The 53,413-nt window shown below is 49.3% G+C and carries 59 protein-coding genes and 1 tRNA gene; 38 read left to right on the forward strand and 22 right to left on the reverse strand.

Annotated features, from left to right (window positions below):
- The 3 genes from NZ875_08665 to NZ875_08675 form a co-directional block, all read right to left on the reverse strand.
- The coding region (locus NZ875_08665) for a phosphate acyltransferase (GenBank protein ID MCS7175806.1) at nucleotides 1-490 on the reverse strand (490 nt) is incomplete at its 3' end.
- A gap of 3 nt (nucleotides 491-493) precedes the next feature.
- Entirely contained in the window at nucleotides 494-676 is a 183-nt protein-coding gene (rpmF, locus tag NZ875_08670; protein ID MCS7175807.1) for a 50S ribosomal protein L32, read from the reverse strand.
- 3 nt (nucleotides 677-679) lie between these two features.
- Complete coding sequence (locus NZ875_08675; protein ID MCS7175808.1) at nucleotides 680-1,231, reverse strand: DUF177 domain-containing protein; 552 nt, start codon at nucleotides 1,229-1,231, stop codon at nucleotides 680-682.
- Between the two features lie 97 nt (nucleotides 1,232-1,328).
- Here NZ875_08675 and fliF point away from each other — a divergent pair, with 97 nt between their 5' ends.
- The 4 genes from fliF to fliI are packed head-to-tail and all read left to right on the forward strand — an operon-like array spanning nucleotide 1,329 to nucleotide 5,931.
- Nucleotides 1,329-2,963 carry a flagellar basal-body MS-ring/collar protein FliF gene (gene fliF / locus NZ875_08680; protein MCS7175809.1) on the forward strand — a complete coding sequence of 545 codons (1,635 nt, stop codon included), beginning with the start codon at nucleotides 1,329-1,331 and terminating at the stop codon, nucleotides 2,961-2,963.
- A gap of 1 nt (nucleotide 2,964) precedes the next feature.
- On the forward strand, nucleotides 2,965-3,975 hold the full coding sequence (gene fliG, locus NZ875_08685) for a flagellar motor switch protein FliG (GenBank protein MCS7175810.1): 1,011 nt from the start codon (nucleotides 2,965-2,967) through the stop codon (nucleotides 3,973-3,975).
- Nucleotides 3,972-4,637 (forward strand): FliH/SctL family protein, encoded by a 666-nt coding sequence (locus tag NZ875_08690; protein MCS7175811.1) that lies wholly within the window; start codon nucleotides 3,972-3,974, stop codon nucleotides 4,635-4,637. The genes fliG and NZ875_08690 overlap by 4 nt, the downstream gene beginning before the upstream one ends.
- Nucleotide 4,638: 1 nt before the next feature.
- A complete protein-coding gene (gene fliI / locus NZ875_08695) occupies nucleotides 4,639-5,931 on the forward strand; it encodes a flagellar protein export ATPase FliI (GenBank protein ID MCS7175812.1) in 1,293 nt (430 codons plus the stop codon).
- Nucleotides 5,932-5,933: 2 nt separating this feature from the next.
- Here the strand turns inward: fliI and NZ875_08700 are convergent, their stop codons facing one another.
- Nucleotides 5,934-6,530 (reverse strand): class I SAM-dependent methyltransferase, encoded by a 597-nt coding sequence (locus NZ875_08700; protein ID MCS7175813.1) that lies wholly within the window; start codon nucleotides 6,528-6,530, stop codon nucleotides 5,934-5,936.
- Nucleotides 6,531-6,609: 79 nt separating this feature from the next.
- Between NZ875_08700 and NZ875_08705 the strand changes: the two genes are divergently transcribed.
- The gene (locus tag NZ875_08705; GenBank protein ID MCS7175814.1) at nucleotides 6,610-8,022 is read left to right on the forward strand and encodes an MATE family efflux transporter; all 1,413 of its coding nucleotides are present in this window, start codon (nucleotides 6,610-6,612) and stop codon (nucleotides 8,020-8,022) included.
- On the opposite strand, the gene NZ875_08710 is transcribed toward NZ875_08705, so the two are convergent.
- Genes NZ875_08710 through NZ875_08725 form a run of 4 tightly spaced genes read right to left on the reverse strand, consistent with a single transcriptional unit; the run spans nucleotide 7,991 to nucleotide 12,081 of the window.
- The gene (locus NZ875_08710) at nucleotides 7,991-9,115 is read right to left on the reverse strand and encodes a hypothetical protein (protein ID MCS7175815.1); all 1,125 of its coding nucleotides are present in this window, start codon (nucleotides 9,113-9,115) and stop codon (nucleotides 7,991-7,993) included. The genes NZ875_08705 and NZ875_08710 overlap by 32 nt on opposite strands.
- On the reverse strand, nucleotides 9,105-10,121 hold the full coding sequence (locus NZ875_08715) for an AI-2E family transporter (protein MCS7175816.1): 1,017 nt from the start codon (nucleotides 10,119-10,121) through the stop codon (nucleotides 9,105-9,107). The genes NZ875_08710 and NZ875_08715 overlap by 11 nt, the downstream gene beginning before the upstream one ends.
- Nucleotides 10,118-11,242, reverse strand: coding sequence for an MFS transporter (locus NZ875_08720; GenBank protein MCS7175817.1), 1,125 nt, complete (start codon nucleotides 11,240-11,242; stop codon nucleotides 10,118-10,120). Before NZ875_08720 ends, NZ875_08715 begins: the two co-directional genes overlap by 4 nt.
- Nucleotides 11,243-11,253: 11 nt before the next feature.
- Nucleotides 11,254-12,081 (reverse strand): Mrp/NBP35 family ATP-binding protein, encoded by an 828-nt coding sequence (locus NZ875_08725; protein MCS7175818.1) that lies wholly within the window; start codon nucleotides 12,079-12,081, stop codon nucleotides 11,254-11,256.
- 45 nt (nucleotides 12,082-12,126) lie between these two features.
- On the opposite strand from NZ875_08725, the gene NZ875_08730 reads away from it, so the two are divergent.
- The 17 genes from NZ875_08730 to NZ875_08810 all read left to right on the forward strand — a co-directional run bounded on the left by NZ875_08730 (nucleotide 12,127) and on the right by NZ875_08810 (nucleotide 24,942).
- Nucleotides 12,127-12,876, forward strand: coding sequence for a metal ABC transporter ATP-binding protein (locus tag NZ875_08730; protein ID MCS7175819.1), 750 nt, complete (start codon nucleotides 12,127-12,129; stop codon nucleotides 12,874-12,876).
- A complete protein-coding gene (locus NZ875_08735; protein MCS7175820.1) occupies nucleotides 12,876-13,655 on the forward strand; it encodes a metal ABC transporter permease in 780 nt (259 codons plus the stop codon). The genes NZ875_08730 and NZ875_08735 overlap by 1 nt, the downstream gene beginning before the upstream one ends.
- A 5-nt stretch (nucleotides 13,656-13,660) precedes the next feature.
- Entirely contained in the window at nucleotides 13,661-14,020 is a 360-nt protein-coding gene (queD, locus tag NZ875_08740; GenBank protein MCS7175821.1) for a 6-carboxytetrahydropterin synthase QueD, read from the forward strand.
- A 1-nt stretch (nucleotide 14,021) separates the two neighbouring features.
- The gene (folE2, locus tag NZ875_08745; protein ID MCS7175822.1) at nucleotides 14,022-14,798 is read left to right on the forward strand and encodes a GTP cyclohydrolase FolE2; all 777 of its coding nucleotides are present in this window, start codon (nucleotides 14,022-14,024) and stop codon (nucleotides 14,796-14,798) included.
- 2 nt (nucleotides 14,799-14,800) lie between these two features.
- On the forward strand, nucleotides 14,801-15,430 hold the full coding sequence (gene thyX / locus NZ875_08750) for an FAD-dependent thymidylate synthase (GenBank protein MCS7175823.1): 630 nt from the start codon (nucleotides 14,801-14,803) through the stop codon (nucleotides 15,428-15,430).
- Nucleotides 15,431-15,435: 5 nt separating this feature from the next.
- A complete protein-coding gene (locus NZ875_08755; protein ID MCS7175824.1) occupies nucleotides 15,436-15,789 on the forward strand; it encodes a hypothetical protein in 354 nt (117 codons plus the stop codon).
- A gap of 4 nt (nucleotides 15,790-15,793) precedes the next feature.
- A complete protein-coding gene (locus NZ875_08760) occupies nucleotides 15,794-16,741 on the forward strand; it encodes a CBS domain-containing protein (GenBank protein MCS7175825.1) in 948 nt (315 codons plus the stop codon).
- Nucleotides 16,738-17,070, forward strand: a complete 333-nt coding sequence (locus NZ875_08765) for an iron-sulfur binding hydrogenase (protein MCS7175826.1) — start codon at nucleotides 16,738-16,740, stop codon at nucleotides 17,068-17,070. Before NZ875_08760 ends, NZ875_08765 begins: the two co-directional genes overlap by 4 nt.
- Complete coding sequence (locus NZ875_08770) at nucleotides 17,067-17,780, forward strand: phosphotransferase (protein ID MCS7175827.1); 714 nt, start codon at nucleotides 17,067-17,069, stop codon at nucleotides 17,778-17,780. Before NZ875_08765 ends, NZ875_08770 begins: the two co-directional genes overlap by 4 nt.
- Nucleotides 17,771-18,331 (forward strand): ATP-binding protein, encoded by a 561-nt coding sequence (locus NZ875_08775; protein MCS7175828.1) that lies wholly within the window; start codon nucleotides 17,771-17,773, stop codon nucleotides 18,329-18,331. Before NZ875_08770 ends, NZ875_08775 begins: the two co-directional genes overlap by 10 nt.
- Entirely contained in the window at nucleotides 18,328-20,505 is a 2,178-nt protein-coding gene (locus tag NZ875_08780; GenBank protein MCS7175829.1) for a BamA/TamA family outer membrane protein, read from the forward strand. The genes NZ875_08775 and NZ875_08780 overlap by 4 nt, the downstream gene beginning before the upstream one ends.
- Before the next feature lie 78 nt (nucleotides 20,506-20,583).
- Nucleotides 20,584-21,471, forward strand: a complete 888-nt coding sequence (locus tag NZ875_08785) for a YicC family protein (GenBank protein MCS7175830.1) — start codon at nucleotides 20,584-20,586, stop codon at nucleotides 21,469-21,471.
- 23 nt (nucleotides 21,472-21,494) lie between these two features.
- Nucleotides 21,495-21,770: a DUF370 domain-containing protein gene (locus NZ875_08790; GenBank protein MCS7175831.1), complete on the forward strand. Its 276-nt coding sequence runs from the start codon at nucleotides 21,495-21,497 to the stop codon at nucleotides 21,768-21,770.
- A gap of 4 nt (nucleotides 21,771-21,774) precedes the next feature.
- Nucleotides 21,775-22,398 (forward strand): guanylate kinase, encoded by a 624-nt coding sequence (gene gmk, locus NZ875_08795; protein MCS7175832.1) that lies wholly within the window; start codon nucleotides 21,775-21,777, stop codon nucleotides 22,396-22,398.
- Nucleotides 22,395-22,625 carry a DNA-directed RNA polymerase subunit omega gene (locus tag NZ875_08800; GenBank protein ID MCS7175833.1) on the forward strand — a complete coding sequence of 77 codons (231 nt, stop codon included), beginning with the start codon at nucleotides 22,395-22,397 and terminating at the stop codon, nucleotides 22,623-22,625. Before gmk ends, NZ875_08800 begins: the two co-directional genes overlap by 4 nt.
- 6 nt (nucleotides 22,626-22,631) lie before the next feature.
- Nucleotides 22,632-23,813, forward strand: a complete 1,182-nt coding sequence (gene coaBC / locus NZ875_08805; protein MCS7175834.1) for a bifunctional phosphopantothenoylcysteine decarboxylase/phosphopantothenate--cysteine ligase CoaBC — start codon at nucleotides 22,632-22,634, stop codon at nucleotides 23,811-23,813.
- Complete coding sequence (locus tag NZ875_08810) at nucleotides 23,749-24,942, forward strand: L,D-transpeptidase family protein (protein ID MCS7175835.1); 1,194 nt, start codon at nucleotides 23,749-23,751, stop codon at nucleotides 24,940-24,942. The genes coaBC and NZ875_08810 overlap by 65 nt, the downstream gene beginning before the upstream one ends.
- Here the strand turns inward: NZ875_08810 and NZ875_08815 are convergent, their stop codons facing one another.
- Together NZ875_08815 and rpmE are read right to left on the reverse strand one after the other, a co-directional pair.
- Entirely contained in the window at nucleotides 24,943-25,299 is a 357-nt protein-coding gene (locus NZ875_08815; protein MCS7175836.1) for a S1 RNA-binding domain-containing protein, read from the reverse strand.
- A 31-nt stretch (nucleotides 25,300-25,330) separates the two neighbouring features.
- Complete coding sequence (gene rpmE, locus NZ875_08820) at nucleotides 25,331-25,546, reverse strand: 50S ribosomal protein L31 (protein MCS7175837.1); 216 nt, start codon at nucleotides 25,544-25,546, stop codon at nucleotides 25,331-25,333.
- Nucleotides 25,547-25,706: 160 nt separating this feature from the next.
- Here rpmE and NZ875_08825 point away from each other — a divergent pair, with 160 nt between their 5' ends.
- From NZ875_08825 to NZ875_08835, 3 genes are read left to right on the forward strand one after another with little or no spacing between them, the layout of a single operon-like run.
- Nucleotides 25,707-26,279 carry a diguanylate cyclase gene (locus tag NZ875_08825; GenBank protein MCS7175838.1) on the forward strand — a complete coding sequence of 191 codons (573 nt, stop codon included), beginning with the start codon at nucleotides 25,707-25,709 and terminating at the stop codon, nucleotides 26,277-26,279.
- Complete coding sequence (gene murA / locus NZ875_08830) at nucleotides 26,279-27,538, forward strand: UDP-N-acetylglucosamine 1-carboxyvinyltransferase (GenBank protein MCS7175839.1); 1,260 nt, start codon at nucleotides 26,279-26,281, stop codon at nucleotides 27,536-27,538. Before NZ875_08825 ends, murA begins: the two co-directional genes overlap by 1 nt.
- On the forward strand, nucleotides 27,531-28,484 hold the full coding sequence (locus NZ875_08835) for a radical SAM protein (protein ID MCS7175840.1): 954 nt from the start codon (nucleotides 27,531-27,533) through the stop codon (nucleotides 28,482-28,484). The genes murA and NZ875_08835 overlap by 8 nt, the downstream gene beginning before the upstream one ends.
- Here NZ875_08835 and NZ875_08840 read toward each other — a convergent pair.
- Both NZ875_08840 and NZ875_08845 read right to left on the reverse strand, forming a co-directional pair.
- Nucleotides 28,432-29,301, reverse strand: coding sequence for a PEGA domain-containing protein (locus NZ875_08840; protein MCS7175841.1), 870 nt, complete (start codon nucleotides 29,299-29,301; stop codon nucleotides 28,432-28,434). The two genes, NZ875_08835 and NZ875_08840, sit on opposite strands and share 53 nt — an antisense overlap.
- 11 nt (nucleotides 29,302-29,312) lie before the next feature.
- Nucleotides 29,313-30,017 (reverse strand): hypothetical protein, encoded by a 705-nt coding sequence (locus NZ875_08845; GenBank protein ID MCS7175842.1) that lies wholly within the window; start codon nucleotides 30,015-30,017, stop codon nucleotides 29,313-29,315.
- A gap of 101 nt (nucleotides 30,018-30,118) precedes the next feature.
- Here NZ875_08845 and NZ875_08850 point away from each other — a divergent pair.
- The 10 genes from NZ875_08850 to NZ875_08895 all read left to right on the forward strand — a co-directional run bounded on the left by NZ875_08850 (nucleotide 30,119) and on the right by NZ875_08895 (nucleotide 39,730).
- Nucleotides 30,119-30,192: transfer RNA gene (locus tag NZ875_08850), tRNA-Gln, on the forward strand.
- A 73-nt stretch (nucleotides 30,193-30,265) separates the two neighbouring features.
- Nucleotides 30,266-31,570: a trigger factor gene (gene tig / locus NZ875_08855; protein MCS7175843.1), complete on the forward strand. Its 1,305-nt coding sequence runs from the start codon at nucleotides 30,266-30,268 to the stop codon at nucleotides 31,568-31,570.
- Nucleotides 31,527-32,132 carry an ATP-dependent Clp endopeptidase proteolytic subunit ClpP gene (clpP, locus tag NZ875_08860; protein MCS7175844.1) on the forward strand — a complete coding sequence of 202 codons (606 nt, stop codon included), beginning with the start codon at nucleotides 31,527-31,529 and terminating at the stop codon, nucleotides 32,130-32,132. The genes tig and clpP overlap by 44 nt, the downstream gene beginning before the upstream one ends.
- Nucleotides 32,133-32,137: 5 nt before the next feature.
- Entirely contained in the window at nucleotides 32,138-34,576 is a 2,439-nt protein-coding gene (mutS, locus tag NZ875_08865) for a DNA mismatch repair protein MutS (GenBank protein MCS7175845.1), read from the forward strand.
- A gap of 115 nt (nucleotides 34,577-34,691) precedes the next feature.
- Nucleotides 34,692-35,396, forward strand: coding sequence for a hypothetical protein (locus NZ875_08870; protein MCS7175846.1), 705 nt, complete (start codon nucleotides 34,692-34,694; stop codon nucleotides 35,394-35,396).
- A 127-nt stretch (nucleotides 35,397-35,523) separates the two neighbouring features.
- Nucleotides 35,524-36,129, forward strand: a complete 606-nt coding sequence (locus NZ875_08875; protein ID MCS7175847.1) for a uracil-DNA glycosylase — start codon at nucleotides 35,524-35,526, stop codon at nucleotides 36,127-36,129.
- Nucleotides 36,116-36,643 (forward strand): metal-dependent transcriptional regulator, encoded by a 528-nt coding sequence (locus NZ875_08880; protein MCS7175848.1) that lies wholly within the window; start codon nucleotides 36,116-36,118, stop codon nucleotides 36,641-36,643. Before NZ875_08875 ends, NZ875_08880 begins: the two co-directional genes overlap by 14 nt.
- Nucleotides 36,644-36,645: 2 nt before the next feature.
- Nucleotides 36,646-37,572, forward strand: a complete 927-nt coding sequence (locus tag NZ875_08885; GenBank protein MCS7175849.1) for an NAD-dependent epimerase/dehydratase family protein — start codon at nucleotides 36,646-36,648, stop codon at nucleotides 37,570-37,572.
- A 36-nt stretch (nucleotides 37,573-37,608) separates the two neighbouring features.
- Nucleotides 37,609-38,880 (forward strand): replication-associated recombination protein A, encoded by a 1,272-nt coding sequence (locus NZ875_08890; GenBank protein MCS7175850.1) that lies wholly within the window; start codon nucleotides 37,609-37,611, stop codon nucleotides 38,878-38,880.
- Entirely contained in the window at nucleotides 38,858-39,730 is an 873-nt protein-coding gene (locus tag NZ875_08895; protein ID MCS7175851.1) for an acetamidase/formamidase family protein, read from the forward strand. Before NZ875_08890 ends, NZ875_08895 begins: the two co-directional genes overlap by 23 nt.
- Before the next feature lie 6 nt (nucleotides 39,731-39,736).
- Here the strand turns inward: NZ875_08895 and NZ875_08900 are convergent, their stop codons facing one another.
- Nucleotides 39,737-42,475 carry an SLBB domain-containing protein gene (locus tag NZ875_08900; GenBank protein MCS7175852.1) on the reverse strand — a complete coding sequence of 913 codons (2,739 nt, stop codon included), beginning with the start codon at nucleotides 42,473-42,475 and terminating at the stop codon, nucleotides 39,737-39,739.
- A gap of 110 nt (nucleotides 42,476-42,585) precedes the next feature.
- On the opposite strand from NZ875_08900, the gene NZ875_08905 reads away from it, so the two are divergent.
- Genes NZ875_08905 through NZ875_08915 form a run of 3 tightly spaced genes read left to right on the forward strand, consistent with a single transcriptional unit; the run spans nucleotide 42,586 to nucleotide 46,238 of the window.
- Entirely contained in the window at nucleotides 42,586-44,778 is a 2,193-nt protein-coding gene (locus tag NZ875_08905; protein MCS7175853.1) for a polysaccharide biosynthesis tyrosine autokinase, read from the forward strand.
- 48 nt (nucleotides 44,779-44,826) lie between these two features.
- Entirely contained in the window at nucleotides 44,827-45,456 is a 630-nt protein-coding gene (locus NZ875_08910) for a hypothetical protein (GenBank protein MCS7175854.1), read from the forward strand.
- Between the two features lie 26 nt (nucleotides 45,457-45,482).
- Nucleotides 45,483-46,238, forward strand: a complete 756-nt coding sequence (locus NZ875_08915) for an N-acetyltransferase (GenBank protein ID MCS7175855.1) — start codon at nucleotides 45,483-45,485, stop codon at nucleotides 46,236-46,238.
- A 9-nt stretch (nucleotides 46,239-46,247) separates the two neighbouring features.
- Here the strand turns inward: NZ875_08915 and hisIE are convergent, their stop codons facing one another.
- From hisIE to NZ875_08960, 9 genes are read right to left on the reverse strand one after another with little or no spacing between them, the layout of a single operon-like run.
- Nucleotides 46,248-46,850 (reverse strand): bifunctional phosphoribosyl-AMP cyclohydrolase/phosphoribosyl-ATP diphosphatase HisIE, encoded by a 603-nt coding sequence (gene hisIE / locus NZ875_08920; protein ID MCS7175856.1) that lies wholly within the window; start codon nucleotides 46,848-46,850, stop codon nucleotides 46,248-46,250.
- Nucleotides 46,844-47,617, reverse strand: coding sequence for an imidazole glycerol phosphate synthase subunit HisF (gene hisF, locus NZ875_08925; GenBank protein ID MCS7175857.1), 774 nt, complete (start codon nucleotides 47,615-47,617; stop codon nucleotides 46,844-46,846). Before hisF ends, hisIE begins: the two co-directional genes overlap by 7 nt.
- A complete protein-coding gene (locus NZ875_08930; protein ID MCS7175858.1) occupies nucleotides 47,607-48,332 on the reverse strand; it encodes a HisA/HisF-related TIM barrel protein in 726 nt (241 codons plus the stop codon). Before NZ875_08930 ends, hisF begins: the two co-directional genes overlap by 11 nt.
- Nucleotides 48,311-48,928 carry an imidazole glycerol phosphate synthase subunit HisH gene (hisH, locus tag NZ875_08935; GenBank protein ID MCS7175859.1) on the reverse strand — a complete coding sequence of 206 codons (618 nt, stop codon included), beginning with the start codon at nucleotides 48,926-48,928 and terminating at the stop codon, nucleotides 48,311-48,313. The genes NZ875_08930 and hisH overlap by 22 nt, the downstream gene beginning before the upstream one ends.
- The gene (gene hisB, locus NZ875_08940; protein MCS7175860.1) at nucleotides 48,925-49,521 is read right to left on the reverse strand and encodes an imidazoleglycerol-phosphate dehydratase HisB; all 597 of its coding nucleotides are present in this window, start codon (nucleotides 49,519-49,521) and stop codon (nucleotides 48,925-48,927) included. Before hisB ends, hisH begins: the two co-directional genes overlap by 4 nt.
- Nucleotides 49,515-50,555, reverse strand: coding sequence for an aminotransferase class I/II-fold pyridoxal phosphate-dependent enzyme (locus NZ875_08945; protein MCS7175861.1), 1,041 nt, complete (start codon nucleotides 50,553-50,555; stop codon nucleotides 49,515-49,517). Before NZ875_08945 ends, hisB begins: the two co-directional genes overlap by 7 nt.
- On the reverse strand, nucleotides 50,552-51,841 hold the full coding sequence (gene hisD, locus NZ875_08950; GenBank protein MCS7175862.1) for a histidinol dehydrogenase: 1,290 nt from the start codon (nucleotides 51,839-51,841) through the stop codon (nucleotides 50,552-50,554). The genes NZ875_08945 and hisD overlap by 4 nt, the downstream gene beginning before the upstream one ends.
- On the reverse strand, nucleotides 51,838-52,452 hold the full coding sequence (hisG, locus tag NZ875_08955; GenBank protein ID MCS7175863.1) for an ATP phosphoribosyltransferase: 615 nt from the start codon (nucleotides 52,450-52,452) through the stop codon (nucleotides 51,838-51,840). Before hisG ends, hisD begins: the two co-directional genes overlap by 4 nt.
- The gene (locus NZ875_08960) at nucleotides 52,440-53,285 is read right to left on the reverse strand and encodes an ATP phosphoribosyltransferase regulatory subunit (protein MCS7175864.1); all 846 of its coding nucleotides are present in this window, start codon (nucleotides 53,283-53,285) and stop codon (nucleotides 52,440-52,442) included. The genes hisG and NZ875_08960 overlap by 13 nt, the downstream gene beginning before the upstream one ends.
- Nucleotides 53,286-53,413 lie beyond the last annotated feature (128 nt).

A 53,413-nucleotide genomic window follows, 5' to 3' on the forward strand; every position in this document is an offset into this window, starting at 1 on the left:
TTGGCTGATGCTTTCCCAAAATCTTGGCGTACGCCAACCCCATGATCGCGAAGTCGAGCAAATGTTCCGCCCTCACGCGCACGTTCGCACCTGCATCTATGAGTATCGTGAAATCTTTGAGCGATGGGACGGGGACGGCCAGCGCCGGTCTGTCCACGTTGTTGATCCTTCCAAGTATGAACGTCGCACCAGCGAAAAGAGCGCCAGTGTTTCCGGCGCTCACGAAGGCATCGATCTTCTTTTCTTTTAAAAGCTGTAAACCCACGAACATGGAGGAATTTTTTCTGCGCAGAACTTCCGTGGGTTTGACGTCCATCGGGAGGAAGTCGTCCACTTCCACTCTTTCGACGCTTTCTATCTTCTCCAAAGCTTGTTTCGTTCCGATCAGAACCAGATCGCACTTTCTTTCAGCGATGAACAGCTTGGCACCCTCAACGATCTCAACGGGTGCCTTGTCTCCTCCCATGACGTCGAGACCTATCTTTGGCATGCCTCACTCCGCTACTTCCAAGATCTGTCTACCGTTGTAATAGCCACAATACAGGCAAACTCTGTGGGGCAACTTGGGTTGACCACAGTTCGGACACTTGGATACAGGTACGCTTATCGCCCTGTAAGTCTTTGCCCTCTTTGCATGGGTTCTCGATCTCGATCTTTTATGTTTCGGGTTCGCCACAGCTCAGCCCTCCTTCGTCAAATCCTGCTTCACCAAGAGCAGTTTTTTCCACCTCGGATCGAAGTCAAACTTCACACACTTGTGGTTTTTCTCTTCGTTCAGGTCCGCTCCACAGTGTGGGCACAATCCTTTGCATTCTTCACTGCACAGAACCTTCATGGGCACTTCCACGACGATGGCCTCGATTATCCTATCGGTGAGATCTATCCGGTCCGAAGTGTAGTATAACACGTTCCGGAGCGACTTCAACTCTTCTTCTTCCGTCGTGGGCATTTCGCTGATGGGTTTGTAGAGAGCCTCAACGGTCCCGCTGATTTTCAGCAAAACTGGTTTCAAACATCTATCACACGGATGTTCTATGACCGTTCTTGCGTACCCACCGACCGCTATGCCATCTCGGGCGGCGACGGCGACGATCTTGACCTGTATCGGTTCGACGACTCTGCAACGTGCCGTTGGAGCATCTATGTACTCTGACTCGAAGACACCGCGCAAGATTATCCTTCGTTTCAGTAGAACTTCTTCCACACTCATCGTCCAGTCCAACGCACTCACTCCAATTCGATTTTACACGAAAGATTCTAAACATTCTTGTGGCAGGGCATCATTACAACTCTGTTTCGGAACCAAATGGACTCGAAGATGATAAAATATGCTTACAGGAGTGATCCTTCTGGAGTTTCTCAGGAGGGTTAGGGAGTTTTTCACCAAACTCCTCGATAGGTGGAAAAGCCTGCCAACGGCGAGTAAGATCCTGTTCGGTGGAACGATCGCATCCATAATAGTCGTTCTCTTGGTCATGGCCATCGTACTCGCTGCACCCGGTTATGTGCCTTTGGTGAGTGGCTTGTCCGAAGAACAGGCCGGATACATCGTACAACAGCTCGACGCGATGGGTGTCAAGTACAAGGTGGAACCTGGAAGGATTTTGGTCTCCAAGAAGTACAACGTTTATGAACTGCGCATGAGACTCGCTTCGGCCGGTGTTTTGGGTCCCATGACCAGAGGCTTCGAAATACTCGATCAGCAGAGTTTGGGTGCCACGAGCTTCGACAGGCAGGTGCGCTACCAGATAGCTCTCCAAGGAGAGCTCGAAAGGAGCATCATGACGATCACTGGTGTGAAGAGCGCACGCGTGCATTTGACGCTTCCCAAGTACACGTACTACGTGAGGGGCGAGATGGCCGAACCTAGGGCGTCGGTGCTGGTGGTCTTGGAACCTGGAAAAGATCTGAGCCAAAATCAAATAAAGGGAATCATGCAACTGGTGGCGGGAGCCGTTGAGGGACTGAAGCTCGAAAACGTCCGTGTGATAGATCAGTATTCCCGTGTGTTGAGCGACAGGGTCGTCACATCCACGGAGATGATCACCGCGGCCGATAGAACGGAGCTGAAGATCAATCTCGAAAGTTACTACGCGAAGAAGGTCAAACAAACGCTCGAGACGGTCTTCGGAGTTGGAAGGGTCGAAGTGATACCGGATGTCAAGCTCGACTGGGAGAAGGTAGAGAGGAAGATCACCAAGTTCGAACCCATCGGTAGACAGGGCGGCTTGATCAGAAGCCAAGAGCAAGAGAGCGAAAAGAGTATCAACCTACCACCGACGGGTGGACCGGTCGGAACGGAAGCGAACATCCCACCGACTTATCCCAGTCTCACCCCACAAGGTACATCCACCTATGAGAGGACCAGGACGATCACGAACTATGAGCTCAGCTCCGTGGTGGAGAACCTGGTGCAGAACAAGGAAGGCGAGATCAGATCCGTATCGCTTTCTGTGATCATCGATGCTTCATCCACGGTTTTCAACGGTTTCAGCGAGGGTGAGATGAACAGATGGGCGAGGATCGTTTCCGACCTCGTTGAAAAAGGTATCGGAGCGAGTTCCTCTGAACAGAGTCTGTCGGTTTCCGTCGCGTTCCTCCCGTTCGATAAGAGTTTCGAAGAAGAGCTCAAGCGAAGTCAAATGGAGCTTTTGCGGCGAAGAAGGTACATCACCATGATGGTGGGCTTCACGCTGTTGGCAGGTTTGGCGTTCTTGTTGGTGTATCTGATCTTACTGCAGATCAAACGTGTGAAAGCAAGAAAAGCGATCGAGGCGAGAAAGTTGAAGATAGAAGAAGAGTTGAAACGCATGCTTGAAGAGCAAAAGGTGAAAGAAGTTCCACTTTCCCCTGAGGAGAAAGCCTTGCAGGAGTTGAAGGAGAATCTAGAAAAGGTGTACAGGCAAGATCCAGAAGAAGTGGCGAGCATCATAAAACTGTGGCTCGTGGAGAGAGGGACATGATATGCCAGAGAAAAAACAACTCACAGGCAAGAGGAAAGCTGCGGTCCTCTTGGTCATGCTAGGTCCCGAGAAGGCGGCCTCCGTTTTGAAACATTTGGATGAGTCGGATGTGGAACAACTCACGATAGAGATAGCGAACATCGGTAAGGTCACAGACGAAGAAAAAAAGCAAGTTTTGAGCGAATTTCAAGAGATAGCGCGTGCACGAGAGATAATCACTCAAGGTGGTATAGAGTACGCAAAAGAAGTTCTGCAGAAAGCCTTCGGCCCAGAGAAGGCCATGAGGATCATCGAGCGGTTGGTTTCGAACTTGCAAGTCAAGCCGTTCGATTTCTTGCGCCAAGCAGATCCTCTGCAACTTGTTAACTTTCTGCAGAGCGAACATCCTCAAACGGTTGCCGTGATACTGAGCTATCTTGAACCACAGCTTGCAGGTAAGATCCTATCGGCCCTGCCGGAAGATCTACAGGTGGAAGTAGTCAAGAGGATCGCTTTACTCGAACGCACTTCACCCGACGTGATAAGGGACATCGAGAGGAACCTTGAGCGTAAGCTTTCAGGCTTCGTGATGCAGACTTTCAGTCAAGTGGGTGGCGTCGACACCGCGGCGGAGATCATGAACAGTATAGACAGATCTTCAGAGAAGAAGATCATGGAGAAACTCTCGTACGATTCACCCGAGTTGGCCGAGGAGATAAGAAGAAGGATGTTCGTCTTCGAGGACCTTGTGAAACTCGACGACAGATCTGTACAGATAATCCTCAGAGAGATCGAAACCAGGGATTTGGCCCTCGCTCTGAAGGGAGCTTCGGAAGAAGTGAAGCAGAAGATCTTCAAGAACATCTCCAAGAGGGCGGCACAGTTGTTACAGGACGAACTTGAGTACATGGGTCCTGTACGGCTCAAAGACGTCGAGGAAGCCCAGCAGAAGATCATCAACGTTGTTAGGAGACTCGAAGAGGCTGGCGAGATCATCATCGCACGTGGTGGCGGTGAGGAGCTGATCACATGATCATAAAAAAGAAGCAGCTTTTCATAGATGCTCCTTGCATCGTAGGTGGACGGAAAGAAACTCAGCCAGAAAACGAACGTTCGTTCGATCCTACAGAAATTCTTCAGAAGGCCGAAAAAAAGGCGCAAGAGATCGTGGAAGAGGCGAAAAGGGAAGCTGAGAAGATCCTCATGGAAGCTAGAGAAAAACAGCAGAAGGTACTCCAAGAGATCGAGATTGAAAGGCAACAGATCAAAAAAAGATCGCAGGAAGTTTCACAGAGATTGAACGTGCTCGTGTCGAACTTCGAAAGGCAGTTGGAAAAGAAAAAACAAGAGATCTCCGATCAATTGATAGACGCGCTGAGGATCTTGATAGAGAAACTCACCTTCAGATACCTCGATGAAACTGACTTCTCTGAAAAGATGAAAAAGTTGTTCAGCAAACTTTCAGAACTCAAGCGTGCGAAAGTTTTCATGAGCCAGCAGGATGCGGAGAACTTTCCAGAGATCGTTAAACAGTGTGAGGAACTGGGCTTCGATGTGGTCAAATCGACAACTTTGAAGCCAGGCGAGGTACTCGTGGAAACGGACCTTGGTGTTCTGGATGGGACGAAGAGGGCTGCCACGATGTTGGTGGAAAAACTGATCGAGGAGGTCTTCGGATCTGCCAGAACCAACTGAACTGCTCAAAAGGTTCAAAGAGAAGCTCCAAGCTCTCGATTTTCCAAAGTACAACGGAAAGATCACCAGGATCGTTGGCTTGACCGTTGAATCGGTCGGGCCAGACGCTTTTCTGGGCGAAGTGTGTGAGGTGGATTTGGATTCCAAGAGGGCGCTCTGTGAGGTCGTCGGGTTCAAAGACGGCAGAGTGCTCTTGATGCCTTTGGAGAACATCTCTGGAGCGAAACACGGAACTTTAGTCTTCGGAACGGGAAGGTTGCTCGACGTCGCCGTCGGTGAGGACATGCTCGGCAGGGTGTTGGATGGACTGGGACGTCCCATCGATGGTAAGCCTTTAGTGACCACCAAAAGGTATCCTCTGATCAATCAAGCTCCAAATCCGCTGAGGAGAACACGCATCTCAGAACCATTGCCTGTGGGTGTGCGCGCGATCGATGGTTTCATCACGGTGGGTAAGGGCCAGAGGATAGGTATCTTCGCCGGTAGTGGCGTTGGAAAAAGTACTCTGCTCGGTATGATAGCCAGAAACACCGTTGCGGATGTGAACGTCATCGCTTTGGTGGGAGAACGCGGTAGGGAAGTCAGAGAGTTCATAGAGAAAGATTTGGGGGAAGGATTGAAAAGATCCGTGGTCGTCGTGTCCACATCCGACCAACCTGCACTGCTGAGGGTCAAGGCTCTGTACACCGCCACGAGCATCGCCGAGTTCTTCAGAGACCTCGGCTACAACGTTCTGCTGATGGTCGATTCACTCACACGCTGGGCGATGGCTCAAAGGGAGATAGGCCTTGCGATAGGTGAGCCTCCCACTGCGAGGGGATATCCACCCAGCGTCTTCGCTGGTTTGCCGAGCATCCTCGAAAGGGCCGGAAATTCGGACAAGGGAAGCATCACGGGTGTGTACACCGTCTTGGTCGAGGCGGACGATTTCAACGAGCCGATATCCGACACTGTGAGGAGCATCGTCGATGGCCACATCATGCTTTCGAGACGGCTCGCCGAACTCAACCACTACCCAGCCATAGACGTCTTGGCGAGCATCAGCAGGTTGATGATCGACGTGGTGAGCGAGGAACATTTGAAAGCGAGCAGAACGCTGAGGAGTTTGATGGCGGCTTACCAAGAGGCAAAAGATCTCATCGACGTGGGTGCTTACAAGATCGGTTCGAACCCGTTGATCGACAAAGCCATAAAAATGAAGGGATTGATAGATGGATTTTTGAAGCAGGACATCTCAGAAAAGCCCACCTTCGAAGAAACGGTGAACAATCTGGTGAAACTAGCGTCCATGTGAACTCAAAGCGAATGTTGCTTCGCTGGTGCGATCTTTAAAAGTTCAAGGTAGAAGATTTGATCGTAGATTTCTTCTTTTACGACTTTGAATCCCCTTTCTCTGGTTATTTTCTTCACCAAACCTACCGGTTGTTCCCGTCTCCATTTGGTGATGTGAACCGTTCTGATGAGCTCTTGGCCGGTGTCGATCAAGAGTGGGACTACGAAGAAGCTTTTGTGTGCCATCTTTTTAGGTATGGAAACGTCCCAGATGAAGAGTTTTCCCCACTTTTTCAGAACGCGATTGACGTTTTCAATGATCGCTTCGTGTTTTGGTAGGTAGAAGAACGTGAAGAACAAGATCGCAGCATCGAAACTTTCTGGAGCGAAGGTGAGTTTCACAGGGTTCATGAGTAACCTGATGGATTTCGTGTCGGCCATCTTCATGAATTCTTCCTCTACCGTCACGAAGACGGCTTTCTCTGACAAAAATTTGGTGAACACATCCTCTGCCCCCGTGTTGACCACGAGCACTCGGTTGGCATCTATATCGACTTTCAGTTTCAACGTCTGATCTTTCAGACTGTAATAACCACCCATGGCATGAAACCAGTATACCAAAACTCCATCGTCAAAAAGTTACTTGTGCGAACCAATTTTGACAACCGATTTCTGTTAAGAATGTATCTGGGTGGTGTGGGTGAAGTATTCTCTGTTGAAGGTTTCTGTGGAAGAAAAAGAGCTGAAAAACATCTCGAGGAACCTTTTGAAACTCGCGTTGCCTTCCATGGCGGAAAACTCTCTGCAGATGCTCTTCGGCATGGTCGATACCGCCTTTCTGGGTCATCTTTCTTGGCAGGCCATGAGCGGGGCTGGACTGGCGAACCAGCTGATCTTCGTTTTCCAAGTCATCATCGTGGCTTCTTCCGTGGGTGTCAACGTGATCGTTTCGAACGCCACGGGTGTGGGAAACAGGCACAAAGCGAGTAGCTCGCTTTGGAATGGGATTCAACTGTGCTTGTTTTGGGCTTTCTTTTTGATGTTTCTATCGATCTTCTCTGAAAGATTTTTGAAGATCTTCGGTAGTGTGGATGAGACCGTTCTTCGGTACGCCTCACAGTATCTGAGAACCATCCTGCTCGGCATGTCGAGCCTATCTTTGATGGCCGTGTTGGGCGCAGCCTTGAGAGGTTCGGGAGATACGAAGACGCCCATGCTCGCAACTGGGATCGCGAACCTGCTCAACGTGTTTTTAGACTATGCGATGATATACGGTAAATTTGGATTTCCAAGGTGGGAAGTCTTCGGTGCCGCCTTAGCGACCGTCATCTCACGCTTCGTCGGTGTGATCGTGATGCTGCTGGCGATTTTGAAGAATCCCTATCTGAACGAGGATTTGAAGAAAGCCATCAAGCCTGAATTGGCCACCTTGAAAGACATAGTTTCGGTTGGACTTCCTGCAGCCGGTGAAAACTTCATGTTCTCTGCGGGTTTGTTGGTCTTTGCGAGCATACTGCTCAGATCTGGGCCGATGGCTTACGCTGGTCATAGGATAGGTATAAACATCGAATCTCTGTCCTTCATGCCAGGCTGGGGTATTTCGGTTGCGGTGACGACGCTCGCTGGTCAGTACAACGGCAGGAGAGATCTCGATAAGGTTGCAGCCGTGGCTAAACAGGGTTTCGCACTCGCCGCCCTGATCCAAGTCTCGGCCGGTGTGTTGATCTTTCTTTTTCCACAGCCCATGATAAGGTTGTTCACCAACCAAACGGAAATCGTTGAGCTCGCCAAGATACCTGTGCGTTTGGTTGGACTTTTTCAGATTTTTCTTGCCTTGGAATCGAGCATGAACGGGGTGCTCAGAGCGACTGGTAACACGACCTTCAGCATGATCGTTCTGGCCTTTTCCATGTGGGCCATAAGACTGCCTTTGGCCTACGTCCTCGTGACCAAGCTGAAGCTGGGTTTGTTGGGTGCTTGGCTCGGCATGATGAGCGATATGTCCTTCAGGAGTGTTTTGAAGCTCTTTTTCTATCTTTCTGGTGTTTGGGAAAAGACGGCACTGAAGGTTTCTTCGCGCGTCAGGCACGTGAGCGAGTCTGATCTTTCTTGATCATCCTCGACAGATCGCGCACGATTTTGTACTCTTGAAAGGCTCGTTCCATTTCACCTGTGCGTTCGTACAACATCGCAAGTTGTGTTCTCAGTTCGATGTTCGTTGGTTCTATCTTCAGCTCCTTTTGACAGATTTTTATCGCTAGTTTGTACGCCCTCAGGAAAGTGAACAGTTTGATCTTCAATTTTCTGGGCAGAAGGAAGATGATCAGCAGAGCGAGTGCGGGAAAGATAAATAAAAGCTGGTTTTTCGAAATCTTTTCGCTCAAATTCTTCTTGGTTGTGTCTTTCAAAACTTGCTTCGTGCCCGTTCTCTCCGCCACGTGCATCAACATACTTTTGAGATTGTCCTTTCTCAAAGTTAGGCCGTTGAGCCGTTGTGATATCTCGTTGAGCTCTTCTTTCGAAACGTTTTCGTTCGCAAGACGTTGTAAGTGCGTCAAAAGTTCCATGTACGTGCTCAATTCGCTTTCGAGTTTTGAGGAAACCCCGTCCAACTGTTTTGCAAGGCTCACGAGTCTGTACAGTGCGGGGTAACTGTCTTCTTCGTTTTTCAACTTTTCGCACTCTTCTCTGATCCGTTTGGCAACCACTTCTTTGTTCACGGCGTTCTTCAAGAAAAAGACGAAGTTCCAATCGAGCAAAAATGGATCTTTCAAAAAGGCTCTGACGAACCAACTTCCAAGATCTTGAGGCAGTTTGGGTTTATAGCCAACCTTCCAGAGTGGACAAACCGTTCCAAGCTTGGTGAAATCACCTTTTTCGAACGCCGCGATCTCGTCTTTCAAATTTGGGAACAGCACCAAGCACTCGTCGAAGAGATCTTCCCTGACTTCGTTCGCTTCGGTGAGCTTGGCGATGAACTTTTCAAAATTTTCATCGAGGACAGCCTCTCTCAACACCTCGATCTCGGCAAGCCTTCTTTTCGCAGCGATCCTTTTTCCCAGAGCTATCAACTGATCCGAACCAGGTTCACGGACTATCCTGTCTATGAGCTCGAGCCAGCTCTTTTCGAGCTCTTCGAAACTTGCCGCGATCAGCGATGTCAAGATGACTGAAAGGAAAATGAGCAGAATTTTCCTACCATTCATGGCTTTCGAATCTTGGCTGCAAGAAATGTCTGTAGAATATCGTGGCGAACGCAGCCATGGGCGCACCTATGAAAACCCCAGCGAAACCAAAGATCATACCACCGAGCACGATCGAAATGATCATCAGAACTGGATTGACCCGCATCGTGCTCTTCGTGACCTCGAAGAACAGTATGAAAACGAACAGATGTATTGCACAGGCGAAGATGAACACCCACAGCAGTTTGTCCAGTCCGAGCGTGATCGAAAACAGCAAGATCGGTATGAGTTCGATGGGTACTCCAACGATGGGGATGAAGTTCGTGATGAAAGCCCAAAGCCCTATGAGCGGTGCGTAGCGACTGCTGAGAAAGGTGAAGAGCAGACCGAAACCCAAACCGACTATCGTGGCGTTCAGAGCCAAAACCCCTATGAATTTTCTCATGCTGATTTTCAGATCGTTCAAAAATTCTTCAGCGATGTCCCTACACCTGATGGGATAGAGTTTTGGAATGAACTGGAATATCGAACCGGCGTAGAAAGAAGCGTAGATCCCACACAGAATGGTGAAGAATGTGACGACTATGAAGTTCGGTATGGTGCCTGCAAACCATTTCAGGATGAATCCTGCCAGATTGTCGATGTATGGAACGAGGGAATCGGCCAGATCGTTGAGCAGTTGGAGTAAACCTTCTTGGTTCGTAAGGTACGGTTGCCAAGCTTTCTCACGGATCACCTTCGCCAAAAGACTGTAAAAATCTGCAATCTGCGTGAACGCCTTCGGTACCACTTCCACCGAGCTCCAACTCAGGATGGAGAAAAACAACAACATGGCCATTGTGGTGGCGAGTTTTTTGCGCTTGAGTTTGAAAAACCTTGTGAGCAAGCTCGCAACGGCGTCGATCACCATCACCAGGATGAAGCTGAACAGACATATCTGAAAGAACGGTTTGAAAATGATCCAAAGGAAAGTCAACACCGTTGCGTAGATCAAGGTGTAATACATGGCGAGGTTTCTTTCTCTCAAGCCTCACCACCCCTGTGGGCGTGTCGATGACTCTTTTCGATCTTCATCGCCGATATCGGTACCATGGCCAGTGAGACTGCGAACAACAAGAGAAGTTGCGCCGAGATGTTTTCACCGAATGGCAGTATCACCACGTACCTCAGAGCCACACCGCAGGCCCACGCGAACCCCATGACCGTAGAGGAAGCCAAGGCTGCGTTCTCCGGCATCAACTGTTGGGCGTGTGCGACGTTGGTCGACATCGTCAAATAGCCACAGCCGTTCACCAAAAGATAGCCCACTATCAACTGGATGGCCGACTTGGGGTGGGAGAGGATCAGAGCACCCAACGCCATACCCGTGAAACTCACCAGGTTCGTGATGTGGTTGCCGTATCTGTTGCTCATCCACGTGCCTATGACCGTGGTGGCGACACCCAGTCCGACCCCGAGGGTGAGGAGCAACCCTCCAAACACCAAAGGTAGACCGTTCTTGCTCGCCATGATGGGACCGTAGGTGTTCGAGAGTGATATGATCAGAGTCCTCACCGTGACGACGAACCACAGCACGATTATCCTCTTCAAACCACGGATGTTGTCCTTCAAATTCATTTCACCTTGGACCCTGTCTTTGTTGATCCTGCTCGGTTCTTTGACGTACAGGAATGAAAGAACGATCATGAAGATGACGGCACTGATCCAGATCCTTTCGAACCCGTAGCTGGAGACGAAGTGTGTGATGAAAACTGGTCCGAGCGCAGTGCCGAGCGTCCCAGCGGCCACGAAGATCGAAAGGAAGTATGGATTGGTGCCCCTGGCCATCACGGCACCTATGGGATGAAAAGCGGAATTGCCAAAGTAAGCTATCAAAAAGAGCAAGATCAACACACTGAGGTTCGGTGAGAAACCGACCAAGCCCATCGATCCTATCGTGAGCAACATGCTCAGTAAAAGTCCACGCTTCAAGCTCTCCAATTTCGATGCGATCATTCCAAAAACGATTTGAAATATAGAAGAGAAGAAGCTGATCGAAGTTATTATCAAAGCCACTCCCTTCACACCGACGCTGAACCTCTGCATGAAGTACGGAGCGAGTGGATTGAGAAAAGATACGAAGAAATCGGTCACGAAATGCGAAAATATGGCTAGAACGTTTATCTTTCATCCCTCCAAACTTTCGCGATCAAACTTGACACGAGCTGTCTGAACGCCCTTTCGATTTCGGATCCTCTCATGTGCATGATGGCGTTCTTGCCCGCATCCAGCATCTTCACAAGTTTAGGTTCCAACGGCACGGTTGCGAGACACTCCAACCCTATCAACTCTGAAAGCGTGGTAGAAGCATCCTCACCGAAGATGTCTATCCTGTTGCCACAGTGTGGGCAAACCAGATAAGCCATGTTGTTCACGAACCCCAGCACTTCTTGACCCATCTCTTGAACGAACTGCATGGTACGAAGAACGTCATCGACCGCAACTCTCTGGGGGGTCGTCACGAGCACGACACCGTCGAGCTTCACAAGTTGCATCAGACTCATGGCCTCATCGCCCGTGCCTGGTGGAAGATCGAAGATCATGAAATCCAAATCTTCCCAGAGTGCGTCCGCCAGGAACTGTTGTATGGCTGAATGTTTCAACGGGCCACGCCACGCGATCGATTGGGCTTCTTCAACGAGTATACCCATCGAGAGTACCGACATGTTCGGTCCATACCGTACTGGTACGATGAAACCATTCTTTATGGTCGGGGAGTCATGTAATCCGAGCATGCGTGGCACGTTCGGTCCGTGGAGGTCCAGATCGAGCAGGGCCACCTTGAAGCCTTCCTCTGCGAGGGCGACGGCCATGTTCACGGCCACCGTTGTTTTGCCCACCCCACCCTTTCCGCTGAGGATGGCTATCTTGTGCTTGATACGCTTCATGTTGTCTTCGAGTCTCTTCTGCCTTTCTCTGATTTGTTCTAGACGCTTGTTCGTCTCCAAGCGCTTTCACCTCTTTTCTATTCTACACAAACTCTTGATGATAAAATGAACTTGGAGGAAGAACATTTGGAATTTCTCAGAATCGAAGATGTGACGGTTGTTCTCAACGGTCACGAAGTGTTGAGCAACGTGAGCTTTTCGGTGAACAAGGAAGGCCTCTACGTCATCGTTGGACCGAACGGTGGTGGTAAGACCACTTTGGTCAAAACGATCGTTGGATTGTTGAAACCTACAAAGGGGAACGTTTATATTTTCGGCCAGTTCGTTTCAGACTATCTCCGTCACAGTGTGGTTGGTTATCTGCCACAGAGGGCCAGTTTCACCAGATCTTTCCCAATAAAGGTCTTCGACGTGGTGAGGATGGGTTTGCGACGGAGAGATCGTGAAAGAGAGTTCGTTTTGGAAGCTCTCAGAAAGGTTGGCATGCAAGAATTTTCACAAGCCAGCTTCTCTTCCCTCAGCGGTGGACAACAACAGAGGATACTCATAGCCAGAGCCATAGTCTCGCGACCGAAGTTGTTGATCTTGGATGAGCCCGTCACGGGCCTAGACTATGAAAGTCAGAACGAGTTTTACTCACTGCTCAAATCACTCGTGGACGAAGGTACGGCCGTTCTCATGGTGACACACGATGTTGGATTCGCCATGGATTTCAGCGATCAAATATTCTGCATAAACAAAACTTTGGTCTGTCACGTCTCCTCGCACGAAAAGGTTCCTTTGGACTCTTTTTTGGTGAAACTTTACGGTTACAACGTCAAGCCACTCACTCACAGGCACGGTGAAGAAGCGTGATGGATTTTCTAATGCTCTACCAAAGGTCTTTCTTGGCGGGTTTGTTGACCGCCGTCGCGACCGCCCTGATGGGTGTCCATGTGGTGTTCCGTAGGATGGCTTTCTTTGGAGATGCCATAGCCCACGTGGCGTTCGCTGCCGCGGCGATCGGTGTGACGATCGGTGTTTCGAGTTTCTTGAGTGCCGTCGTGCTCGCCGTGGTTGCCTCGCTCATCCTCGCAAAGTTGTCTCGCAGGAACATCAGCGAGGATGTCTCGGTGGGGGTTCTGTTTTCCCTCACCATGGCCATAGGTGTGATCCTCTTTTCGCTGGTGAAGAGACAGAGAAATTTGATGTCTTACCTCTTCGGTGATATCCTCACCGTGACGGATACGGACATGTTTTATCTGTCCATCGTCACAGTTTCAGTGATCGTTTACAATCTATTGTTCAAAGACACGCTCGTCCAGTTCACCTTCGATGAAGATTTCACCAAGTTGATGCGTCCAAAAATAGATTTGATCTATCAGCTGTTCTTGGCGGTCCTCGCGATCACGGTGGTGATCGGTGTTCGAACTGTGGGAGTGATACTCGTCTCGGCTTTCCTGATCATTCCCGCCGCCACGGCGTCGATCGGTGCGAAGGATTATCGGAAGGTGTTCCTTTTCGCTCCCGTTCTATCGTCGATCAGCGTCGTGGTTGGGTTGTTGCTTTCTCTCTACATGGATGTACCTCCTGGAGCGTTGATCGTAGTGGTGCAGGGGGCGATGTTCTTCACAACGATCGCTCTGAGAAGGTGATTGCTGTGTTCTTCCTATCGAGAGAGTTCACGTTCGATGCGGCACACAGGTTGGAGAGCTACAAAGGTAAATGTGAAGATCTGCACGGTCACACCTACCGTGTGCGTGTGACCGTCTTTGGCGACGTCGATGAAGAAGGTATGGTGATCGATTTTGTCGAGCTTAAAAAGATAGTGAACGAGAAGGTCCTTTCTCTGCTCGATCACAAGTATTTGAACCAGATCATACCTCAACCGACGGCTGAGAACATCGCCAGATGGATCTGGGACCGACTCCAGCCCGTGCTCAGAACAGAAAAACGGAGGCTCTACGAAGTGACAGTGTGGGAGACGGCCGATTCGTTCGTCACCTACAGAGGAGAATGACATGAAGGACGTACAGAACCAGAGGGACAATAGAAAGGTTTATCTGCAGAGGGTTGGAATAAGGAATCTGTCTTACCCCATAACGGTCATGGACAAAGCGAGTGGTTATCAAGATACCATCGCGAAGATCAACATGTATGTGGATCTTCCCGAGCATTTCCGTGGGACACACATGAGCAGGTTCGTCGAGGTGTTGAACAAATACAGGCTGGGGATCGATCCAAAACTGATCAAGCAGATGCTCGAAGAGCTGAGGATGAAGTTGAAGGCTTCCACCGCGAGGGTTGAGATAGAATTCCCTTACTTTGTGCTGAAGAAAGCACCGGTTTCTGATCAAGAAAGTTTTTTGAGCTATACCTGTAGGATCGAAGGGCAGAAAACTTCGGACAAATACGACTTCGTGGTCAGTGTCGGTGTTCCCGTTTTGACTTTGTGTCCCTGTTCGAAAGAGATAAGTGAGCGTGGGGCACACAACCAGAGAGCGATCGCGTGGATACACATAAGATCGAAAAAACTCGTCTGGTTCGAAGAACTCATCCAGTACGCGGAAGAATCCGCAAGCTCGCCGATTTATACTATACTCAAGAGGCCAGACGAGAAGTACGTCACCGAGCACGCTTACGATAATCCCAGGTTCGTCGAGGATGTGGCTAGAGAGATCGCTCTCAAATTGAACGCCGACGAGAGGATCTTTTGGTACAGGGTAGAGGTGGAGAGTCTCGAGTCGATCCACGCACACAACGCTTACGCGTGCGTGACGAAGTACAAGGAGGAGTGAGGATGCACATAGACGTTTTGGATCGTGGGTTCGTGAAACTGATCGACCACATGGGGGATGACACTTCGGCGGTGAGGGCCGCGAGGATCTGCCATGCCTCTCAACTCGGGGACGAAGAGAGAGACAAGCAACTGATCGAATTTCTCTTGAAGAGCGGGCATGAAACACCTTTTGAACACGTGGTCTTCACCTTTCACATCAAATGTCCCATCTTCGTCGCGAGGCAGTGGATGAGGCACAGGATAGCTTCCTACAACGAACTGAGTGGTCGCTACACTGAATATGGAGAAGAATTCTACATTCCAGCTAGAGAGAGGCTCGGTGAGAAAGCCGTTGAGATTTTTGAAAGAACGTACAGATCCTGCTATGAAGCTTATCAGAGTTTGATCGAATCTGGGGTGAGGAAGGAACTCGCCCGACTGGTGCTTCCCGTTTCTATCTACACACAGTTCATCTGGACGGTCAATGCGAGGAGTTTGATGAATTTTCTCTCTCTCCGTGCGGATTCTCACGCACAGTGGGAGATGCAACAGTACGCACTCGCCGTGGCTCAGATCTTCAAATCTGTCTGTCCAAGGACCTACGAGGCGTTCATCAAGTATTCGTACAGGGGTGATCTGCTGAAGGGGTGAGTCGAATGAAACTTTCAGAGATCTTGAAGGAGTTGAAAGCCAAGGTTTTAGCCAACGTTCAAAAGGTCGAGGAACTCCAGTTCGAACTCGTTGCAGCTTCGGACTTGATGAGTGAAGTTTTGGCCATCGCCAAACCTGGGGTGCTCCTGATCACGGGGCTCTGCACACCTCAGGTCGTGAGGACCGCAGATGTGGTCGGCATACAAGCCGTGGTGATAGTCAGGAGGGAAACTTTGCCTTCAGAAACGATCGAAATGGCACAGGCTTCTGGTATCGTGCTCGCTGCGACCAAGATGTCCATGTTCGAAGCCTGTGGAAGGTTGTACGTGAAAGGTCTCAAGCCGATCTGGGAAGTGTGAGACGATGGAAAAGATCCTCGATCGCGTTCAGAGTTTTTTTCTCGACATGCCCGTTGTTGAGGTCATGAATCCAAACGTGATCTCGGTGCGACCAGATAGAACGCTCAGACAGGTGAAAGAGATCCTCAGAATAAAACGCATCTCGGGTGTACCTGTGGTGGACGAGGACAGAAAGATCCTTGGCATAGTCAGCATCGAGGACATCATAAAGGCGCTCGAAGGTGGATACATAGATGGTAAAGTTCAAGATCACATGACCAAGAAGGTCGTCTGCCTCAAAACGACGGATACTTTGAAAGAGGTCATAGAGACGTTTGAGAAGTACTCCTATGGACGTTTCCCGGTGGTGGACGAGAACGAGAGGGTCGTGGGTATCATCACCAAGAACGATGTGATGATGGCTTTACTTGCCAAACTTGGACTTGTCTATCTGCACGATGAGCGCAGGAGGGAAGTGCTGGAAAGTCCAGACTATTTCGATAAATCTCTGATCACCGGTGAGCGACTCGACAAATCCGGTGCCGATTTTTTCTTTCCCATAGATTATTACGATATCAACCTCGCGGGCATAGGTGCTTCGAAACTGAGGCAATTTTTGTTGTCTAAAGGTGTCGATCCTGAAACGGCCCGAAGGGTGGCGATCGCCACTTACGAAGCCGAGACGAACGTGGTCATACACAGCGGCAGCACCGGTGCGATCTATTGTTTCGTCAAGCCAGACAGTATCTTCGTCCGTGTGGAGGACACTGGAAAAGGTATAGACAACGTGGAGTTGGCGATGAAGGAAGGCTACTCAACGGCTCCAGATTACGTTCGAGAACTCGGTTTTGGTGCGGGTATGGGGTTCACGAACATGAAGAGGTGCTCGGACAACATGATGGTGGTCTCCAAGGTCGGTGCGGGAGTCGTGGTGGAAATGGAATTTCGCAGATACAGGGAGGGAAAGAAATGAAAATTTCCAAGATCGTTGAGGAGCTTGGGTTGGAGGTTTGCTGTGGCGACTGCGAAATGGAAGTGCAGTATGGGTGTGTGGGGGACCTTTTGAGCGAAGTGATGGCGCATGCGAAGCCAAATTCCATCTGGGTCACGGTGCAATCGCACGTCAACGTCGTTGCCGTTTCCGTGATCGCCGGTATACGTGCGATCGTGCTCTGTAACGGGCACAACTTTTCTAACGAAACGGTCAAGAAAGCCGAGTCTGAAGGCATCTGCCTGCTGAGGAGCGATAAAAGCCCGTTCGAGATCGTTGGAAAACTCTACAGGTTGGGAATAGAACCGTGATCAAGGCCGATCTCCACGTGCATTCTTGTCTCTCGCCTTGTGCGGAGATCACCATGGTACCGACGGTGGTCTGCTCGAAGGCTAAAGAGGGGAACGTTCAAATTTTTTCGATCACGGATCACAACAGTTGCGACAATCTGGAATCTTTCGAAAAGGCTTGTGAGTCCGTTTTGGTGCCGGGGATCGAGGTGACTTCACTGGAGGAAGTGCACGTGCTGGGATACTTTCCAACCGTCGAGAGCGTGAAGAGCTTCTATGGAGTTTTCAAAAAGCATCTGCCGAAGGTGAGGTTCGATTCAGAAGCTCTTGGTTATCAACTTTTGGTCAACGAGAGGGATGAGTTCGTCGCTTTCGAAGAAGATTACTTGCTCGTCGCTTCGAATCTGGGGTTGAGTGAATTGATCGATCTGATCATGAAATTCGGAGGAATCGCAGTCTACGCACACATCGACAGACAGTTCGGAGTGTTGTATCAACTCGGTATCTTTCCGCAGAACGACGGGGTGAAACTCGCGGAAGTGAGAACGAAAGAAGGGTGGAAAACGGCGCTCAAGGCAGGTTACGTGCCACTGACCAACTCCGACGCTCACAGACCAGACGAGATAGGTTGCAGGTTCACTCGTTTCGATCTGAACGGAGCGAGCAGGCGTGAACTGCTCGAGTTGTTGGCCAATCCGACTAGAGACAGGGTGTTGACCATATGGGATTGAGAACGATCGTGGACCACGTGATGGACATAGTTCAAAATTCTTTCAAAGCTCAGGCCAGAAGGATCGTTCTGAAGATCGTTCAAACGAAGGATAGATTCTGTTTCACCGTTGAAGACGACGGGGTAGGCATGAGCGAAGAGGAACTCGAAAAGGTCTTCGATCCGTTTTACACCACGCGCGATCCGAAGATAAGAAGGGTTGGCCTTGGGCTTCCGTTTTTGAAACAGGCAGCCGAAGCTACGGGCGGTTACGTGGAGCTGGAAAGTCGAAAAGGTGAAGGCACGAAGGTCGTGGCGTGTTTCAACACGACGCACGTGGACTGTCAGGAGATCGGTGATGTCGTTGGATGTCTCGTCACATTGCTGACAGGTACTTCGGAAGGTGTAGAATTGTGCGTAGAAAGGTGTTATGAAAATGAATGCTATAGCGTGTCTACATCGCAGTTGATAGAAATCTTTTCAGATCTCTCATCGCCCGTGGTGATCAAAGCTTTGTATGAGCTGATCGAACAAACCGAGAAAAGCTTGTTCGAAGGGGAGGTATCGAGATGAAAAAGATGCTCACACTGATTTCATTGATGCTTTGGGGGGTGGTTCTTTTTGCCATCGTCGTTTCCGACATAAAGTTCGTCGGTTTGGTGACGATTTCGGAAAAAGAACTGCTCCCGTTGGTTAAGGATTACATTGGCATCGAACTCAAAGATGAAGCGATCAGAGAGATCGCCAAAAAGATCTTCGATACAGGTTACTTCTCCTCACTCGAGCCCAAATTGGTCGCATCGGAAGGCCGTTTCATCCTACAGTTGATCGTTCAAGAAAATCCCATCGTCAAAGATTGGAAGATCAATCTGGTGGGTCCTGAGCTGGTCAAGATGACCGAACTTGCGAGCGCCGTGACGCTGGAGAAGGGCAAAGCACTCAGCATGTCCAAGGTGAGGGAAACGTTGAATTCGATGAAACAAAAGTTCGATGAGGCCGGTTACTTTCTGGTGGAGATCAACGGGGATTTCAAGGATGGGATTTACAATTTCAACGTCTTTCTCTACGCACTTTGGGACATCTATTTCGAAGGGGAAATTGAGGGTCTCGACATCGCGCAGGTTCGAAAGCAAATAAAGATCAACACGTTGAAGGATTTCTACACGACACCGGCGATCTTGAGGTTCTTGGTCAAAGACGTCAAGCGTTGCTATCCCACCGTGAAGGACGTCTCAGACGTTCTGTCCGTGCTAGGTAACTACGTGTTCTTCGGCAAAGAAACATCGATAGATTTTGAAAAGATAGATATACCGAACGTGAGCGAGAAAACGATAGCCATGAAGATAAAAGTGGTTCAACCGAAGTTCATCCCGCAGGACGGCATGGTCTACGAAAAGATCGAATTTTCTGGAAACGATCTGATCGACAGTCAACAGTTGCGCAACGTGGTGTACGTGAAGGAGCACAGGCCGATCAGAAACGTCGATGTTTTGAAATCCATGCAGGCCATCATAGATCTCTACAAAGAAAAGGGTTATCCGATGTGCTACGTGATACCAAAGATTGAGAACAAAGTGCTGCGTTTCAACGTGGTAGAAAAGTACGTCGCCAAAGTTGAGTTCAAAGGTTTCGATAGGACCAAGGTCTACATCGTTGAAGACCTTGTGACTTTCAAACCTGGAGAACCTCTCACGCAGAAAGATTTCTACGATACCACCTCGGCGTTGAACAGGACGCAGTTCTTCGAAGCCGTCAGGGTGTATCCGGTCGGCACCCAGGATAAGCGTGATGTGACGATCGTTGTGGAAGTGCAAGAAAAAGACAAAAAGTTCAACCTCTCCGGTGGAATTTCGTGGAGCCCGGTCAAGGACAAACCGTGGTATGAAGGATTCTTCGGAGAACTCTCTTTCTCAACGATCAATCCGTTCGGTTACGGTGAGAGTTTCTCAACGACCCTGAAATTGGGATTCGAAAGCAGGCTCGTTCAGTTCGATGCTTCCATCAGAAAACCGTTCAATCTGCCAGCAACGCTCGGTGCGCTCTTCAGCTATGAATGGACGAGTTCTCAGCAGATTTTCAAGATCGGAGGTAACGTCTCCACGCTCAGAGCCTCAGGTCACGCCTTCGGTGGTGGTGTAACGTACGAGAATAGAACCTACACCGATTTTGTGGAAAACACACTCATAGTCTCTGGCAATTATTCTTACGACACCAGGAGCGATCCGATCTTCCCGACGCGCGGACAGTACCTCTACATGGGGTTGGAAAAAGCTGGTCTGTTTGGGTTTTTGGCGGACCGAGACTATTGGAAGATGCGCCTCGATGCACGCGTGTTCATGCCGATATGGAACGATCAGCTCGTGGCGGCTCTGAGGTTCTTCAGCAGTGCGGTTCTGTTCGACAAATACGTTTATGAAGGCTCCACGAAGGAAACGATCCTTTTCTACGGCATCGATTCTGTGCGAGGTGTGGATGGCACGAAGGCGAAGGCTGGCGTGCTGGCCAGCGGGGAAGTGAGGTACGATCTGAAGTCTCAAACGCTCCCCATGTACGCACTCCTGTTCGTCGATGTCGGCGGCACGGGTGAAAGCCTGTTCCAACCTTCGTTGAAGTTCACCGCTGGACCTGAGCTCGACGTGGCCATACCGCTGCTCGGTGTGATGGGCTTCGGTGTGGCGTACGACTTCGACGGTAGATGGACGTGGGAGAACTTCAAACCTTTCTTCAGGTTCGGCGCAGCTTTCTGAAGAAAGAACGAGTTTTGAAAAGAAAATGGCACGATTTTGGGTGTTATTTGGCCAAAAGATGCTATAATTCATGAGGAAGTGAGTTGTTTGCCAAAAAGCATGACTGGATACGCCAAGATCGAGCGAGTTTTGAATGAATACAGGATCAACTGCGAGCTGAAGGCTCTCAATTCTCGTTATTTGAACGTGGAACTGAGTTGTCCATCTTTTCTCTCTTCTTACGAAATCGAGCTGACCAAGTTGGTCCAAAGATACATCAAGAGGGGCAAGGTCTCGCTGAGGTTGTTCGTGGAGTTCCTCGCCCCACCGTCCCAAGCTTTACACATCGATTTTGGCCTCGCCAAGTTGTACTACGATGGTTTGGAAGATCTCGTCACGAGGCTCGGCATACCTGAACCAGTCAATCTGGACCATCTACTCAGGTTCCGCGAGCTGGTGAGGTTCGAACTACCGAGAGAGCAGGAAGAACGTCTCTGGGAAGCTTGCAAAAAGGTCGTGGAGGAAGCTCTCGAAAAGCTCGATTCGGAGCGTACGAGGGAGGGGAAAGATCTTTCAGAGCAACTCCTCAAGATCGTTGAGGATCTCTCTCTGACCGTCGAGTCCATGAGGCAGTCCGCTTCAGAGATCAGGGTGGTTTTGAAAGAGAAGTTGTCCAAAAATGTCGAGCAACTGCTCGGGTCTAACCAGATCGATCCGAACCTTCTAGAGAACCTCGTGGCGTTGAACGTTCAAAAACTGGACGTCCGTGAGGAGATCGATAGGCTCGAAAGTCACTTGAAAAAGGCGAAAGAGCTTTTAGTTTGTAACGACGCTGTTGGTAACCATCTGGACTTTTTGGCTCAGGAGATGCTCAGAGAGTTCAACACGGTGTTGTCGAAATCTGAAGATGCACGACTCGTGGAGCTTGGATTGAAAGGAAAGTTGCTCGTTTCACAGTTCAGAGAACAGTTGCAGAACTTGGAATGAAATGGTCCAAGGAGGTATAGAGTGTGTACGGGTTGATCAACATAGGTTTTGGGAACGTGATCTCTGGCGATAGGGTCATCGCGATAGTGAATCCGGAGTCGGCTCCGTTGAAGAGGCTCAAGGAAGAAGCTAGGGACGAAGGAAAATTGATCGATGCGACCTATGGACGTAAAACTCGGGCCATCATAATCACAGACAGCAACCACATCATCCTGAGTGCCATCCAGCCGGAAACGATAGCTCAAAGGTTCAAAGAATCGATGATAGAGATCGAGGAAGCTTTGAGTAAAGTGAGGTAGATCCGTGGCGGGATTGTTGTACGTGATAAGTGGTCCTTCCGGTGTCGGCAAAACGTCAATCATCGAAGGTGTGATGAAGAAGGTCAGGAACGTGGTCTTTTCCGTTTCCTGTACCACTCGGCCGAAACGTCCCAACGAAGTTGAAGGTCGAGACTATTTTTTCGTGGACGAAAGAACCTTCTTGGACATGGTGCAGAAGGACGAGTTTTTAGAATGGGCAGTCGTTCATGGTCACTACTACGGTACGCCACGCAAGTTCGTTGAAGAGCAGATCCAAAAAGGCATCAACGTCATACTCGACATAGACGTGCAGGGTGCCACGACGGTGATGAAGAAAATCAAGGACGCGGTGTTCGTGTTCATAGCACCGCCGTCTTTCGATGAGTTGAAAAAACGTTTGTTGAAACGCGGTACGGAGAAAGAAGAGGACATGCTCAAGAGGTTGGAGGATGCGAAGAGGGAGCTGGAACAGATACCCAAGTTTCAATACTTGATCGTGAACGTGGATCTTCAAGAATCGATAGAACAGCTCACATCTATCATAGTTGCAGAGCAACTGAAAGTCAGCAGGGTGATCGAACGATTGGGATTTCACAAACTGTTTTCGATCGGAGGTGGTTCCACGTGAGTAAACAGATCTTCGATTATGACAAGTTGTCTTCGAAGATCCCATACAAGTACGCTGTCCCCATAGCCGTCGCCAAGAGGGCTGAAGCGATCAAAGAGTACGCCAAGCCTTACGTTTCGACGCCAGACAACAACCCAGTGTCGATAGCCTTCCGCGAGTTGCTGGATGGATACGTGAGGATAAAGAACGAGGAGATACTCCGCATACTGCTTCCGAACACGAAGTGATTGTGCATGAAGATCCTCATCGGTGTCACAGGTTGTATCGCACTCTACAAAGTCGTTGGATTGGCGAGCGGTCTGAGAAAAGATGGACACGAACTGAGGATCGTCATGACTCAGAGCGCTCAGAAGCTGGTTTCCAAAGACTTGTTTTCTGCCGTCGGCAGTTGTCCTGTCTACACGGACGACGATGCGTTCAACATAAAAGACGGTTGGATACCGCACACCGAACTGTCCAGATGGCCAGATGTGCTGGTGATAGCTCCGGCGACCGCCAACACGATCGCGAAGATCGCACACGGCATAGCAGACAATCTACTCACGATGGTGTGCCTGGCTTTCAGTGGGGAAAAGAAGCTCTTGGTGCCAGCGATGAACGTGAGGATGTTTGAAAATCCAATAACTCAGGAAAACATCGAAAAATTGCGACACAAAGGTTGGTGGGTTTTGGAACCTGCGGAAGGCCACCTCGCCTGTGGCGAGTTCGGCCGAGGGAGATATCCAGAGAACGAGATCGTTCAAGAAGCCATATACATCCTTGGAAGCGACAAACCGCTCAAAGGTCTCCGCCTGTTGGTGACGGCGGGACCGACGTGGGAGAGCATAGATCCGGTTCGAACGATAAGCAACCGTTCCAGTGGTAAGATGGGCTATCAGCTGGCGAGGATGGCGGTGAGGTTGGGAGCGGAAGTCACGCTGATCTCTGGTCCCACCAGTTTGACGCCACCTTTCTTCATAAAAGAATTCGTGAAAGTTGAGAGTGCGCAGGAGATGTTCGAGCAGGTGGTGAAGAGGTTCAACTCGGTGGACGCCGTGATCATGGCGGCGGCCGTGGCCGATTACACCCCCGCGGTGAAGTTTTCCAGCAAAGTCAAAAAGACGACGGAGAGTTTGACCATAGAACTCGTCAGGACCAAAGACATCCTCGAAGAGCTTGGAAAGATGAAGAGCAAGCAGATACTGATCGGTTTCGCCGTCGAAACAGATGATCTCGAAGCTTACGCTGAAGACAAACTGAAGAAAAAGAACATGGACATGATCGTGGCGAACGATGTGCGGGCGATGGGTAGCGATCAAAACAGTGTGTTGATCATAAAGAAGGATGGTTCGAAAAAGCGGGTTGGTCCAGATGCGAAGGATCGTATCGCTCTTGCCATTCTTGGCGAGCTTGCTGATCTTTGGTACAACCCATGAGTTGATCGTCAGGTCTTTCGAGAAAGAAACCATAGAGTTGGCTTTGAAGCCGATCTACACGCCTGTTGAGCAAACCAAAGCCTATCTCTTCACGCAAACTGGCCATAGGGTCGCCAAACGACGCGGTGAAGACTCTTTCTTCTTCGATGTTTCACGCACCGATTGGATCATCGTGGAAGCGTTTGGAAAAAACTCGGCAGGTTACCCGATGAGGGGAAGCAATCCTTCTTTCGTGACGTTGTCTGCTTACAGGCAAGAACCTCAGATCTTTCTCTTCACGGATCCTGAAAAACACGTTCTCTACATAGGTATCAAACTTCCACGGAGTTGGCAGTTCACCGATTGTGAATTTCAAAACCTCAGGTTCAAAAGGTTCACCTTCAACGATATTCTGTACCTCTACACTTCGGAAAAGCCAAAAGACGGCATACACGCACTCACACTCAATTTTCAGCTCCCGTACGGTTTGAAGAAGACTTTGAAGATGGATGTGTTCGTCTTCCATGGGCTCGTGAACTTGCTCAGGGGCTCAAAAGCACCGATGAAGGTCGAACCGGTTCCTCCATACAACCACGTGGTCAAACCCGGTGAAACGTTGTGGTCCATAGCCAACATGTACGGTCTGAGGATCGCGGATTTGGAGCTCGCCAACGGCATTGAAGATGGCAGTTTCATCGTTTCTGGCACCGTGCTCAAGCTTGCGAGGGTACATTTCGATGCTTCCTTGACGAGTTTGGTCATCAACATCAGCACGGGCAGGCTGGCACTCTACTACAACGGAGTTCTTGTGAAAGTTTTTCCCGTCGCGGTGGGTAGGAGCGACATGACTCCCCCGGGTACCTACTGGATCATGAAGAAGGAGGTAGACCCTGCCCTGTACTGGTTCGGCGAGTACATACCCCCGCGTTCACCCATCAACGGTTTGGGAACGAGGTTCTTCCAGCTTTCGAATCCAACTTACGGTATACACGGGACAACAAAACCGTGGGAAATCGGTAAGAGGATCTCCCACGGTTGCATCCGCATGTTCAACCAAGATATCGAAACGATCGATGCTTTCGTTGACGTAGGAACAAAAGTGGTGGTGGTGAGAAACACGGAAGAATTTCCAACTAGATGGGCTTTCTGATCAGAACCTTCCTCCCTTTTTCTCTGCCCTCTTCTTGTACTCTGCAAACTTTTTTTCGCTGTCTCTGAGGAATCTGGCTAGCTTTTTCTCGAACTCGGCCTTCTTTGCGTCTTTCTGCTCTTCTTGGCTTTTCTCCTCTTTCAAGGACAGTTCCCATTTCCCATCGCGTGTTTTGCCGATGATCTTCGCTGTGACCTCTTGGCCCTGTTTCAGAAAGTCCTCGACGTTCTTGACGTACTGATTCGCGATCTTGGAGATGTGGATGAACCCAGTTTCACCGTTCTCGAGTGTGACGACAGCTCCATACTTTGTTATCTGTGTAACTCTGCTCTTCACGACGTCGCCAACCTTTACCACAAACTAACCCTCCTTAAGGATTTATGGAACATCAATACTCGACGCCTCCGTATCTGCGCTTGAATTTCTCGATGCGTCCTTCCGTGTCTATGACGAGTCCTGCACCCGTTTGTCCCTTGTACAGAGGATGGCAGTTCGAACACACGTCGATCCTGATGGTATCTTTGGATGTGTAGAACCTGTGCTCTGCGCCACACGCACACTTCACTGTCACCAGCTTCATCTGTGGATGAATATCCTTCTTCACTCCATCTCACCTCTCAGAAACTTTTTGTTGCCCTATAAATCATACCACAGTAATTTGTAACTTGACAACATCGATCTTTCGAATCGAAAGTTGTTGGTACCATCTCGCACGGAAGATTCACAGTGCTATTATAATCATTATTGTGCGGGGAGGGAAAGTCGTGGAAGAAAAGCGGGAACTTTTGGAGAAGATCAAGATGCTGGAAGATCAGCTCGAGTATTACAAGGCACGCGAAGCGCAGATGGAACAACTCATCAGAGAATACAACGAATTCATCAGGAAACAATTCGAAATCTACGATGAGTTCGTCCGTGATATCGGAACGAGCAGGATCATAGATCCTCTCACGAGGGTCTATTCGGCGGAACACATCAGCAAGTTGATAGCCTACTACCATCAGAGAGCGTTCGAAGACAACCGCAGCTACGGTCTGATCTTGGTCCGCCTGCCACGGAGGGACGAAAACTTCGAGGCGAATCTGTTGGCCTTAGCCAAGCTTTTGAAGACTGTGGTGCGTGTGCCCATGGACAGCGTTGGAAGGTTGAGTGAAGACACGTTCGCGATCCTGCTCACCGAGATAAGCAAGGAAAACACGCTCAAGGTGATCGACAGGATCAAGTCTTCCATCGAGCTTCATTTGAGTGTTCCTGTGAAGATCTCTTTCAGATCTTATCCAGAGGATGCTTCCAACCTCGAAGAAATGATGAAAGAACTCTACGCGGAGGTCAGCTGATGGGAAAGCTCATAGTTCATGGAGAATCACGACTGAAAGGTTCTGTAAAGATCTCTGGTGCGAAGAATTCGGCACTGCCGATCCTTGCAGCGACGATCTTGTTGGATGAACCTGTGTTGCTCCATAACGTTCCAGACTTGCTCGACGTGAGGACCATGTTCGAGATATTGGAGTCGGTCGGTCGTGAGGTGCGCTTCGAAAACAACACGGTTTTGGTGCGTTCGAAGGCCCAACTGAAGTGTGAAGTGCCGTACGAACCTGTCAGGAAGATGCGTGCTTCCTTCAACGTTCTCGGTCCGCTCGCCGTGAAGTGTGGGGAAGCCTCGGTGGCTCTACCAGGGGGTTGTTCGATCGGCGTTAGACCTGTGGATTTCCACCTGGAGGGCCTTCAAAAGCTCGGCTTTTCCGTTCAGATAGAACACGGTGTGGTCAGAGCCAAGAGGGAAAAGAGGCAAAAGGAATGCTACGTTTCTTTCCCCTTCCCCAGCGTCGGTGCAACCGAACACATCATGACCACCGCCGTTCTGCTCGAAGGAACGAAAACGATCGTGGACAACGCGGCGATGGAACCAGAGATAGTCGATCTCGCACAGTTCTTGATCAAGTGTGGTGCGAAGATCTCGGGTGCAGGAACGCGCAGGATCGAAGTCGAAGGGGTGGATCGGTTAAGTTCGTGTGAGCACAGCATCATCCCAGATAGAATAGAGGCTGGCACTTACGCGATCGCCGCAGCCGCGACTGAAGGAGAGGTGGTTCTGGAGAACGTGCAACCCGACCACATGATGGCGGCCATAGACGCGCTGGCTCAGTCCGGTGCGGAGCTGAGGATCGAGGGCAAAAGCTTGCTGGTCCGCATGAAAGATCGCCCAAGACCTTTGAAACTGCAGGTGACTCCCTATCCAGGTTTTCCCACAGACCTTCAACCTCAGATGATCGCTTATCTGAGCACGGCGGTTGGAACGTCCATCATCGTCGAAACGGTCTTCAAATCGAGGTTTCAACACGTAGATGAACTGAGGAGACTTGGAGCCAAAATAGAGGTCAAGGATGGTGTGGCCGTCGTTTATGGTGTGGAGAAGCTTCAAGGGACCATGGTGAAGGCGACCGATCTCAGGGCTGCAGCCGCACTCTTGATCGCTGGACTCATGGCCAAAGGTACGACCGTCATAGAAGAGGTGGATCAGATTTTCAGAGGTTACGAAGATCTCATCGAAAAACTCTCCGGTCTTTCGGCGGTTGTGGAGTATCGAAATGGATGAACGAGTTCGAGAGTGGTTCAGAAAGAACCTTTTGAGCTGTAAGTTGTGTCCACGCAACTGTGAAGTCGATCGTCGTTCCAAGCTCGGCTGGTGTGGCGTTGGCGATAAAGCCAAGCTGAGCAGCGTCGTGTTGCACTTCGGTGAAGAACCCCCGGTGAGTGGTGAGAGTGGTGCTGGAACTGTTTTTTTCACCGGTTGCAATATGCGCTGTATTTACTGTCAGAACATGAACTTCAGTCAGAAAGGCTTGGGAGTCGAAGTGGATGTAGAAGAACTGGCCGAGATCTTCTTGGACCTTCAAAAGAGTGGTGCCAAAACGTTGAACCTCGTCACACCCACCGCGAACATGCCGTTCGTCATCGACGCTCTGTTCATGGCGAAAGAGAAGGGTTTCAACCTGCCGATCGTTTACAACACCAGTAGCTATGAGAACGTGGAAACTCTGAGGATGCTCGAAGGGATCGTCGATATCTACCTTGCAGACATCAGGTATGCGGACGATGAAACTGGGATGAAGTATTCAAAAGTTCCCGATTATTTCACCATCACCAGTAGAGCTCTCATCGAGATGCACAGACAGGTCGGTCCCTTCAAAGAAGAGAGGATGAAGGGTCTGATCGTTCGACACTTGGTGCTCCCCAACAACGTGGCTCAGTCTGAACGGGTGCTGGATTTCATCTTCTTTTCTCTCTCACCAACCGTTCCAGTCTCGATCATGTCGCAGTACAACCCCGTCTTCAGCGCGAGGTTCGATCCGCTGATAGGAAGAAGGATCAGTGCGGAAGAATACGAGCGCGTCATAGAGTACGCCTTAAAACTTGGTCTCTGTGGTTGGATTCAGACCGAAGAGAAAAAGAAAGTCACCGTTAAACCGATCGAATCCACTCACAAGATCAACGAGAAGCTGAGATCAAGAACAGCAACAAAACCGCTCCCAACCCAATAGCGGACACCGTCAAGATCTTTTCCTTCGTGTAAGTGTAAACGCTCCTATCGACGATCACCGTTTCTCGTGCTGTGTAGGACTCTTCCGGAGTGTTCGCCACCACTTCCACGCTGTACTCACCGTCCGGTACGTCCGTAGCGCTCCACACCACCACGTTGGTACCGCTGTTTCCCTTCAACGTTTTGGACCAAACTATCTTATTGGTCTTGTCCAAGACGTTGACGATCAGGTCCGCTGGCTTGGAAAGGAAGATGTAGAAGCTCGTCGTGTCTTGATACCAATCGTTGTTCGGTGAGAAACTCTTCGGTTCCACCTTGAGGTTCACGACCAACGTTTCTTCGATCAACGTCAAATTCACCGTCGTCTCCCTAGCGTAAGCGATGTTCACGAGCTGAGTTTGAGGTTGATAACCGCTCGCTTTGAACGTCAGATGGATGCTACCTTCTGGTGCCAAGATGGTGTCTTTGACGCTCCTCACAGTTCCAAGATAGCGCTGTTCGGCGTACACTTCTACGGGATACACGTTCGAAAAGATTCTCAGATAACCACCACGCCTCAGAGGTGCTTCCACCAAGATCTGACCAGCTTGGGTGACGAACACGACCCCTTCGAACGGTACATAGAACGATTTGACCACGGTGATCCTGTACTGTCCTGTGGATTGAAAGTTGAGCACCAAAACTCCTTCCACGTTGGTCATGCCTCTGTAAACTCCATCCACGTACACGGAAGAGAACGGCTCGGTTCTCACCACCACAACGTAACTCGCCAATGTCAAAGTGCAGAACATCAAGATCAGCACAACAACGGCTCGCACGGACCTTCACCTCACCAACTCGTCGTTGTGTACCAATCCACGATGTTATCTATCTGCCAGATCTTATCTTCCAAAAAGTATTCTACACCTAGAACTATCGGCACGGTCGATCTGATGTCGATAACGCCGAAGGTTTCCTTTTCGATCCTTTCGGACACAAGCACGTACACGCTGTTGTAAGGTTGTATCGTGCCAGACAACTCTTCCAGCGTCTTGCCTGAAGCATCGTAAATGTAGATGTACACTTGAGCTTCCACCTTGTTGGGATTCATTATCGCAAAACCTGTCTTGAAGCTTTTGGAGTTCACATAACCCAAGGTGTACCAGTAGTACTTGGCGTCACTACTCGTTGTGACAGGTTCTATGACGTGGTCCCTCGAGACGAGAAGATCACGGTCCGAATACACGATGGAGATCTGTAAAAGCCCATCCGATTGCAGCATGGTCAGTCCCCAAGCTGAAGGGCTCGGTGTGACCACACGGCTGAGGTCGAAAATCACAGATTTGTACGGATCTAACGTCAAAACTTCTTGGTGCAGTCTTTTGCCGTTGTTATCGAACACGAGTAATCTCACGTAACATTGCTCATCGCTGACGTTGGACACGAGGATTGCAGTCTCTTTGTCTGGGGTACAATCGTAATAAAAGGCGTAGTCCGCTCCGATGAGCACCGCACAGATCAGCATTAAAAAAACTATCGACAATCCCTTCACCATCTCCGCTCCCCCCTTGGAGGTTTTGGACACACTCTCTTATTATAAACCATCCAAAAGTAGCTTGAAACCGTCCAAGAATGATGGTAAAATAGCAACGGCAGTGGGAGGTCGTCTAACGGTAGGACAGCGGACTCTGGATCCGCCGGTGGAGGTTCGAGTCCTCCCCTCCCAGCCAAACACGGGGCGGGACGTTGTGCCCGCCCTTTTTGTGATCGTTGTATAATGTGCTTTGTGAAGGAGGAAGCAGAATGAAACGGAACGTCGTGAACGTCGATGAAAACATCGTCACGTACGAATATCTCTTCGACCAAGAAGAAACGCGCATGGCAGAGTCGAACGCTTTGAAGAAGCTGTCACAACGTGTGGAAGTGCCTGGTTTCAGGAAAGGTAAAGTTCCAGAACAGATCGTGCGTGTTAGATTTCCAGAAACGCTCAAAGCGGAAACCTTTGAAGAGCTCTGGGCCAGCATTTCAAAAGATCTTAGCGACGAAGATCGTATCCTGCCGATCTACCTGGTGGATTTCGAACTCAACGAGAGTGGTTCGAAGTTCACCGTTGAGGTGCATAGAAGACCTGCCGTTCAGTTGAAACCTTTTGAAGAGTTCGAGCTGAAGAAACTCGACAAACCTTCCGTGCTAGAAAGGTACGTGGAAGAGAGACTCAAAGAGCTTCAGCAAGCACACGCCATCGTTCAGCCGAAGGATGGTCCCGCGGAGCACGGAGATCTGGTCAGGGTGAAGATGACGATCTTTTCGGCCGACAAGACCATCTTGGACGGTAAAGAGGTCGAATACGTTCTCCACGCGGATGACGACAGGCCCATCGTCACCGAACTCGTGGGAAAGAGAGCTGGTGACATCGTCGAGTTCGAAAAATCCTTCGAAGATGGGAAAGTTTATCGCTACAAGATAGAAATCCTTCAGCTGAACAGTAGAACATTGCCTGCGATCAGTGACGAGTTCGCCAAGACCGTCAATTCCGAATACGAAACGTTGCAACAGTTGAAAGAAGCACTCGAAAAAGAAGGAAGCGAGGTCTACGAGAGGGACACCAAGCACTTTCTGCAAGATCAAGCGATAGACATGTTGATCAGAACTTGTGAGCTGAAGATCTCCGATAGGACTCTCGAAAGACTCGCCGAACAGGCTCTCGAAGATATCAAATCGAGGCGTGACGAGTACGAAAAGTTACTGAAAGACCACCAAAACGATGAAAAAAAGCTTCTAGAGAGCATCAAGCGTTATTATCTACAACAGCTCAAAGCGGAGTACGCGATCGATGAAGCTGCGCGTTTGAACCACATCGAGGTGAGCGACGAGGAGATCTTTTCACAGGCAGAGAAACTCGCAGTTGCGTGGGGCATATCCGTCGAACGTGCGAAATCGATCCTTCGCAACCGAAAGGATGTCTATGAGGATGTCAAGGATCAATTGATCAAACAGAAGATCGCCGACGCCATTTTGGAAAAGTGTAAGATCGTGGATGTGAAACCTGAGGAGGTGAAGGAAGATGGATCAGAGAGAAATAGCGCAGTTGATACCAACGGTGATTGAGACCACGGGAAGGTACGAGCGAGCCTACGATATCTATTCGCGCCTCCTCAAAGACAGGATCGTCTTTTTGGGTTATCCCATCGACGATCACACGGCGAACCTCGTCGTGGCACAACTCCTCTTCCTCGAGGCCGAAGATCCTGACAAAGACATACAGCTTTACATAAACAGTCCTGGTGGTTCCGTCACCTCAGGTCTTGCGATCTACGACACGATGCAGTACGTCAAATGCGACGTGGTCACCATCTGTGTCGGTCAAGCGGCGTCCATGGCGGCCGTTTTGCTCGCCAGTGGAACTAAAGGCAAACGCTTCGCACTGCCGAACGCCAGGATCATGTTGCACCAACCTCTAGGTGGTGCCGAAGGTCCCGTCAAGGACATCGAGATAATCACGAAAGAACTGTTGAGGATAAAGAATCTCATAAACAAGATACTCAGTGAAAAGACAGGTCAACCAATCGAAAGGATCGAAAAAGACACAGACAGAGATTTCTTCATGGACGCTTACGAGGCACTCCAGTACGGACTCATAGACAGGGTGATCGAGCCAAAAAGAAGGTGAGTTGTTTGAAACTCACCCCCATGATGGAGCAGTACATGCAGATAAAATCCAAATACAAGGATGCGATCCTGCTCTTTCGGCTCGGTGACTTCTACGAAGCTTTCTTCGACGATGCCAAGATCGTTTCTGAAAAACTCGACATAGTCCTCACACAACGTCAAGGCGCACCCATGGCTGGTGTGCCCTATCATGCATTGAATTCTTATCTGAAGAGGCTCGTTCAGCTCGGTTACAAGGTCGCCATATGCGATCAGATGGAAGATCCCGCAACGGCCAAAGGTTTGGTGCGCAGGCAAGTCACCAGGATCGTCACACCCGGCACCTTGATCGAAGAAGAGCTCTTGGATGGTTCTTCGAACAACTATTTGGTCGTCGTTTGCAAGCAGAACGATCGTTACGTGTCCGCTGGTGCGGACATATCGACCGGTGAGACCTTCTGGACTGTGGTGGAAGATCTGGACGAATTGTGCGATCTTTTGAGATCCGTCGGAACGAGTCAAGTTTTGTTCGAACCGTCGTTGAGAAAATCGCTCGAGGGGAAGTTTTCAGATAGCGTCGTGCTCGAACCGCTGCAAGATTGGCACATGAACCCTTCGAACGCGGATCGTGACATCGCACAGGCGTTCAACGTCGCGGTGGTGGACCATCTGGAGCTTTCTGAAGGAAAAATTGCCTTCGCGGCGCTGGTGAGGTACATCAGATACACCCTCATGTCCCAGCAGATCTTTTTGAAACCACCCAGGGCTTTGAGGTCCAGCGATTATGTGTTTCTGGACGCCACCAGTGTGGAACAACTCGGATTGTTGAGCGATTCTGGTCAAATGAGCCTGTTCGATGTGCTCAACTTCACCAAAACTTCCATGGGCGCTCGCCTTCTGAAGCAATGGTTGCTCCAACCGCTCAGGGACAAATCGAAGATAGATTGGAGATTGAAGAGGGTCGAAGCTTTCGTGAAAGATCGAATCCTTCTAAGCGAGATCAGAGAATATTTAGCCTCAGTGAAGGACCTACAGAGGATCTCGACGCGTTTGGAGTACAACAGAGCGACTGTGAAAGACCTTGTGAACATCAAAGCCACGCTGGCTGTGTGTCCATCGATCAGATCGGCCCTTCAGACCAACGAAGTGTTCGAAGAGGCGAAAGAGCTGGATTGTCTGGAAGATCTCTTCGGTGAATTGAGCTCGGCTTTGCAGGATGAACCTTCCATGAACTTGGGTGAAGGTAACGTGATCAAACCCAGTTACGATCCAGAGCTGGACGAGCTGAGGAATTTGGTCTTCAACGCGGAAGAGTTTCTCAAACAGATAGAGCAGAGAGAGAGGATGAAGACTGGTATAAACAATCTGAGGATCGGTTACAACGAAGTTTTTGGTTACTACATCGAGATCACCAAATCGAACCTCTCTAAAGTCCCGAAAGATTACATCAGAAAGCAGACGCTCGTCAACTGTGAGCGTTTCGTCACCGAAGAGTTGAAAGCTTTCGAAGAGAAGATACTTTCCGCCAAAGAGAAACTCGCAAAGAAGGAAAAAGAACTGTTCGACAGATTGTGCAACTTCGCACTCGAAAGAAAGCAGCGTCTCGCCAAACTGGCCGACTTTCTTGCGATCATCGATGTGCTCGCATCTCTCGCCACGGCGGCCGTTCAGTATAGATACACCAAACCCGTGTTTTCCCAGAGCGAACTGGTCTTGAAAAATTCGAGACATCCCATCGTGGAGCGAAAGGTTGAAAACTTCGTTCCGAACGATCTCACCTTGAACAACGAAAGTTCCTTCGTCGTGCTCACCGGTCCAAACATGAGCGGTAAATCCACCTTCGTCAGACAGGTTGGACTCATCGCCGTCATGGCACAGATGGGCAGTTTCGTTCCTGCCGATGAGGCCATTCTCCCGATCTTCGATAGGATCTTCGCCAAGATGGGTGTGCGGGACGACGTCGTGGCGGGTCGAAGCACCTTCCTCACCGAGATGAACGAGGTCGCCAAGATCATCTACCACGCAACGAAGGACAGTCTCGTTCTTCTGGATGAAGTCGGACGCGGTACGAGCACCTTCGATGGTATCAGCATCGCTTGGGCGGTGAGTGAGTACATACACAACAAGATCGGTTGCAAGTGCATCTTCGCCACACATTTCACCGAACTCACAGAGCTTGCGAATCTCTACGAGGGCATCGTCAACAAGACCGTACAAGTGCTGGAAGAAGGTTCGAACATAGTGTTTCTGCACAAGGTCGTCGATGGCGTGGCCGACAAGATCTATGGAATCGAGGTCGCTTCCATAGCTGGCCTACCATCGGAAGTGGTGGACAGATCGCGCGAAGTTCTGAACATCATATCCGAAAAGAGCGATCTTGAAAGCAGGTTGCGTGTCGTTTCGATCGAAAAGTTGAGGAAGATAAAAAGGAGGAAGATCCATCCAGACCAATCAACCTTGTGGTGAGTTTCCCTTTCTGCATCTGACACACAAAAAGGCGGATGCGGACAGTTTTGCCAGTGCCTATTGGGGCTACAAGGTCTTCGGTGGGGGTATATACGTAGACGAGCCAGATCTGACTGTGAAGAAGTTGATGGAGCGTTTCTCGGTCAGGAACTTTTTTCCCTCCAAGATCCAACTGTTCTTCGTCTATGACACCTCCGATCCTGAGCAGCTACCTTTCGCCGTTTCGAGCTACTGCATCTTCGATCATCACAGAGTGCAATCGAAAGAGTTCGTCGATGGAGCGATCCGATCCCACATCAGATTGAGGAGCGCGAACGTGCTCAACCTGTTCGATCTCAGCGGTGGAAAACTCCCAAAAGACGTTCTCTTCGCTTTCGCTGTGGCTTTGGTGAGCGAGACTGCGTTTTTGAGAACGGCTTCCTCTGAAGATCTGATGTATCTTTCGAAGTTTTTAGTGGGCCACGTGCTCGAAGATGTTTTCGAATTGATCTTGGAAGGTAGGGTGAAGAACGTCGAAGGCTTTTTGGAACGACTCTCCAAGATCAAGATAATAGATGCAGATTTCAAAATAGGCATCGTGGAATGCGAAGATGACGACGAGTTCCTCTGTGTTGCGGACATGGCGATGTATCCACTCTCACTCTCCGTTCTTCTGGGAAGGTTGCCTTGGGGGGTTTGGGTTTATTGCAAAAAAAAGTTCGTTCAAAGGATCTACAGATCGCTCAGACGTTTCAAAAAACGAAAAGCTGGTAGAATATATGAAACGAACGATTTGGATCTGGTTTTGAAAGCCATCTTGGAAGAATCACAATCTGATTGAAGCGTCGAAAACCTTTCAACACCTTTCGTAGTCCAAATCAATGTGGAACGAGTCTGTGATACAATTTTTTAGAAGCATCATTCATATCTATAACATAGTTTTTTGAGTGAATCGTGGAGGGGCAAACTTGACTAGAGAAGAGTTGATGCAGATTTTGAGCGAAAGAGTACGCAAATGTACAGCCTGCCAACTCGCACAGAGTAGAACCAACGTGGTCGTCGGCGAAGGTAGTCTCTACACACCGATCATGTTCGTGGGCGAGGGTCCAGGCGAAGAGGAGGACAAAACGGCAAGACCCTTCGTCGGTAAGGCAGGCCAACTACTCACCAAGATCCTCGAATCCGTCCAGCTCAGCCGTGAAGAGGTCTACATCTGCAACGTCGTCAAATGTAGACCACCAGACAACAGGGTACCAACGGCTCAGGAGCAGAAAGCTTGCGCACACTTTCTCTACGCCCAGATCATGATCGTCGATCCGGTCATCATCGTGCCTTTGGGGAGCACGGCCCTTTCTTTCTTTTTGAACCAGAACGTTTCGATCAGTGAATATCGCGGCCGCGAGATGGAGTGGAGGGCGGGAAAGAAGCTCTTTCCCATGTTCCATCCGAGCTATCTTTTGAGGAACCCATCGAGAGAGAAAGGTTCTCCGAAGGATCTAACGTGGCAGGACATCAAAAAGGTTCGTAAGTTCTACGATGAGTTGAAAGGGAGGTATCGCGATGCCCAGGGGTAGGAAGAAGGTTTTAACGCCAGCTTTGGAAGACTATTTGACTGTGATCTACGAAATTCAGCAGAAGCAACCAGCCGCTAGGATCAGCAGCATAGCGAGGAAAGTGGGAGTGAGTCTCCCCAGCGTGACCAACGCCGTCAGACGCCTTGCGGATCTTGGCTATGTGGAGTACGAAAAGTACGGCTTGATCGTTCTCACACTGCGTGGAAAGAGAAAAGCTCAGAATTTGTATTCACTGCAGAAGCGTATCAAGTACTTTTTCCACTACGTGCTCGGTATTTCCATCGACATCTCTGAAAAGTTGTCCAGACACCTATCGCACTACCTCACCGCACGAACGCGTGAGAGGATAAAGGAGTTCTACAGACTGGTCATCGACTTCAGCGAGGACAAAGCCAAGCAACTCAAAGATTTCATCCTGGAAAGTCGTAAGCTGGTGAACGTCACGGAGCTCCCGGAGGAAGTGATCGAGGATCTCAAGGCGATGGAGAAGGAAACCGAAGAAGAGGGTGACTGAACGTGGCGAACGTCTTAGTCACCGGAGGCGTCGGGTTCATAGGCTCACACCTTGTGGATGCGTTACTCCGCGCTGGCCACAGAGTCGTGGTGGTCGACAATTTGAGCAGTGGACGTATCGAAAATCTCAACAGACAAGCTCTGTTTTATCAGCAGAGCGTCGAAGATGAAGAGATGATGGAGCGCATCTTCATGCTCCACAGGTTCGATTACGTGTTCCACCTCGCCGCTCAGGCCAGCGTGAGCGTTTCTGTGAAACAGCCGACCAAAGATGCCGTGGCGAACGTGATAGGTAGCTTGGTCCTACTCGAAAAGAGCGTCAAATACAACGTTAAAAAGTTCATCTTTTCCTCCACCGGTGGTGCGATATACGGGGAAGACGCACCGATACCGACCAACGAGGAAGTCGTTGCAAAGCCGATCTCTCCGTACGGTATCGCCAAGAGGAGTGTGGAGATGTACCTCGAGTTCTTCAAAAGGGAGAAGAATTTAGATTATGTCTCCCTGCGCTACGGCAACGTGTACGGCCCAAGGCAAGATCCCAACGGTGAGGCTGGCGTTGTGGCCATATTCACTTCGAGGATGTTGAAGAACGAGGAAGTGTTCATCTTCGGAGATGGCGAGTACGTGAGAGATTACGTCTATGTGGGTGATGTGGTCGAAGCGAACCTGCTCAGCATGAGACCTGAGATCAGTGGGACCTTCAACATCGCCACGGGCGTTGGTACCACCGTGAACCAACTGTTCAGAATGCTTTCGGAACTGACTGGATACACCAAATCGCCGATCTACACCGAGCCGAGGAAGGGTGATCTGAGAAGAAGCGTTCTCGATTGTTCCAAAGCTGAGAAGGTTTTGAACTGGAAAGCCAAGGTCGATTTGAAAACCGGCTTGGCCCTCACGGTGGAATATTTCAGATCCGGAGGGTGATGGTTCACGCAGAAAGACAGACCGCTGGCCGAGAGGATGAGGCCGAAGAGCCTCGAAGAGCTCGTTGGACAGGACCACGTGCTTGGAAGCGACGGAGTTCTGAGGCGGGCGCTCTTGTCAGGTTCCATGTTCTCCTGTATCCTCTACGGTCCACCAGGCTGTGGTAAGAGCTCGATCGCAGAGTTGATCAAAAAATACGTCGATGCCGAGTTCTATTCACTCAGCGGTTCTCTGCACGGTGCTGCCGAGATCAAGCAGGTGCTCAGTAGGGCACAGGAGCTGAAGAAATACGGCAGGCAGACCGTGCTGTTCATAGACGAAATACACAGACTGAACAAAGCTCAGCAGGACGTTTTACTTTCGCGCGTCGAGGATGGTACCATCATCCTGATAGGTGCCACCACGGAAAATCCCTCTTTCGAGATCATCGCTCCCCTTCTGTCGAGGTGCAGAGTCATTCAACTTAAACCTCTATCTCAGGAAGATTTGATCAAGATCATCGAGCGTGCACTGGAAAAAGATGAACTGCTGAATCGAAGCGGTGTGGAGGTTGAAGAAGGAGTACTCTCTCAAATCGCGAAAGAGGCCAACGGTGATGCCAGATACGCTCTGAACACGCTCGAAACGCTCATCGAAGTGGCGCAGGCTAGGGGGATGAAGAAACTTCGCTTGGAAGATCTCGCAACGTTCGCAACTTCGAAGCAGTTGGCTTACACGCAGGAAGACCATTACGATCTGGCTTCCGCGTTCATCAAGAGTTTGCGTGGAAGCGATCCAGATGCGGCACTGTACTACATGGTCAAGATGCTCGAAGGCGGAGAAGATCCCATGTTCATCGCGCGCAGGATGATCATACTGGCGAGTGAGGACATCGGTTTGGCAGATCCTTTCGCTCTGATGATGGCCGTGAGCGCCGCACAGGCTGTCGAGTACGTGGGCATGCCGGAGTGCGCTCTGAACCTGGCCGAGGCCGCCATATACCTCGCCAGTGCACCGAAGAGCAACTCCGTCTATGAAGCCTTGTCGAGAACGAAGGATTTGGTTGAAAAAACCAAAGAAGTGGAAGTTCCGCTCTTTCTGAGAAACCCCGTGACCAAGTTGATGAGAGACGCAGGCTATGGGAAAGGCTACATCTATCCACACGAGGTCGGTGGCTTTGTAAAAAGAAGCTACATGCCGGAGGGGTTTGAAAACGTCAAACTCTACATTCCCAAAGATGTGGGCAAGGAATCTTCAATAAAAAAGAGGCTGGAACAACTTTGGGGAAAGAGAGAGGATGGTTCGGATGAGATCGATTTCGAAAAATAACGTGATCTATTCGTTCAATCCGTTCATCGAACCTGTCGTGAGCGTTCGGCCTGGTGAAACTGTCAGGTTCGAAACGCTCGATGCGCTGGGTGGTCAGATCGAAAATGAGCAGGATGTTTTAAAACTCGATTTTTCGAAGGTGAACCCCGCCACAGGTCCCGTACGCATAGAAGGTGCGAAGAAAGGCCAAACACTCGTCGTTGAGATATTGGATGTGTCTGTAGCATCCGACAAAGGCGTCATCGTCGCTGAAGAGGGTTTCGGCGTGCTCAAAAACATCGTCAAAGGCTTCAAGGCAAAGATTCTGCCCATTCGCCAAGGCTGTGTGGTCTTCAACGAAATCCACATACCCATCAAACCCATGATCGGTGTCATCGGTGTCGCGCCGAAAGAAGGTGAGTTCCCCACGGGAACGGCACACAAACACGGTGGAAACATGGACACCAAAGAGATAACGGTTGGAAGCAGAGTGCACCTACCCATCTTCCAAGACGGTGCCATGCTGGCTTTGGGGGATGTGCATGCGGTCATGGGCGATGGCGAAGTTTGCGTGTCGGCATGCGAAGTTCCAGCCGTTGTGACCGTCAGGGTGGATGTGGAAGATGTATCCATCGAATGGCCGATGGTGGAAACGAAGGAAGACATCTACATCCTCGTTTCTCTGCCAAGGATCGAGGAAGCCTTCGAACAAGCCACGTACACGGCCGTCAAGTTGCTGAGCGAAAAGAAGAACATGCCCATCGAAGAAGCTTACATGCTCGCAAGCTTGATCGTCGATGTTGGGGTGAGCCAGCTGGTCGATCCCAACCTGACCGTCAAGGCGAAGATATCTAAGGCTTATCTGGAATGAAAACTGTCACCATCCCATCAATTGCTTGCTCGCAGTGATGATGGACAAGATATCCCTCACTACAGGTAAAATGTCGGGCAACTGCGCCAGAGGATTAGTTGGAACATAGACTACATCGCCCGGTGAGATCGTCGGGTTGGTTCCTCCACCTTTGCCTGTGATGATTCCAGACAGATCACAGATGATCACTTCACCTTCTAGGCCACCTTTGAACAGGAATATCCTACTTGCCGATGCCGTTTGATTTAGACCGCCAGCCCGCATGATCGCATCGAAGACCGTGGTGAATCTGTCTATCTTGACGATACTCGGATTCCTGACGTTACCAAGAACGTAAGCTATGTTCGTATCGATGGATGGAACGTAGATCAAATCGCCAGATTTGACTTTGATGTTCTGAACGGTGGAAAGGTCCGAAAGATCGTAGGTAGATTCGCTTTGACCGCGGCGCAGCACGACCTTGGTCTTCATAGCCCAATCGCTCAACCCACCGGCACGACTGACGATCTCTATGAGTGTCGATTCGCCCTCCCGAAGCTCATACACGCCTGGTTTCGCCACCTCTCCGAGCACATACACATAGGGTTTTTCTTGCCATCTGACGAAAAGAAAATCTCCATCTTGGAGCAAAACGTTGGTGATCCGATCCAGATCGATGACCGTCTCTTTTCCCGACCTCAACAGCAAAATGTCCTTCTCTTTGAAGGTGCCACTTTCTTTGAAACCGCCCGCTTTCGCGATGACTTTCTCTATGGTTGGAGTTTCATCGGGATCGAAAACGAACTGGCCTGGTCTGCCCACGAAACCATCCACGTAAACTCGAATGGGCTTTTTGAGAGTGATCTCCACGATGTCTCCATCTTTCAGAGGAATCGGTGAGACCGTTGTTAACTGGAGAACTCTATTTTCTGAGCGTATCTTCAAAGATTGCAAATACTTGCTGTCTATCCTTCCAAACTTTGCGAGGGCCTTTTCCAGATCGATCTGCTCTTCATTCTCCAGCGTGACGTAACCGTACAGATCTCCCGTGAAATAAACTCTCCTCTCTGTGGTGAACCTGATGATGACGGTATCACCGATCTCAAGATCTATGTCTTTCTTCAAAAGGCTCACGGTGTCGACGAGCTTTTCTTCCCCTCGTCTCAGCAGAGAGAGCTTCTTTACGAAAGAGAAGTCTTGTACTCCGTACTTTTTCAACACTGTAGATAGGGTGAAGGGTTCTGAGCGTTCGAACGTCAATCTACCGTTCCGTGCAAGGTTATCGCCCACCACGTACACGAACTGCTCTTTGAGCTTTTCAACGTAGACTGTCGCACCATCCTTTAAAGGTACATCTTCTTTCAGAATGACGCTCGGTGCGTAGATCTCTTCGCCAACCTTTATGAATTCGACTGAATCATCGCTCGTAAAACCTCCAGCTTTGGCCACGAGGGTTCTCAGACTGAAGGTTTCATTCTTCGAAAAACTGTACAGACCAGGATTTTTCACGAATCCAAGTATGTACGCCCTCCTCGGCACATATTCCTCTATACGGATCACATCACCAGGCTTCACCAAAAAGTCCAGATTTTCGGATGAAAGTTCGATCTTTTCATTTTCTCTTTCTACAACGATTCTGTCGATGTTCTCGATGGTTCCTGCGAATCCTCCTGCCAGCGAGATCATCTTCCTCAGAGTGAACTTCTCCTTCGGTGATATTTCGTACGCCCCTGGATTTTTGACGTAACCAAAGATGTAAACTTCAGTTTCTTCAAATTTCTTCACTTCGACGACGTCACCAACTTGAAGTTTCATGTCTACATCGTTATCCACATTCAATTCTGTGAAAACCACACCGTTTCTGCGAACGACCACTTTCTCCAGAAATTTCCTTTCGACCGAAAATCCACCAGCTTTGGCGATCAGATTCTTCAGCGTGATGTCTTCACCTTTACTGAAAACGTACATCCCAGGTTCAGCCACGGCACCCATGATGTAGGCGAAGCGTTCCTCAATTTTGGCGACGTAGACTGTATCTCCCGGTTTCAACATTACGATGTTGTTGAACAAATCTTTTTCATTGATTTCTTGAATTGAATCTGAAACGATCAATATACGTCCAGCGCTGTCCTCGGTTATACCCCCCGCAGTGGATATGATGTCCAACAAGGTCATATTTTTCTTGAACGGATAGACTCCAGGATTTTTCACAGCCCCGAGGATCTTGACAAAATCGCTGTAAAGTTTTCCAGGTAACACGATCTGATCGTTCTCTTTGAGTGTGGGATCTTCTTTCGGCACATCACCGAACAGCAAGGCAGACAAATCTAGGTTTTTAACGGTTCCTCCACGCACCAACTTTATACGGGTCAATTCAACTTCCGAAAGATTCACTGAAAGTAAAGCTAAAAGCTCTGAAACCTTCAGATCCTTCATTCCCATATCGACCACGCCGTTCACTATTCCCGACACGTAAACGTTCCTGGGTGCTATGCGCAGCAGCGTCACAATGACGTTCGAATCTGAAACCTGCGTGGACAATTTCTGACGTAAAATCTTTACCAACTCATCGATTGTGAGACCTTCCACGCTCAATCTTCCAACTATCGGTAGAGCGATCTTCCCCTCTATATCCACCACACATTCTCTGGTGTAATCGGGAATGTTGAAAAGCTCAATCCGTAGAACGTCACCCTTTCGGAGTGTGTAGCTGAACACGAAGGAAAACGATACGACCAAGCAAAGAACTAGGATGACTCTATGCACGTTTCGTTCCCTCCTTCTTTTTTGATTATAACGGATCGAGACACTCTAAGGTATATTTAGGTTATAATCGACTTGAGGATCTAATTAAAAAGTAGGGGTGAATTTGAGCTATGGACAGTACAGCAACAGAGCTCACTTTGGAAGACATAATACGTATTTTTAAAAAGCGCGTCGGAATCTTTCTTCTCACAGTGTCGATCGCCATAGTCGCCACGTTATTGTACCTCTTTTTGGCCACTCCCATCTATGAAGCGAATGTCACCATCAAAATAAATCCGTCGTACGAGTCGAACGTTGCTGCGCTTTTCACTGGCACACAGATTTACACCGGTAGGCCAGACATTTCGACGGAGATAGAAATAATCAAGAGCCGAACCGTCGTTGAAAGAGCTGTAGAGATCGTTGGTTTTCATGAATTTGTCCGCCATTCAAAGCGAGAAATAGACAAAGATCAACTCGTTCAAGCGATAATAAAGGGATGGGTGAAAGTTGCTCCGGTCAAGGATACCAGAATAGTTCGATTGAGCGTGCAACATCCAGATCCGAATCTGGCCACCAAATTGGCGAACGCAATCGCTACCGCTTACAACGACAGATTGAAAGAACTATCGCAGACTGAATACACACTGCGCAGAACTTTCATCGAGCAACAGTTACCGAAGGTTGAAGAAAGGCTCGTCCAGGAACAGGAGAAATTGAGACAGTTCAAGGAGAAAAATCAAATATTCGTACTGTCTGAACAAGCAAAGAGTGTACTTTCGATGCTATCAAATTATGATTCTGAATACAACAAACTCAACCTGGAACTACAAGAAGTTTCCATGAAAATCAAAATCTTAAGAGACACACTCAGCAAAGTCGATCAGAAGATCATCAGTTCTGAAGTGATCACCTCTAATCCAGTGATAGAACAATTGAGGGCGAAACTGGTGAATCTTCAAGTCGAGTTGTCCGGCTTGCTCCAAACTTACCCAGAAAGCGACAAACGCGTCGTAGCTCTGAGATCACAGATAGCTGAGACGGAACTTTTGATGAAAAAAGAGGTGGAGAAAGTCGTTTCCAGTCAAACTCAAGTGATAAATCCGATGTACACACAAACACTCGCAGAGCTCATGGACAACGAGGGTCGTTACCAAATACTACAAGCAAGACTGAACGCGGTCAACCAACTCAGAAAAACGTACCAACAACGCGTTCAAACTCTCCCGAGAATAGAGCAAGAATTGGTTGAACTGGAAAGAAACCTCGCCGTTCATAGTCAGATATACACAACTTTACTACAAAAGTTTGAAGAGTCGCGCATAGCAGAAGCGGGTATAGCTGGAAATTCGCAGATAGTGGATTCCGCCATAGTACCCAAAACACCTGTAAAACCGAACAAGCGATTGACACTTGCGATCGGTGGCGCGCTTGGAGTTTTCGTTGGGATTTTACTGGTTTTCTTGATCGAATATCTCGACAAGACCCTGAAGGGAGAAGAAGAGATCAAGAGGATCCTCGGCAATCAAATACCTATTTTGGGGAGAATACCCAAACACGAATTGGAATCTGAAGGCGTTGAAGAATTAGTGGTTCTCAATTCGCCAACGTCTCCAATTTCAGAGGGTTTCAAACTCGCCTGTACTAACATTCAATTTTCTAAAGACGTTGCTCCGAAGATTTTAGTGATAACCAGCCCGGGACCGAAGGAAGGTAAAACGTTCACGGCTGTCAACATCGGAGCTTCGTTCGCACAGAGTGGGTTCAAGACCGCTCTGGTCGATCTCGACATGAGAAAACCTCGACTTGAAAAAGCTCTAGGTTTGGATGCGAGAAAAAAACTTGGTCTCACCAACTACTTGTTACAAGGTTCACCGCTCGAGGAGATCACGGTGAAATTTTCAAACAATTTGGACGTCATTCCAGTTGGTCCACTACCACCCAACCCTACGGTACTCTTCACAAGTTCAAAGTTCATAGATCTAATGAAGTCGCTCTCTGAAAGGTACGATAAAGTGGTGATAGATCTTCCACCTATACTGGCAGCGGCGGACGCCCTCGTTGTTGGAAAATATACAGACGGGATCGTTTTGATCACGCGTGCCGGCATGACGAGCCGAGATTCTCTGAAAATAGCGTTTGAGAACATCAAGGTGTCTGGAAACACTCTGTTGGGCATACTGATCAACGGTATCGACAAGATCTCTTCATCTTACTATTATTATTACTACTACTATTACAGCGAAGATGGAAAACGCGTCAGAAAAAGGGAAAAAAGAAAAGCGAAAGAAAAGAAACCACCTCTGATGCTCAAAAGACGCTGAATGAACTGTTCAAAAATACGAATAATCAGAAATAAACGGTGATTCATGATGATAGACATTCATTCGCACATCCTTCCGAATTTGGACGATGGGTTTGAAAAGGAAGAACATCTCGACATGGCAGAGCGAGACTACCGTTCGGCAGGCTTTCAAAAGGTTTATCTGACTCCCCATCTCCATCATCCAAAATTTCCCAATGTGACGATCGAGAGGATATTGGAAAAGTATCAAAGAGTTTCCACAAAACACGGAGAATTCTTCGAAATAGGCTGTGAACTTTACCTGGGGGATTATCCTTTGAAATCGTTCCTCCCGTTGGGACGCTTACCTTTCGTTTTGGTTGAATTACCCACCACCGTAAGCCCAACCTATTTGATGGACGCGATCTTTCAAATAGAGCTGAAAGGCTACAGTGTTGTGATCGCACACGTGGAGAGGTACGAATATTTCTTTGAAAATTCTCTGGCTCGGAAGCTGAAAGACAGGGGTGTTTTCTTTCAAGTGAACGTTTTTTCCATCGAAAACAAAGACGACAATGCGATATACTACTTTAAAAAAGACATGATCGATTTCATCGCGAGCGATGCCCATTCTTTAGAAGATGTATCGAAATTGAAGAACGTCAATTGGAAAAAGTATGAAAAGATCCTCACAAGATCGTCCGATCTGCTGAAGTGAAATTCCACCATGCTGGGGGGTCGTTCATGGTGCATCCAACGGCCAAGGTTGGAAGTGGGGTTCAGCTCGGTGAGAACGTTGTGATCGAACCCAACGTGGTCGTGGGGGATCGTGTGGTGATAGGTCACAACGTGGTGATCAGGGAAGGTACGATCATCGGCGATGGCTGCGTGATTTTCGACGGTTCCATTCTGGGTAAAAGGCCTTTCAGGTCTGCCGTGTCGGCCGTGACTGAAGAAAAACAGCTTCCACCGCTCTCTCTCGGTAAGAACGTCGTGGTGGGTGCGAACTGCGTTCTGTACAGGGGCAGTTTGCTGGAAGACAACGTCTTTGTGGGCGATCTGGTCGTGATCAGGGAAGAGGTCAGGGTGGGAGCGTACAGCGTCATAGGTAAAGGTGTCAGTGTGGAGAACAAGACCACGATCGGAAAGTACGTGAAGATAGAGACCAACGCCTACATCACCGCGTTCTCAACGATCGAAGATTACTGCTTCGTGGCACCGGAGGTGACCTTCACCAACGACAACTTCTTGGGGAGGACCGAAGAGAGGAAGAAGTACTTCAAAGGTCCCACCTTGAAGAAAGGTGCCAGGATCGGTGCCAATGCCACGATCTTGCCAGGGATCGTTATCGGTGAGGATGCCTTGGTCGCCGCTGGGGCTCTGGTCACCAAAGATGTACCGGCGAGAAAGATCGTCATGGGTGTACCTGCGAAGGTCGTGAGGGACGTTCCAGAGGAACAACTTTTGGAAAGACAGAGCTTTTATCGTCCAGATGAATGATGAGCGGTCTCACCTTCGGTGAGATCTTTCATGCCTGTCTTGAAGCTCTTCGATGATCTTGTCCCATTCAACGTTCTTCTCCACCATCAACACGGTTAAATGGTAGATCAAATCGGCCACCTCGCGAACGAAATGTTCTTCATCGTTCGATTTTGCAGCCACGATCACCTCGATGGCCTCTTCACCGACCTTCTTCACTATCTCGTCCAGACCTTCTCTGAACAACTTCGCCGTGTAAGAGCTTTCAGGCGCTTTGGACTTTCTCTGCTGTACGATCCGAAGGAGTTTTTCAAGAAACTGAAGATCGTTCCTTCTTCCTTGGCCGTATATGGAACTGAAAAAACAGCTTCTGTTCCCCGTATGGCACGCCACCTTTTCGAGCGGAAAATCTACAAGGTACAAAAGCGCATCTTTATCGCAATCTTCGAATATTTGCACCACGCGCATCGTGTTTCCAGACTCTTCACCTTTCTTCCAGATCTTTTGTCTCGATCTTGAATAAAAATGGGCAAAGCCTGTCTCTTTAGTCAAATTCAACGCTTCTTCGTCGGCGTAAGCGAGCATCAAAACTTCTCCCGTGCGTGCCTCTTGAACCACCACAGGCCTCAGCATGTCGATCCACCTTCCTCCAACCTGATCGGTACACCTTTCGACAGGAGATATCTCTTCAGCTGGATCACGTTCATCTCCGAAAAATGAAAGATCGAGGCAGCCAAGGCGGCGTCCGCACCGGCTTCGAAGGCTTGAAGGAAATGTTCTTCCCTACCCGCACCACCTGAGGCGATGATGGGAATTTTCAAAACTTTTCTCGCCTGAGAAATCATCTCGATATCGAACCCTCCCTTAGTGCCGTCTTTATCGATGCTTGTGAGCAGAACTTCACCTGCACCGAAATCTTGCACCAAAGAGAGCCAATCTTGCAGTCTCATCATGGTCCGCTTTTTCCCAGAAAGGACGAACACTTCAAAACCGATTTCGGTCCTCTTCGCATCGACAGCAACCACCACGGCTTGGGAGCCGAACTTCGAAGCGATCTTCTCTATGAGTTTTGGATTTTCAACCGCTGAAGTGTTGATGCTCACCTTGTCCGCACCAGCGTAGATCAACTCGCTGGCCGTTTCGATGTCTCTCACACCTCCACCGATCGTGAAAGGAACATCGATCTTTTCAGCCACTCTCTTGGCGACCTCGATCATCGTCCTTCGAGATTCCAACGATGCGGAAATGTCCAGAAAAACAAGTTCGTCCACACACTCTTGACAGTACTTTTCAGCCAACTTCACCGGATCGCCACCGTAGATCAAATTTTCGAACCGTTTACCTTTCACCACCACTCCATCCTTCACATCCAAACACGCGATGATCCTTTTAGCGAGCATAACTTTTCATCTCCTCTAAGCTGATCCTTCCTTCGTAGAACGCTCTTCCCACGATGACACCTTCGATCGTTGGTGTTTCCCTGCAGAACTTTTCGATACGCTTCAGATCCTCCACCGAACCGATCCCACCGGCTATGTAGATCTTCAAACCTGAACTTGCCAGCTGTTTGGTCGATTCCAAACTCCTTCCAGCGAGCGTGCCGTCGAGATCGACATCGGTGTGTATCAGTTCTTTCAAACCGAAACTCTTCAGCTTTTTCAGAAGCTGTACAACATCGATCCTCACACATTCCAGCCAACCTTTCGTTCTCACACCGAGCGAGGAAGTGTCCAAAGACAGAACCACCTCTATTCCGAGTGCCGTGAGCTTTGGAACGAGTTTTGGCTCTCTCAATAAGAGGGTGGAAAAGATCTGTCTTTTGAAACCAAGCTCTGAAAGCTTTCTTGCAACATCTATGTTCCTCAAACCTCCTCCGATCTGAACGAACCTCGCCAAGCCGAGTTCAGCGATCCGTTTCAAGATCACTTCGTTCTGATTCGATTCGTCGATCGCTCTGGAAAGATCGATCAAATGCACCAATGTGAAGCCTTCATCCACGAACCGTTTCAACAGCTCCACAGGTTCAAAACCATAAACGTGGCAGCTTTCTTTGTTGCCCCTTTCGAGCCTCACCACGCGCCCCCTGTAGAGATCTATGGCTGGCACAACGCGCACTCGATCAGCCTCCTCAAAAACGTCCTGCCGACCGTGTGGCTCTTTTCTGGGTGGAACTGAACGCCGATGAGTCTTTCATCCATCACCACGGCGGGGAAAACTTCCCCATCGTACTCGCAAGTTCCAACGATCAACCTTTCCTCACAAACGGCCCTGTAGGAATGTACAAAGTAAAAGTATTTCCCATCCATGTCTTTGAACCGCTCGAGATTGAATCGAACCGTGTTCCAGCCCATGTGTGGTAACAGCGTCGAGCTGAGCTTCACCACTCGACCCTTCAAAAGGCCCAAACCTTTCATTCTGGTGGGACTTTCTTCACTCTCTTCGAAGAAAAGTTGCATGCCCAAACAAACGCCCACGATGGTCGCTCCGAGGTGATAGTTTTTGAAGATGAACCGATCCATCTTGCTTTCCACCAAGTTCTTCATGGCCTGTTCGAAATGACCAACCCCAGGTAGGAAGATGATTCTGTAGGTCTTATCGATCGGTTTTTCCAACAGCTCGAGCTCGAAGTTCAACTCGCCTTGGAGTTTTTTTAGAGCCCTGTAGAGGTTCATGATGTTTCCAGGCACACACGAAACGACGGCGACGTTCAATCTATCATCCCCTTGGTGCTCTGTATCGATCCGCTTTCGTTGATCGCCGAGCGCAGGGCGATCGCGAAGGATTTGAAACAAGCCTCGGCGATGTGGTGTGAATTTTTACCATAGAGCTGTACAAGATGCAGCGTGATCTTGGCGTTCGAAACAAAGCTTTTGAAGAATTCTTCGAACAACTCTATGGGAAATTCACCCACACGCTCGGTTTCGAATCGAACTTGATAGTTGAGAAACGGCCTTCCAGAAAGATCGATCGATGCGACGATCAAAGCTTCATCCATGGGAACTACGGCGTATCCGAACCTTGCAAGTTGAGAATAATCGAGCAGTTCTCTGAAGGCTGTACCGAGAACGATCCCAAAATCCTCCACACCGTGGTGCAGATCGATCTGAGAATCCACCTCGAAGCTTTCCACCTTCAATGAGAGAGTAGAGAATTTGCAGAAGGTCTTCAGCATGTGATCGAAAAATCCCATCCGCGTTGAGCCTGTGAACGTTCCTTCACCGTCGTTCTTCAACTCGATCCTTATGCAAGTTTCAGAGGTTTTTCTTTCAACCGAGCAGGCGTTGAACCTCTTTTCCACTAGCATCTGAATCCCTCCAGAATTTTCAAAACCAACTCGTTCTGTTCCGATGAACCTACACCGATCCTGATTCCAAATTCAGTCTTTCTGACAGCCACACCGTTTTCCAGAAAGAGCCGATGCATCCTTTCTTTCTCATCATCCTCCAGATAGATGAAAACGAAATTCGCCACAGAGTCGCTGACTTTGAAGTTCATCCTGCGGAGTTTTTCTTTCAACCTCTCACGTTCTTGAACGATCCTTCGAACGCGCTCGAAAAAGATGTCTCTTTTGCTCAGGACCAAGCTCGCGAGCATCTGTGAAAGGTAGCTCACATTGTAAGGCAGTCTGATCCTATCGTAAGCGTCTATCAACTTCGAGCTTGCCACCATGTAACCTATCCTCTGTGAAGCCAAGCAGAAGGCCTTAGAGAAGGTCCTCACGACGATCAAGTTTTCGAACTCTTCAACGAAACTCACATAGCTTTTACCGCAAAAATCGTAGTAAGCTTCGTCCAGAACAACGAGTGAACCAGTTTTTAAAAGGAAAAAGATCTCTTCTTCTTCGAACAGATGTCCCGTGGGATTGTTCGGATTGGGCAAAAACACGACACAGTCTTGGCTCAAAACTTTCTTCAAAAATTTCAAGTTCAATCGCTCTCCAACCAGAGGAACTTTTCTCAACCTTACGCCCAGCGCCCTGGCGAAGATCTCATAGCAACTGTAGGTGGGAGGAAAAATGAAGATGCGAAGCTTTTTGAACATGTTCAACAGATTGTAGATGATCTCATCCGCACCGTTCCCGATGCTTATCTGATCTACCCTGGCCTTCCAACGCTCCGTGGAGACGTATTCGGCGATTTGCTTCACAAGCTCTTCGCATGGGGAATCGAAATAGGTGCGCAGCGTCGCTGGATCTACCTTTTCGAAGAACTCTTTGAGCAGTCCTTCTGGGAAAGGATGGGGACTTTCGTTCAGTGCCAGATAAACTGGCGTTCTTTTCTCGCTCTTGTAAGCTTCAACATCTTTCCTGATCGATTCGACGATGTCTACGAAGCTCATCTCGATCCCTCCAGCCTCACTTCGATCGATCTCGCGTGCGCTTCGAATCCTTCAAGCCTCGCCAGAGAGGCGTACCAAGCCCCTCTCTGCCTGACTTCCTCTTCGCTGACTTGGGTTACGAAGATTTTTTTCAAAAAATCTTGGACCGTCAGACCTGAAGAGAACCTCGAAGCGGTGGAAGTGGGAAGCACGTGGTTTGGACCGATCCCATAATCACCGAAGGCTTCCGCAGAAAAGCTTCCCAGAAAGATCGAACCGGCACTCTTCACATCGCTCAACAGCGACCAAGGATCTTTCGTCATCAACTGCAGATGTTCCGGTGAAAAGATGTTGGAAATCTTCACCGCATCTTTGATATCTTTCACCAAGATCGCCAAGCCGTTGCGTTCCAAACAGCTCCGTGCGGTGGACCTGGCCGGTTCATCCAGCTCGCTCAGCTGTTTCGAAAGTTCTTCCATCGTTCCATCCAACAGATCTTCATCGTTCGTGATCAGGCAAACTGTGGCATTTTCATCGTGTTCGGCTTGAGCGAGCATGTCTGATGCTACGAATCTGGCCTTCGCCAAGCCGTCCGCAACGATCAAAAGCTCCGTAGGGCCAGCGATGGAATCTATCCCACAATCTCCCACGATCAACCTTTTCGCACAGCTCACATAAATGTTTCCAGGCCCAACGATCTTGTCCACTCTCTTCACGATCTCTGTTCCGTAAGCCAGTGCGCTGATCGCGTGCGCCCCACCCATCTTGTAGATCTCTTCTATACCGAGCCTTCGACAGAGGTATAGAACATACGGAGAGATCTTTCCATCTTCCATGGCGGAGCATGCGACCACGATCCTCTCCACACCTGCGATTTTGGCTGGAACTGCACACATGATGAGGGTGGAAAAATAAACCTTCTTCCCAGCAGGTACGTAGATCGCCACACTCTCGATCGGCTTCACCAAATATGCGGTGAAACTACCAAACTCGTTCACACGCCAGATGGAACGCTCCAAATGGAGAGAATGGAACTTTTCAACTCTTTCGATGAATTCCTCGCACGCTCGTTCGAACCGCTCGTCCACTCGGACCGATTCGAGCTCTTGTTTCGACACAACGATCTGTTCCTTTTTCAAAGCGCACCTTTCGTACATGGCGATGTACTTTTCTAACGCCACTTGACCGTTCTTTTTCACATCCTCAACGATGCTTTTCACGTTCTGTTCGAGTTGAGAAAGTTCGAACCTTCTTTTTTGAACGATTTTTTCAATCTGCTCACAGGTTGGCTCGATGAGCACCTTCATCCTTTCATCCCCCTCGAAAGACTTTCAAGAAAATTCAAAATCTCATCCCTTTTGGTGCGGTAAGAAACCTCGTTGAGCGTGACGATCGCGCTGATGGGATAGATCTCATCGAGAATCGAAAGCCCGTTCTCTTTCAGCGTCCTACCGGTTTGAACTATGTCCACGATCAGTTCGGCCAACCCCACCAAGGGCGCCAGTTCCACCGAACCGTGCAGTTTGATGATCTTCACATCGAGCTTCTTCGCATCGAAGTACATCTTCGTGCTCACGGGGAACTTGGTGGCGACGCTGAGAACACCATTTTTAGGTTTGAAACCTTCAAACCCTGCGAGCACCATTCTGCTCTTGCCGAAAGGTAATTTCATAGGTTGAATGAGTTTTAGCTGAGATTCAACGATCGAGTCTGTTCCACAGATGCCCACATCGGCGATACCGCTGAACACGTAGGTTGGAACGTCTAAAGGTTTGACGATGAAGATCTGCATCGTTCCTTTCAAATCCTCCACGACGAGAGATCTTTCTGTTGCTTCTTTGAAGGTATAACCACACCCTTTCAGAAACGAAAACGCTTCCTCTTCGAGCCTTCCCTTCGCCAGAGCTAGTTTGACCATGTTCTCTCCTCCAGAAAGATCGTTCCTCCGACGGCCAGAACATTCTCGTTCACCTTGTACCTGCCTCCAGCGGCTATGAGCAGTGAATTTTTAAGATCGAACATCGTGAACGTGGGACCATCGTACTCTTCGATCGTTCTGGCTATGGAAAAATCCAACTCCACGGTGATATGAGAAAACTTCGAAAGAAAATCGACCGTTCGAACGATCTCGGCTTCTATCGTCGAATCGAGTGGAAAATCTTTCAATCCGTCCACACCCCTTTTGGTGAAACTGTTCTCGACCAACTTCACCACGTTCGAAAGATCCAGACCGTGCAGAGAAGCGAAGAACTCTATCTCCGACACATCTTTTCTGTCTATGAGCTCAAAGAGCTGTTTTCTGAACTTTCTAGGTACATGTTGCACACACTTTTCTATCACTCTAGAATCACCGATCTCCACCAAGAGCCGGTCCGTCAAGGACGAAAGAACCGTTTCGATGAGCAGTTGCAGAACAAGCTCGAGATCTTTCAACGATGAAAAGGGGATGATCTCCACACCCAGTTGGAACTTCGGTCGGACCTCACCGGAATGATCGTATCGATAGACGAAACCTGTATACCAAACTCTGAACCTTTCCAGCTGGAGCTTGTTGAAATACTCCACGATCGAAGCGGTGTAATCGTTCCTGAGCTTGAACAGCTCACCGTTCCTAGCTTGGAAAAAGATCCAGTCTTTCTCCAATTTTGACAGATCCTTCAGAGCTTCCACCTCTGGACTCAAAAACAACTCAAAATCGTTTTCGTAGCACTTTTCCACGAACGTCTTCACAAGCTTTTCGATCCTTCTCAAAGGCACACCTCCTAATAAAAAAGGGTCACACCCTTTCGGATGTGACCCGGTAGTTTCCTTTCATCCCACCATCACGTAACACCCGGTGGTGAAACTACCGGGTCAAACACGTGATGGTGATGAACAAC

It is taken from the genome of Pseudothermotoga sp. (assembly GCA_025060105.1).
Lineage (GTDB): Bacteria > Thermotogota > Thermotogae > Thermotogales > DSM-5069 > Pseudothermotoga_A.

Coding starts and splice junctions, on each gene's coding strand:
- NZ875_08835 (MCS7175840.1), top strand. CDS start 27,531: ATGGATGAACGAGTTCGAGAGTGGTTCAGAAAGAACCTTTTGAGCTGT.
- murA (MCS7175839.1), top strand. CDS start 26,279: ATGGGAAAGCTCATAGTTCATGGAGAATCACGACTGAAAGGTTCTGTA.
- NZ875_08735 (MCS7175820.1), top strand. CDS start 12,876: ATGGATTTTCTAATGCTCTACCAAAGGTCTTTCTTGGCGGGTTTGTTG.
- NZ875_08880 (MCS7175848.1), top strand. CDS start 36,116: ATGCCCAGGGGTAGGAAGAAGGTTTTAACGCCAGCTTTGGAAGACTAT.
- NZ875_08905 (MCS7175853.1), top strand. CDS start 42,586: ATGGACAGTACAGCAACAGAGCTCACTTTGGAAGACATAATACGTATT.
- fliG (MCS7175810.1), top strand. CDS start 2,965: ATGCCAGAGAAAAAACAACTCACAGGCAAGAGGAAAGCTGCGGTCCTC.
- NZ875_08690 (MCS7175811.1), top strand. CDS start 3,972: ATGATCATAAAAAAGAAGCAGCTTTTCATAGATGCTCCTTGCATCGTA.
- NZ875_08810 (MCS7175835.1), top strand. CDS start 23,749: ATGCGAAGGATCGTATCGCTCTTGCCATTCTTGGCGAGCTTGCTGATC.
- NZ875_08895 (MCS7175851.1), top strand. CDS start 38,858: ATGAGATCGATTTCGAAAAATAACGTGATCTATTCGTTCAATCCGTTC.
- NZ875_08890 (MCS7175850.1), top strand. CDS start 37,609: ATGAGGCCGAAGAGCCTCGAAGAGCTCGTTGGACAGGACCACGTGCTT.
- clpP (MCS7175844.1), top strand. CDS start 31,527: ATGGATCAGAGAGAAATAGCGCAGTTGATACCAACGGTGATTGAGACC.
- NZ875_08760 (MCS7175825.1), top strand. CDS start 15,794: ATGGAAAAGATCCTCGATCGCGTTCAGAGTTTTTTTCTCGACATGCCC.
- hisB (MCS7175860.1), bottom strand. CDS start 49,521: ATGCTAGTGGAAAAGAGGTTCAACGCCTGCTCGGTTGAAAGAAAAACC.
- thyX (MCS7175823.1), top strand. CDS start 14,801: ATGCACATAGACGTTTTGGATCGTGGGTTCGTGAAACTGATCGACCAC.
- NZ875_08730 (MCS7175819.1), top strand. CDS start 12,127: ATGAACTTGGAGGAAGAACATTTGGAATTTCTCAGAATCGAAGATGTG.
- NZ875_08915 (MCS7175855.1), top strand. CDS start 45,483: ATGGTGCATCCAACGGCCAAGGTTGGAAGTGGGGTTCAGCTCGGTGAG.
- coaBC (MCS7175834.1), top strand. CDS start 22,632: ATGAAGATCCTCATCGGTGTCACAGGTTGTATCGCACTCTACAAAGTC.
- NZ875_08710 (MCS7175815.1), bottom strand. CDS start 9,115: ATGAATGGTAGGAAAATTCTGCTCATTTTCCTTTCAGTCATCTTGACA.
- NZ875_08755 (MCS7175824.1), top strand. CDS start 15,436: ATGAAACTTTCAGAGATCTTGAAGGAGTTGAAAGCCAAGGTTTTAGCC.
- hisIE (MCS7175856.1), bottom strand. CDS start 46,850: ATGCTGAGGCCTGTGGTGGTTCAAGAGGCACGCACGGGAGAAGTTTTG.
- folE2 (MCS7175822.1), top strand. CDS start 14,022: ATGAAGGACGTACAGAACCAGAGGGACAATAGAAAGGTTTATCTGCAG.
- tig (MCS7175843.1), top strand. CDS start 30,266: ATGAAACGGAACGTCGTGAACGTCGATGAAAACATCGTCACGTACGAA.
- NZ875_08765 (MCS7175826.1), top strand. CDS start 16,738: ATGAAAATTTCCAAGATCGTTGAGGAGCTTGGGTTGGAGGTTTGCTGT.
- hisD (MCS7175862.1), bottom strand. CDS start 51,841: ATGAAGGTGCTCATCGAGCCAACCTGTGAGCAGATTGAAAAAATCGTT.
- fliF (MCS7175809.1), top strand. CDS start 1,329: ATGCTTACAGGAGTGATCCTTCTGGAGTTTCTCAGGAGGGTTAGGGAG.
- NZ875_08945 (MCS7175861.1), bottom strand. CDS start 50,555: ATGAGCTTCGTAGACATCGTCGAATCGATCAGGAAAGATGTTGAAGCT.
- NZ875_08780 (MCS7175829.1), top strand. CDS start 18,328: ATGAAAAAGATGCTCACACTGATTTCATTGATGCTTTGGGGGGTGGTT.
- NZ875_08910 (MCS7175854.1), top strand. CDS start 44,827: ATGATAGACATTCATTCGCACATCCTTCCGAATTTGGACGATGGGTTT.
- hisF (MCS7175857.1), bottom strand. CDS start 47,617: ATGCTCGCTAAAAGGATCATCGCGTGTTTGGATGTGAAGGATGGAGTG.
- NZ875_08775 (MCS7175828.1), top strand. CDS start 17,771: ATGGGATTGAGAACGATCGTGGACCACGTGATGGACATAGTTCAAAAT.
- hisG (MCS7175863.1), bottom strand. CDS start 52,452: ATGGTCAAACTAGCTCTGGCGAAGGGAAGGCTCGAAGAGGAAGCGTTT.
- NZ875_08845 (MCS7175842.1), bottom strand. CDS start 30,017: ATGGTGAAGGGATTGTCGATAGTTTTTTTAATGCTGATCTGTGCGGTG.